Genomic DNA, 57671 nt, shown 5'->3' with positions numbered 1-57671 from the left:
CCGGCGCTTGATCGAAGCGCCGGAGTAATCGCGAAAGTCGTAGCTGTATTTAAGGTAGATAGCTTCGATCAACAAACGCAGTTCGATCTCGGTATTGCGCTCCACTAAATTCTTTCCATCTTGGGTAGCCACACGCGGATAAGTGAGAACAACCGGTCGAGATCGATGGGCTTGGCCAGGTAGTCGTTGGCGCCGGCCTGCAGGCAGCGCTCCTGGTCGTCCTTCATGGCCTTGGCCGTCACCGCGATGATCGGCAGCTTGCGCCAGCGCGGATCCTTGCGGATCTGCGCCGTGGCTTCGAAACCGTCCATCTCCGGCATCATCACGTCCATCAGCACCAAATCGATATCCTCGACTTCGTTGAGTCTGGCAATGGCTTCCAGGCCGTTACGCCCGATCACCACCACGGCGCCCTTGTGTTCCAGAGCGCTGGTCAAGGCGAAGATATTACGCACATCGTCATCCACCAGGAGGACCTTGCGTCCCTCGAAGACCTTGTCGCGGCTGCGGGCGGTCTTGAGCATCTTCTGCCGCTCATGGGACAACTGGGATTCGACTTTGTGCAGAAAAAGCGTCACTTCATCCAGCAGGCGCTCTGGCGAACGGGCGCCCTTGATGATGATCGAGCGCGAATACTTGCGCAGCTCGGCCTCCTCGTCGCGGGTCAGGTTGCGCCCGGTGTAGACGATCACCGGTGGAAACGAGCAGATGTCTTCGGTGGACATGCGCTTGAGCAGGTCGTTGCCCAGCATGTCCGGCAGCTTGAGGTCGATGACCATGCAGTCGTAGACATTCTTGCGCAGCAGCTCCAGGGCATCCTGGGCCAGGCCCACGGCGGTGATCTCGATGTCATCGTCGCCGATCAGCCGGGCGATGCTGTCGCGCTGCAGGTCGTCGTCCTCCACCAGCAGCACGCGCTTGACCTTCTGCGTCAACTTGGCCTCCAGGCGGGCGAAGACGTCCTTGAGCTCCTCGCGGGTCGTGGGCTTGACCGCATAGCCCACGGCGCCCATGTGCATCGCCGCCTCGACCCGGTCTTCCACCGAGATCACATGCACCGGGATATGCCGGGTCTGCGGGTGCTCCTTGAGCCGTTGCAACACCGTCAGGCCGGAGTGATCGGGCAAGCGCATGTCCAGGAGGATTGCATCGGGAACGAACTGGGTCGCCAGGCTGAAACCTTCGTCGGCGCCATGGGCCACCAGGCAGTGATAACCCAGCTCATGGGCCAGGTCGAAGAGGATATGCGCAAAGTTGGCTTCGTCCTCCACCACCAGGATGCAACGGCTCTTGAAGGGCGCCTTGTCCCGATCGTCGGCGAAACGAGGGATCTCCACCACCGCCATCGCAGCCTCGGCAACCACCGGGTTGGACGGCTGGGGCAGTACCGCAGGCGCCACCGGCGCGAGGACGGTCGACGCGGCAGACAAGGCATCGCTGTATCGCTCCGGCAGTACCAGGGTAAAGACACTGCCCCGGCCCGGTTCGCTGCTGACGCTGATCGTGCCCCCCATCAGGTTGGCCAGGTCCCGGGAAATGGACAGCCCCAGGCCAGTGCCGCCATAGCGCCGGTTGGTGGTGCCATCAGCCTGGTGGAACGCCTCGAAGATGCTTTCATGCTGGTCCTGGGCGATACCGATCCCGGAATCCTGCACCGCAAAAGCGATGCCCGAACCTGGATGAGCCGACACCACCAGGCCAACCTGTCCCTGCTCGGTGAACTTGACCGCATTGGACAGCAGGTTCTTGAGCACCTGCTCGACCCGCTGGCGATCGGTGAACAGCGTCTGCGGTGCGCCTGGTTGCAGCTCCACCTTGAATTCCAGGCCCTTGTCCGCCGTCAGCGGCTGGAACAGGCTGCGCAGCCCATCCACCAGGCGCGAGACGCTGGTGTTCTCCGGACGGACTTCGAGCTTGCCGGCCTCGACCTTGGAAATATCCAGGATGTCGTTGATCAGGTTCAGCAGGTCGTTGCCGGCGGAATAGATCGACTCGGCGAACTTGACCTGTTCGTCGCTGAGGTTTTCCTGGGGGTTCTCGGCCAGCAACTTGGCCAGGATCAGCGAGCTGTTGAGTGGCGTGCGCAGCTCGTGGGACATATTGGCCAGGAACTCGGACTTGTACTTGCTCGAACGCTGCAATTCCTCGGCACGCTCTTCGAGCTGGATCTGCGCCTCGTTGAGTTCGCTGTTCTTGCGGTCCATGGCGTCGCGCTGCTCGGCCAGCGCCAGGGCCTGCTCCGACAACTGCTCGTTGGTCTGCTCCAGCTCCACCTGCTGGGTTTCCAGGTGTGCCTGGGACTCCTTGAGAATGCGCGACTGTTCTTCCAGCTCCTCGTTGGCGGTCTTGAGCTCCTCCTGCTGGACTTGCAGTTCTTCGTTGAGCTGCTGGGTCTCGGCCAGCACCTCCTGCAAGCGCTGGCGATAGCGCGCGGCCTCGATGGAAGTACCGATATTGCCGGCGATCAGCTCCAGCAACTCGATATCGCGCTCGCTCAGGGCGCGCAGGAAGCCCAGCTCGATCACCCCGTTGACTCGATCGTCATCGCGGGTTGGCACCACCAGCACGCTGCGCGGAGCCCCCTCGCCAAGGCCGGAGCTGACCTTGAAATAATCCTGTGGCACATCGTCCAGGCGGATCAGGCGCTTGTGTTGCGCAGCCTGCCCCACCAGCCCTTCGTCGCCATACAACGACTGACCCTGCTCCTCCTGCTCGCGAGAGAAGCCGTAGGAAGCCACGCGCTTGAGGGCGCCATGCTCCTCGCGCACATACAGCGCCGCCACCGGCGTCCCCAGGTACTGGGCGCAGAACTGCAGGATGTTGCGACCCAGCAGGTTCAGGGTCAGTTGTCCCAGCATCTGCTCGGCCAGTTCGGTCTGGCCGGTGCGCAGCCAGGCCTGGCGCTCCAGGCTGCGGGCACCGCGCAGCTCGGCCTCGAGGTTCTCGCTGTAGCTGCGCGACAGGGCGAGCAGGTCACGGCGCCCGACATAGGCCAGCAAGCCGCTGATGCCCACGACGAACAGCAGGTACAAGGTGACGCTCAAGATCGTGGTACGACTGACGTTGTCGTTGCGCTCCTGGCGCAGTTGCTGCTCCGAGGCCACAGCATCGTCGAACTCCTTGCGCACCTCATCGGTCAGGCGCTTGCCGCGTCCGGCCCGCACCGCTTCGCGATAGTCGCCGTTCTGCCGGCGCAACTCGATCATGCCGTGGGCATAGTTGTTCCACTCGGTCTGCAGGGCTTCCATGCGCTTGAGCCGGTCCACCTGCTGCGGGTTGTCCGCCACCAACTCCTGCAGGCCGCGCAATTCAGTAAGGATGCGGGGCTTGGCCACTTCATAGGGATCGAGGAAATGCTCGTCGCCGGTGATCAGGAAACCGCGCATGCCGGTTTCCAGGTCGATGGTCAGGCGTGCGGCTTCATTAAGGTTGTTGATCACCCGATCGGTGTGTTGCACCCACTGGATCACCGACAGCAGATAGGTGATCAGGGCCACGAAAAACACTGCACTGAGTACGCCCACGCCAAGGGGCAGGCTGACGTTACGTGTCAGCAGCTTGCGAAAACTCTGTTCATCAACCGAGGACGGACGAATCATGTGGTGGACCTTGGGGTTGGTGAAAAAAAGGGCAGTTTGCCCCACATTCGGCCATCGCAGCTATTTTTTATAACCAACACGCCGGTGCATTGCGATGTGACCTGCCGTAGGACGATAGAAGCGGTTATTCTTGCCGGCACTTGTACAAGTGATTTTTTTTGTACAGCTTCGGGAACTTGTGGCCAGGCGCCACTTACTGATGCACAGGGCCGCCTGTTGCGCTGCCCGCCGAATTCAATCCTTGAGAGTGCCTATATGCCCGCCAGCGTTCCAACCATCCTAGTCGTCGAAGACGATGCCATCGTGCGCATGCTGATCGTCGATGTCCTCGAAGAACTGGAGTTCGCGGTCCAGGAAGCCGACGGCAGTGAGGCGGCCCTGGGCCTGTTGCAGGACCTGGCACGCCCCATCGACCTGCTGATGACCGATGTTGGCCTGCCCGGCATGAACGGCCGCGAACTGGCCGAGCATGCGCGCCAACTGCGCCCGCACCTGCCGATCCTGTTCGCCAGCGGCTATGCCGAATCCATCGAGGTGCCGCCGGGCATGTCGGTGATCGGCAAACCATTCTCCATCGATCAACTGCGGGACAAGGTGCGCGGCATCCTCGGCTGATCCTGGCGCCCGCCTGATCGAGCACTGGGGCACTGTGGTTTAATGGCGACCTTTTTTTGCCCTCGCCCACCAGGAACCACGCCCCATGAGCCCTACCGCCACGACCAAAGTCCTGATCATTGGTTACGTGTGGCCCGAGCCGCGCTCTTCGGCCGCCGGCGGGCACATGATGCAGATCCTGCAATGTTTTCTCGACCAGGGCTGGGAGTTGACCTTCAGCAGCCCGGCCAATCCTGGTGAACACAAGGAAGACCTCGTTGCCCTGGGGATTCGTGAATGCCCGATCGAGCTGAACAACGCCAGCTTCGACCGCTTCGTCGCCGAACTGGCGCCGGATATCGTGCTCTTCGACCAGTTCATGATGGAGGAGCAGTTCGGCTGGCGCGTGGAGCAACACTGTCCCAATGCCTTGCGGGTCCTGGAGACTTCTGACCTGCAGTGCCTGCGCCATGCGCGGCACCAACGGCTCAAGGACCATCTCAAGCACGCGAGCGCAGAAGACGATTTCAGCCCGCTGTTTGCCCAGGCGCAGCAGGACGAGTTCCAGCACATGGCCGAGACCGACCTGGCCAAGCGCGAGATCGCCGCCATCTATCGTTGCGACCTGAGCCTGATGATCTCCGAAGTGGAGATCGAGCTACTGGTGGAACAGTTCCGCCTGCCACCGACGCTGCTGCACTGGTGCCCGTTGATGCTGGAACGACTGCCGGAGGGTTTCGCGCCGTTCGAGCAACGGGCGCACTTTCTCAGCATCGGCAACTTCCGCCACGCACCGAACTGGGATGCGGTGCTGTGGATGAAGAACCGCGTATGGCCCTTGATCCGCCAGCAATTACCCGGCGCGCAACTGCACCTGTATGGCGCCTATACCCCGCCCAAGGCAGCGGCGCTGCATAACCCGGCCCAAGGCTTCCATATCATGAACTGGGCCGAGGACGCGTTGCAGGTGATGAGCGCCGCGCGCATCTGCCTGGCACCACTGCGCTTCGGCGCGGGCATCAAGGGCAAGCTGCTGGACGCCATGCTCTGTGGCACGCCAAGCGTGACCACCCCCATAGGCAGCGAATCGATGACCGTGCCCGACCTGCCATGGCCCGGCGCCGTGGAGGAGTCCGCCACCGCCCTGGCCGCAGCGGCAGTGCGCCTGTATCAGGACCAGGCCCAGTGGTCCGACGCCCAGGCCGCGGGCAGCCAGTTACTGGCAGCACGCTACCGCCAGCAGGTCCATGGCCCGGCGTTGATCCAGCGCCTGCAACACTGCCGCCAACACCTGGCCCAGGAACGCCGGGACAACTTCACCGGCAGCATGCTGCGCCACCATCACCACAAGAGCACCCAATACATGGCGCAATGGATCGAGGCGAAGAACCGTCCCTGAGATCCGGGCCAACGCTTGCCCGAACCCGCCACACTCCCCCGCTCGAAACGCGTCTTCATCTTCATGGCTGGCCAGTGGGCCAGCCTCTCTTCCCCGCACCAGATCGAAGTACTTTCTCGTCATTGCCGCCCAAGGCAACGATGCCTGCTGCCCTGCCCGGCCAACCGTGCTTAGCCATGCACTGAAGTTGCCCGGGGATACCGGACCAATGACCGCAAGGAATCCCGATGCGCGGCTATTCTGGTAAACAAATCTCGTTCAGCTTCCGTTCAGCGGCTGTCAACAATCTTCATTTAGCAATGAGTATCATTATGTTACAACTTAGCTCCCTACCTAGTTCATCCGCTGGTGCTGAATGCTCGTTCCATTTCTGATCATGCTGCGCGAAGGGATCGAAGCCGCGCTCATCGTTGGCATCATCGCCAGCTACCTGCAACAGACAGGCCGCGGCCAGTGGATGCCAGCGGTGTGGATCGGCGTCTTTCTCGCGGCTGCCCTGGCCCTGCTGGTCGGTGGCGGCCTGGAACTGATGAGCGCCGAGTTCCCGCAGAAGCAACAAGAACTGTTCGAAGGCATCGTCGGCCTGGTGGCCGTGGGCATCCTCAGCTCCATGGTGTTCTGGATGCGCAAGGTCGCACGTTCCATCAAGCACTCCCTGCAAGCCTCCCTGGACCAGGCCCTGGCCGGCTCCCGGCACCAGGTGATCGCCCTGGTCGCCATGGTGTTCTTCGCCGTCGCCCGGGAGGGCCTGGAGACCGTGTTCTTCCTGTTGGCGGTGTTCCAACAGAGTGAAGGCCCGGGCGCGCCCATCGGTGCATTGCTGGGGTTGGTGACGGCCATTATCGTCGGCTTCCTGATCTACACCGGCAGCATGCGCCTGAACCTTGCGGTGTTCTTCCGCTGGACCGGGCTGTTCATCCTGGTGGTAGCCGCCGGCATCCTGGCCAACTCGGTACAGGCACTGCATGAAGCCGGGCTGTGGAACCACCTGCAGACCGTGCTCTTCGACTTCAGCGCCAGCCTGCCCATGGACGGCCCGCTGGGCTCGGTGCTGGCCGGCATGTTCGGCTACCAGGACGCCCCCACCATCAGCACCCTGGGCGCCTATGTGCTGTACCTGGCCGTGACCCTGGTGCTGTTCTTCCTGCCCGGCGCCGCGCCTGCCAAGGCGCCCGGCCCATCGTCTTCCGTTTCCAGTCAGTAAGGCTCCCCATGACCCAGCAAGCCTCTCCCCAGGCCTCGCCGCCCCGCGCTCTGCGTTGGGCGGTCGCCGGCTCGGTGATCGTGATGATCGCCGCCGGCGGGCTGTTCTACTACGCCTCGCAACTGGCGGCCAGCAAGCGCCAGGCCCACCAGGGCGAGATCACCGTGACCATCCACCCCCACAGCTGCGAGCCCAATGCGCTTACCGTGCCCGCCGGCCGCGCCAGCTTTCGCATCGTCAACCGCTCTGAGCGCGCCGTGGAGTGGGAAATCCTCGATGGCGTGCTGGTGGTCGAGGAACGGGAAAACATCGCCCCGGGCCTGAGCCAGGTGATCAACGCCAACCTGCAGCCCGGGGACTACGCCATCACCTGCGGCCTGTTGAGCAACCCCAGGGGGACCCTGCATGTCACCCCGACCGCCGAGTCCGAGGCCCAGGCCAAGGCACGGCCATCGATGGTGGCCTTTATCGGTCCCCTATCAGAGTTCCGCGTCTACCTGAGCACCCAGGGCAGTGCCCTGGTCAAGGCCGTCGCGGCCTTGCAGCAGGCCATCGAAGCTGGCGACCTGAAGCAGGCCCAAGCTCTGTACGTGCCCGCCCGCGCCGCCTATCAACGCCTGGCCCCGGCCGCGCAGCGCCTGGCCGAGCTGGACAATGCGATCAACGCCCGTGCCGATTACTTCGAAAAGCGTGAACAGGACCCCGGTTTCGGCGGTTTCCATCGCCTGGAGTACGGCCTGTTCCAGCAACGTGACCTGGCAGGCCTGGCGCCAGTGGCCCAAGCCTTGTCCAAGGATGTCGGCAACCTCAAGGAACAGTTGCTGGCCCAGGCCCTGCCGCCCGAACAACTGGTGAGCATCGTGGCGCGCAACATGCACAGCCTCGCCGACCTGCGTGCCAGCAGCGGTGAAGAGGAGCGCTATAGCCACAGCGACCTGGGCGGTTTTGCCGCCAACCTGGAAACCACACGCAAGGTCATCGACCTGCTGCGACCGCTACTGGCCAAGTCGGCGGCCCAGGTGCTGCCACCGGTGGACAACGCCGCCACCGCCCTGGCCGCACGCCTGGATAGCCTGCGCGACGGCTTCGGCTACCTGGGCTACGACCAGGTCAGTGGCGAGCAACGCAAGGAGATCGCCGACAAGGCCAAGACCCTGGCCGACGCCCTGGACGGCATCGATCCCGCATTGGGCCTCTCCGGCCTGTAACGACACGAGTCCTGCGCAATGAACGATTCAGATCAGTCCAATCCGTCATTTTCCGCCCAACGCCGACGTGTCTTGCTGGGCATGGGCGCCGCCAGCGTCGCCCTGGCCGGCAGCAGCCTGGCGAGCCCGGCCCTGGCCGGACAAGCACCGCCCCAAGTGACCGTGGCCCCCAGCAGCGACAAGACCCAGGAACGCAACGACTTCCACGGCCAGCACCAGAGCGGAATCGTCACTGCGCGCCCCACCGCAGGAATGATGGTGGCGTTCGATGTGCTGGCCAGCGACCGCGAGGACCTGGAGCGCCTGTTCCGCACCCTCAACGAACGCATCGCCTTCCTCATGCAGGGCGGCCCCGTGACCCAGGTCGACGCAAAACTGCCGCCACTGGACTCCGGCATCCTCGGTCCGGTGGTCACCCCGGACAACCTGACCATCACCGTCTCGGTGGGCGAGTCACTGTTCGACGAACGCTTCGGCCTGGCCGAAGCCAAGCCCAAGCGCCTGGTACGCATGGTGGGCTTTCCCAACGACGCCCTGGAACCGGCCTGCTGCCATGGCGACCTGAGCCTGCAGTTCTGTTCCAACACCGCCGACACCAATATCCATGCCCTGCGCGACATCGTGAAGAACCTGCCCGACCTGCTGCTGGTGCGCTGGAAACAGGAAGGCAGCGTACCGCCCCAGGCCCCGGCCAAGCCGGGCGAACCGGCACAGAGCGCGCGCAACTTCCTGGGCTTTCGCGATGGCTCGGCCAACCCCGATTCCAACGACCAGAAGGCCATGCAGCAGATCGTCTGGGTCCAGCCTGGCAGCGACGAGCCGGCCTGGGCCACCCACGGCAGCTACCAGGCGGTGCGCATCATCCGTAACTTCGTCGAACGCTGGGACCGTACCCCACTGCAGGAACAGGAAAGCATCCTGGGCCGGATCAAGGCCAGCGGCGCCCCCATGGACGGCCATCACGAAAGCCAGGTTCCCGACTACGCCAAGGACCCCCACGGCAAGGTGACCAAGCTCGATGCCCACATCCGCCTGGCCAACCCGCGCACCGCCAAGACCCAGCAGAACCTGATCCTGCGCCGGCCGTTCAACTATTCCAATGGCGTGAACAAGAACGGCCAGTTGGACATGGGCCTGTTGTTCATCTGCTACCAGGCGGACCTGGAGAAAGGCTTCATCACCGTGCAGACCCGACTCAACGGCGAACCCCTGGAGGAGTACCTCAAGCCCACTGGCGGCGGTTATTTCTTCACCCTGCCGGGGGTCACGGGCGACCAGGACTTCATCGGTCGCTCGCTGCTCGCCGCCACGGCTGCCAAGGCCAATGCCTGATCGCCCCCTACAATAACCCCCACGGAAACGTCCCATGAAAAAGTCGCCTCTCGCTGTGTTGCTGACCCTTGGCTTGCTCCACGCTCCGCTGTCGGCCCTGGCCGCCCCCGCGCCCCTGGAGCTGGTGGGGCCGATCTCCGACTACAAGATCTACGTCACTGAACAGCTCGACGAACTGGCCAGCCATACCCAGCAATTCACCGATGCGGTGAAACAGGGCGACTTGGCCAAGGCCCGGCAGCTCTATGCGCCGACCCGGGTCTACTACGAGTCGATCGAGCCGATCGCCGAGCTGTTCAGCGACCTGGATGCCTCTATCGACTCCCGCGTCGACGACCATGAACAAGGGGTCAAGGCCGAGGACTTCACTGGCTTCCACCGCCTGGAGTACTCGTTGTTTTCAGAGAACAGCACCCAGGGCCTGGGCGACCTGGCCGACCGCCTGAACAAGGACGTCAAGGACCTGCAGGCGCGCGTCGCCGGCTTGACCTTCCCACCGGAAAAAGTGGTCGGCGGGGCCGCTGCCCTGCTCGAGGAAGTCGCTGCGACCAAGATCTCCGGTGAAGAAGATCGCTACAGCCACACCGACCTCTACGACTTCCAGGGCAACATCGACGGGGCGAAGAAAATCGTCGATCTGTTCCGTCCGCAGATCGAGAAGCAGGACAAGGCCTTTGTCGCCAAGGTGGACAAGAACTTCGCCACCGTGAACAAGATCCTGGCCAAGTACAAGACTGCGGACGGTGGCTTCATGACCTACGACAAGGTCAAGGAGAACGACCGCAAGGCCCTGGTGGGCCCGGTCAACACCCTGGCCGAGGACCTCTCCACCCTGCGCGGCAAGCTGGGCCTGAACTGACTCCGCGGCCCCTGGCGGGAACCGGCATGCCGGTTCCTGCTCCATCGCTCCCCCCCGCTTGCGCTGCAATTAGGCCTGGGCAGCCGTGCGTTATCCCGATAACGTGCACGCCCCGATGTTCCTCATGGAAGACCTGCTATGCCCACCCCCTCGGCCTCCAGGCCCCTCTCGCTCTTGCCGCTGATGGCGGCCTACATGGCCTGCACCATGTCGATGATGGCCTTCGTCTCGCTGATCGGCCCGATCTCTCGGGTACTGCATCTGGAAACCTGGCATGCCGGTGTGGCAGTGACCGTGGCCGGGGTGATCTGGGTGCTGCTGGCGCGCCCCTGGGGCCAGGCCAGCGATCGCTATGGCCGCCGCCGGGTGTTGCTGGTCGGGATCGCCGGCTTCACCCTGGCTTACTGGGCCCTGTGCCTGTTCATCGATGTATCCCTGCGGACCTTGCCCAGTGTCGCCGTGGCCTTCGCCGGCCTGGTACTGGGCCGTGGCTTGATCGGCGCCTTCTACGCGGCAGTGCCGGTGGGCGGATTCGCCCTGGTGGCCGACCACTTCGAACCCCAGCATCGGGCCCGGGCCATGGCCACCCTGGGTGCAGCCAACGCCGTGGGCCTGGTGGTAGGGCCGGCCGCTGCCGCGCTGCTGGCCCGGCACAGCCTGAGCCTGCCCTTCTACGTCATGGCTATCCTGCCGCTGCTGGCGCTGGTGGTGATGTACCGGCAACTGCCCCGCCAGGAGTTGCACCTGGCCCAGACGCCTGGCCGGGTTCGCCTGAACGATCCGCGGCTGGCCCGGCCAATGGTGGTGGCCTTCGTCGCCATGCTCTGCGTGACGCTGGCCCAGATCACCGTGAGCTTCTATGCCATGGACCGGCTGCAGATGAACTCCGCCGATGCGGCGCAGACCGCCGGGATCGCCCTGACCATGGTCGGTGTGGCCCTGATCTGCGCCCAACTGGTGGTGCGCAAGCTGGAATGGGCGCCACTGCGGATGATCCGCGCCGGCGCCCTGCTTTCAGCCGTGGGTTATGCCGGGGCGATGCTGGCGGACAGCGCCTGGAGCCTGTGGCTGGCGTTCTTCGTCTCGGCGGCGGGCATGGGCGGGATATTCCCGTCGTTCTCGGCCCTGGCGGCCAATTCGGTGCAAGCCTCGGAGCAAGGCGCCACGGCCGGCAGCATCGGCGCAGCCCAGGGCCTGGGGGCGGTGGTCGGGCCAATGGCCGGCACCTTGATCTACGCCATGGAGCCACGCCTGCCCTATCTGCTGGCGGCAGTGCTACTGGCGTTGGTGGCGCTGTGGCCTTACCCACCCAAGCAAAGCTGATCCACTGGCCGCTGCCCTACGTCGATATCGACTTGCGCAAAGGGCCTGCGGCCCTCTTGCGCAGCCTTGCAGGCGAGGCTGCGGTACAGATTCGAGCTTCGTGTAGCCGCTGCCGCAGGCCCCGCAGGAGCACGGTGATACCCAACGCCTGAAGGGCCTAGCGGCACAGATCAGAGGATGCGATACAGCAGGCGCTCGATGCGCACGCGGCTGACCCGGCGCAGGAACTTGCTCACCGCCTCCGGGTAATCGGCCAAGCTGTCCAGCGACTGGAAATGCTCGATACGCCGGGTATGGCGATAGATCTCGGCCTGCTCGGCACTACGCGCCGCCAGCAACTCACCCTTGGGGTCGTCCAGCAGCAGGGCATTTTCCAGGTCCAGGCGGAATGCCCGTGGGTTGAGGTTGTTGCCGGTGAGCAAGGTGTAGCGCTCGTCGATCCACAGGCCCTTGAGGTGGTAGCTGTTATCGCCATCGCGCCATAGGTGCAGGTTCAACTGTCCATTGTCGATGTACTTCTGATGCCGCTTGGCGAAGCGCCGCAGGCTGATCTCGTACAGATAGGGCAAGGCAGCGATGACCTTGAACGGCTCGCTGGGGGGGATATAGAAGTCGTTGGCGGTCTTGTCGCCAACGATGATGTCGATCTTCACTCCCCGCTCCAGGGCCCGGTTGATTTCCCGGACCACTGGCAATGGCAGGTTGAAATACGGGGTGCAGATGGTCAGCTGCTTCTGGGCCCCGGCCATCAGTTCGCAGATCACGCGGTTCAGCGGGTTGCCCTTGCCCACTCCCAGCAGCGGACTGACGGATAACCCGTTGCGCTCCAGGCTGCCGGCCGTGGTGTCGTAGGCTGCATGCTTGAGCCGGCTGCGCAGGTCGCCGATGTCATTGCGCAAGCTGCGAGTCGTCGGCAGCTTTGGCAGGTCCAGGCGATGCACCGCCCGCGATTCCACCAGGCCATGCTGCACCAGGTGATGCATGGAGTCGGCCAGGGCGCGATTGTGCAGCAGGTGATAGCGGTCGAACCGGTACTTGTCGAATTTGTGCAGGTACACGTTGTTCAGGCTGGCGCCGCTGTAGAGCACGCAATCGTCGATCACGAACCCCTTCAGGTGCAGGACCCCGAACAGCTCCCGGGTCTGCACCGGTACGCCGTAGATCGGCACCACACTGGCGTGGGTGCGGGTCATTTCCTGGTACCAGGCCGAATTGCCCGGCTGCTTGCCAGCGCCGATCAGGCCGCGTTGGGCGCGCATCCAATCCACCACCACCACGATGTCCAGCTCGGGACGAGCGGCCTTGGCAGCATGCAGGGCATCGAGGATCTCCTGGCCAGCTTCATCCTGCTGCAGGTACAGGGCAACGATATAGATGCGTTGGGTAGCCTGGGCGATCTGCTCCAGCAGGGTTTGGCGAAACTGCGCCGCACCACACAGCGTGGTGAAGGCATCGGGGGCCAGGGGAAAGCTGCGCAGCTTGGGCAGCAGGGAACGCTTGAAAAGCAACGGCATAGGGTTGGCAGTGGCTCAGATTCAAAGAGCGCAAGAGCTTACACCATGGATAGGTCGCAGTCCTCTATCTGGCCTGTACAAAGCCTGTAGTGGCCGATACACAGGCAGTCGAAGTCCTGCGTGGATGAATGATTCGAACAACCCCATTGACCAAGGAGAACGATCGTTCTACTCTTTGCCCATGAACGAAATTACTCACTCAGAAACACGCGATATCATTCTCGATGTCACCGAGAAACTGATCTATAAAAGTGGTATCGCCGCCACCGGCATGGATCTTCTGGTCAAGACTGCCGGGGTTTCTCGAAAGAGCGTCTATCGCTATTTCGACAATAAGGAACAATTGGTCGTGGCCGCCCTGGAGCGGCGCGACGAGCGCTGGATGCACTGGTACCGCAGCGAAGTGGGCAAGGCCCAGGGCTCTGCCCAACGCCTGCTGGCGCTGTTCAGCGTACTCAAGGAGTGGTTCGGCCGCGAAGACTTTCGCGGCTGCGCCTTCATCAATACCAGTGGTGAAACCGGTGATCCGCAAGACCCGGTGCGCCAGGTAGCGAAACGGCACAAACAGAAGCTGCTCGACTATCTGGTCGAACTTTGCCAGGAACATGGCACGCAACAACCTTCGGAACTGGCGGCACAGCTGCTGATCCTGATCGATGGTGCCATTACCGTTGCGCTGGTCATGGGCGATTACAGTGCTGCCGATAATGCGCAATGCATGGCGCGAAAGTTATTGGATCTCTGATCGACCCGAAGCAGTGCTACGCCTTAGTTGGAACTGCAACTTTCATTGGAGACTACCCATGTCGTCTAACACCCAAGTGCGCCCACCGCTTCCCCCTTTCACCCGTGAATCGGCGATCGAGAAGATCCGCCTGGCCGAAGATGGCTGGAACTCGCGGGACCCGGAACGAGTATCCCTGGCCTACACCCTGGATACCCAGTGGCGCAACCGCGCCGAGTTCGCCCATGACCGGGAGCAAGCCAAGGCCTTCCTCACCCGCAAATGGGCCAAGGAACTGGACTACCGGCTGATCAAGGAACTCTGGGCCTTTACCGACAACCGCATTGCCGTGCGTTATGCCTACGAATGGCACGACGACTCCGGTAACTGGTTCCGTTCCTACGGCAACGAAAACTGGGAGTTCGATGAACAGGGGCTGATGGCCCGGCGCTTCGCCTGTATCAACGACATGCCGATCAAGGCCAGCGAGCGCAAGTTCCACTGGCCCCTGGGGCGGCGCCCGGACGATCACCCGGGCCTCTCCGAACTGGGCCTGTAATCGCCACGACCTTGTAGCCGCTGCCGAGCTTGCGAGGCTGCGACCAGGCTGCCAGGCCTGCATGCTCCAGGGCCCCTGCGGCCCTGCGGGCCATGCGCAGCCTGGGGCAGCGGCTACACGAAGCATGAAGGCCACGGGGCCTTCGACGCATCAGGCCGCGGCGTCCTGCCCGGCCTGGGCCTCCAGCTCGCGTACCAGGGGCAGTACGCGGCGGCCGAAGTACTCCACTTCCTCCTGGAAATGCAGGAATCCCGCCAGTACCAGGTCCACACCCACCGCCTTGAGCTCGACGATTCGCTGGGCAATCTGCTGCGGGGTACCGATCAGGTTGGTCTTGAAACCGTCGTTGTATTGCACCAGGTCCTCGAAGCTCGACTTGGCCCAGTTGCCCTCTCCTTCCGGCGAGGCCTGGCCAGCCTGCCTGGCCGCATCACCGAAGGCCCTGACCGCCTCTGGATCGGCCTGGTCGATGATCTGTTGCAGCACCGCCTGCGCCTCTTGCTCGGTATCCCGGGCAATCACGAAGGCATTCACCCCAATCTTCACCTGATGCTGGTTGGTCGCGGCCTTGGCGCGGATGTCATCGACCTGGGCCTTGATCCCCTCCACGCTGTTGCCGTTGGTGAAGTACCAGTCCGACACCCTCGCGGCCATGTCCCGGGCCGCTCGGGAGCTGCCGCCCTGGAAGATTTCCGGTCGCCCCAGGGGCTTGGGCTTGAGGCTGTAGTTGTCGAAACGGTAGAAGTCGCCCTTGAAGGTGAAATGCTCCTGGCTCCACACCCCGCGCAGGCAGCGGATGAACTCCTCGGAGCGGCGATAGCGCTCGTCGTGCTCCAGCCAATGCTCGCCGATGGCCTGGAACTCGCCCTTGAACCAGCCACTGACGATGTTCACGGCGATGCGCCCCTCGGTCAGTTGGTCGATGGTCGCCAACTGCTTGGCCGCCAAGGCCGGCTGCCAGGGCCCGGGCAGGATCGCCGCGATGACCTTGAGCTTGCTGGTGGCGGCCAGCAGCGCATGGCTGAACGCCACCGACTCATGCTGGTACTCGGCGCCGTAGCCGGCGGTAAAGCGGATCTGCGTCAGGGCGTATTCGAAACCGGCAGCCTCGGCGATCTGCGCCAGCTTGCGGTTGTAGTCGATGCCCCAGTGGGTACGCTGCGCGATCTTGCTGACCACCAGGCCGCCGCTGACGTTGGGCACCCAGTAGGCGAATTTCACGGCTTGCTGACTCATGGCTCGGTCCTCGGGATGGGAAAGGTACAGGGGTCCCGAGCAGCATGCGTGCCAAACCCGCAGCGAGCGGTCACCTCTGCCGAGCCTGCGAGGTGGCGACAAGGCCGCCAGGCCTTCAATGATCCAGTGCCCCCTGTGGCCCCGCGGGCCATGCGCAGCCTTCGGCAGCGGCTACACGGATGCAGTGCACCACGGTAGTTTTCCGGGATCACCAGCTACCGATCAACCAGGCGGGAAAGTATTGCGGACAACGATTTGTTGCAGGGCTGTTGCCAGGGCAACAGTTGCCGGCGGACTGGGCACTGGCCCGACCAGCAAAACCGGAGCCATGACGGTCGGCATGCTGTGTGCAATCACCTGCAGGACCTTTTGTCTTTTCCTGCCGATTGCGGAGCCATGCCATGACCGAACACCAGGTAATCAATCCACTGTCCACCGGGGTCGACTACGAACCCCTGGCCGAGCGCTTCCGACCGATCTTCCAGCGTATCGCCACAGGCGCCGTGGAACGCGAGCAGCAGCGCGAGCTGCCTCACGAAGCCATCCGCTGGCTCAAGGAGGCGGGGTTCGGTGCGGTACGGGTGCCCGTCGAGTACGGCGGCGGTGGTGCCTCACTGCCCCAGCTGTTCCAGTTGCTGATCGAATTGGCCGCGGCCGACGCCAACCTGCCCCAGGCCCTGCGTGGGCACTTCGCCTTTGCCGAGGACCGGCTCAACGCGGCTCCAGGGCCCGGGCGCGACCTGTGGTTCAAGCGCTTCGTCGCGGGGGACATCGTCGGCTGCGCCTGGACCGAAATCGGCGCGGTGGAGATCGGCCAGGTGCTGACCAAGGTCAGCCCCCACGGCAAGGGCTGGCGGCTGGACGGCGAGAAGTTCTACAGCACCGGGAGTATTTTCTCCGACTGGATCGATGTCTACGCCCAGCGCAGCGACACCGGTGAAAACGTGATCGCCGCCGTGCGCACCCACCAGCCAGGCGTCGAGCAGAGCGACGACTGGGACGGCTTCGGCCAGCGCACCACCGGCAGCGGCACCACCCGATTCACCCAGGCCGAGGTGGAGGCCGACAACGTCATCGACTTCGCCACCCGCTTCAAGTACCAGACCGCCTTCTACCAACTGGTGCTGCTGGCGACTCTGGCCGGTATCGGCCGCGCGGCCTTGCGCGACGTCGCCCATGAGGTACGGGTACGCCAGCGCATCTATAGCCATGGCAATGCACCACGAGCCAGTGCCGATGCCCAGGTGCAGCAGGTGGTGGGCGAGATCGCAGCCCTGGTCTATGTCGCCGAAGCCGCCACCCTGCGGGCCGCCCTGCCGGCGCAACAGGCCTACCTGGCGCGCTTTGCCGGGGACCCGGCGCAGGAGCACGAAACCAATGTGGCAGCGGAGATCGAATCGGCCAGCGCCCAAGTGGCGGTCACCGAGCTGGTCCAGCGTGCCACCAGTGAGCTGTTCAATGCCCTTGGAGCCTCGGATGTGCGCCGGGGCAAGGCCCTGGACCGGCACTGGCGCAATGCCCGAACCGTGTCATCGCACAATCCGGCGATCTACAAGGCGCGGATCGTCGGTGACTGGCACATCAACGGCACCGAACCGCCGTTCGCCTGGAAGATCGGCAACGGGCCCAAGGCCTGAAGCGGCTGCAACTCACCCTTGGCAGGGTGTCGGGCCAGGACCTTGGTCGCAGTCGCACCAGGGCGCGGGATGCAGGTAAGATGTCAGGCTTTCGCGCCCCCTGCGCTCCCGCCGAAATAAGCCGATTCCATGCCCTTCGATCTCAGCGTTGACCTGACCACCCTCGCCGTTCTCGCCCTCGTGGCCTTTATCGCCGGTTTCATCGATGCCATTGCCGGCGGGGGCGGCCTGCTCACCACGCCGGCCCTGCTCACCGCGGGCCTGCCACCGCACCTGGTACTGGGCACCAACAAGCTCAGCTCGACCTTCGGCTCGGCCACCGCCAGCTTCACCTTCTATCGGCGCAAGCTGTTCCACCCCCGACAGTGGATGCACGCCATCATCGGCACCCTGGTGGGCGCGCTGGCCGGGGCCATCGTCGCCCACTACCTGCCTGCCGAGTGGCTGAACAAGATGCTGCCGGTGATCGTCTTCGCATGCGGCCTGTACCTGCTGTTCGGCGGCACGCCCAAGGCACCGCTGGACAGCGACGCACCGATCAAGAAGAAATGGCAATCGACCCAGGGCTTCAGCCTGGGCTTCTACGATGGCGTGGCCGGTCCCGGCACGGGCGCGTTCTGGACGGTCAGCAGCCTGCTGCTCTACCCCATCGACCTGGTCAAGGCCAGCGGCGTGGCGCGCAGCATGAACTTCGTCAGCAACATCGCGGCGCTGGCGGTGTTTGTCTTTTCCGGGCAGGTGGATTGGATCATCGGCCTGAGCATGGGCCTGTCGGTGATGGTCGGGGCCTTCTTCGGGGCACGCACCGCCATCAGCGGTGGTGCCAAGTTCATTCGCCCGGTGTTCATCACCGTGGTCCTGGGCCTGACTGTGCGCCTAGCCTGGCAGCACTGGTTCAGCGTGGCCTAAGCGACGGGCCACATAGAGGTCGATCAGGTAGCGGGCAATCGAGCGCGACGCTGGCAACGGCGGCAGCGCGTGCACATTGAACCACTGGGCATCCTCGATCTCGTCTTCCTGGGGCAGGATCTCGCCACTGGCGTACTCGGCATGGAAGCCCAGCATCATCGAATGCGGGAACGGCCAGCACTGGCTGCCCACGTACTGGATGTTGCGGACTTCGATGCTCACCTCCTCGCGCACCTCGCGGACCAGGCAATCCTCTGCCGACTCACCGGGCTCGGCAAAACCTGCCAAGGTGCTGTAGACCCCGGTGACGAAACGTGGCGAACGCGCCAGCAGGATCTCGTCGCCACGGGTAATCAGCACGATCATGCTCGGCGAGATCCGCGGATAGGCCCGCAGGTCGCAGCCCTGGCAGTACATGGCACGCTCGAGCGGCACCTGCACCGTGGGTTTCCCGCAACTCCCGCAGAACCGGTGCTCCCGGGCCCAGGTGCCGATCTGCGCCGCATAACCGAGCACCTTGTACAGGGTGTGGTCGCTCTCCAGCATGAAGGCCCGCAGGCCTTTCCAACCACAACCTTGCACGTCGGCACGGCCACTGAGCTCCAGCAGGTACACCGGCTCGCCATCGAGGTGGCCGATGCCGTGCTCGGCCAATACCGGCAGGTCCTGGCTCTTGAGCCAGTGCCGGGGGAACAGCGCGCCGTTGTCATCGTAGAGAAAACCCTCCGGGCCACGGGCCACGGCCCAGCCGCCGGGAAGGTCGGTATCGAGTACTGCGGTGCTCCAGCGTGCAATCATCTTCTATCAGTCCAGAAATTCGGGTTTCTGTTTGCTCATGTGGGCGGCGATGGCCACGCGCAGGTCGTTGGACTGGAGCATCGCAGCGTTCCAGGTGGCGACGTATTCCAGGCCATCGTCGATACGATGGTCGCGCATGTAGCTGAGCATTTCCTTGGTGCCAGCCACGGCGATCGGCGACTTGGCGGCAATCTCCCGGGCAATCTCCATGACCCCGTCCAGCAGGCCCGAGGCATCGGCGAAGGTGCGATTGACCAGGCCGATGTCGAGCGCTTCCTCGGCGCCGAAGGTGCGTCCGGTGTAGGCCAGCTCACGCAGCATGCCGTCACCGATGATACGTGGCAAACGTTGCAGTGTGCCGACATCGGCGGCCATGCCGATGTCGATTTCCTTGATCGAGAATTGCGCGTCGGCAGCGGCATAACGCATGTCGCAGGCGCTGATCAGGTCGATGGCGCCACCCAGGCAGTAGCCCTGGATCGCCGCCAGCACCGGCTTGCGGCAGTTGTCCACGGCGTTGAACGAGGATTGCAGTTCAAGGATCTTGCGTCGCAGCAGGCGCGCGTTGCGCCCCACGTCCTTGCCCAACTCATTGGCCACCCCGGCCAGCAGCATCAGGTCGATGCCCGAGGAGAAATGCTTGCCGGCGCCACTGAGTACCACCACCCGGACCGCGTCGGTATCGTCGATCCAGCGGAAGATATCGACGATCTCGGTCCAGAACGCGGCGTTCATGGCGTTGATTTTTTCCGGCCGGTTGATCTGCACATGGGCGATGTTATCGGCGAGTTCGACACGAAAGGCTTGGTATTCGGACATGGCGACGATCCTTCTCTGGTCAGCAAACAAGGGCCGAACTATAGCAAGTGGCAACCGCGCCCCGTAAGGCAGCGCATTGGCCAAAAACAGGACTGGGCCTGGCCTGCTGCCTTATTCGGTGATCGGTTCAGGCCTGCTTTATCGCGTAGAAGGCAGCGGTCTCATAAGGCACGGTCACCTCGCGGCTGTCCCGCAATTGGGGTTCGCTGGCCACCAGCTCGGCGAGCTGTCGCTCCAGCGCATCGCGTTGGTCCTGAGGCAACGCGGCGATGAAACTGGTGGAGCGCACGCGATTGAAGATCACATCTTGCGCGGGGCCCGTGTGCCCATGGCTGAAGTGCTGCTCCTGCAACGGTCCGAAACCGGGATGGGGAAAGGCCTGGCGCCAGGCCCCGGTGTAGTAGCGTGGCGTGTCGCCCTGCAGGGCATTGACGATGCGCTCCAGGTGCGCCACCCAGGGCACTCGCGCATCGCGCTGGTTCCACACCAGCGCCAGCTTGCCATTGGGCTTGAGCACCCGGTGGATTTCATCCAGGGCCTGGTGGCTGGCGAACCAATGAAAGGCCTGGGCACAGGCCAGCACATCCACCGAGGCGTCACGTAGCGGGATCGCCTCGGCGCTGCCATTCAAGACCTGGGCATCGGGATACTGCTGCGCCAGCTTGGCACGCATCTGCGCCACAGGCTCCACGGCAATCACCTGGGCGCCGGTCGCCAGGAGTCGCGCAGTGAACTTGCCAGTACCGGCACCCAGGTCCACCACTACCCTGTCCGGCTGCAGCTCCAGCACCTGGCGCAACCAGGGTTCCAGCTCAGGCGGATAGCCGGGTCGGCCGCGAGCATAGGTATCGGCCGCCTGCTTGTAGCCATCGGCCGCAGCATGATGAATGGGCCGGTCGTTCATGAGGCACCTCCTGGTCAGGGGAAAGCGCCGTTGAGAATAACCCCTGCACGCCGCCGGCCACATGAAATTAATGTCAGCACCACACTGCCGGGGCTGACGCGTTAGCGCGACGTGGGCAGGCTCAGGAGAAAACGCGCGCCCCCCAGTGGCGAGGCCTCGACGGTCAGCGTGCCACCCTGGGCCTCCAGGGCGCGGCGACTGATGGCCAGGCCCAGGCCGAAACCGCCCGTGGAACGATCACGGCTGCGATCCAGGCGATAGAAAGGCTCGAAGACCCGCTCCCGCTCATCGTCGGGAATGCCGATGCCATCATCGTCGACCCAGATTTCGCAACCATGCTCCCCCACCAGCACCCCGACCTGGATGCGTTTTTCACAGTAGCGGGTGGCATTGCGCAAGAGATTCTGCAAGGCCCGCGCGGTCAGGCGCGGGTCCAGGGTGAAACGCTCCAGGGTGCCGTACAGCAGCACGTCGATGACCACATCCGACTCCAGTTCATCGTCGACGCTGCCCAGGATGCTGTCGATGAACTCATCCAGGGCCACTTCGACCTGCTCCGGCAGGCACGCTGGATTCTGTAATCGGCTGTAGGACAACAGCTCCAGCACCAGTTCGTCCAGTTCGCGGATATGCGCCACCAGCCCCTGCAGGCGCTCGCGGCTGGCCGAGGGCAAGTCGTCGGACAGGGCCAGGGCCAGGCCGAAGTCGAGCCGGGTCAGGGGCGTGCGCAACTCGTGGGACACCGCATTGAGCAAGTCACGCTGTTGGTTCAGGAGCTTTTCGATGTCCCCGGCCATGGTGTCGAACACATGGGCCAGGCTGCCGATGTTGGAGCTGGCCGGCAGTTGCGTACGCTCGTCCAGGTGCCCCTTGCCGAAGCGCTCGGCGGTGCGCTTGAGGCGCTCCAGGTCACGCCAGTGAGGCCTGACCCACAGCAGCAGGCAAGCCAGGAGCACCGCACCGATCAGGACATTGATGCTCCAGTACAACAAATTGACGTCCAGGGGGTCCGGCGGCATCACCAGCTTGACCGCCATCTGGTCGTGCAGCGGCGAAACCGCAAGCGTTCGCGAGCCCCAGTCGCCCACCCGCACGACCTTCTTGCCCGCCTGCAGCCGGGCGCGTTCGTCGGCGCTGAAATCAGGGTCGTCGATGCGTACCAGGGCGATCTGCAGTGGGTGGAAGTCCTCGTCCATCGTCTTCGCCAGCGCCGGCCACTGGGCGGGCGGCTGGGAGCGGAACTGCCTGGCAATCAACTCCTGCAGGCCTCGGGACTTGGTCAGGTTGTAGTCGATGAAGCGCTGGTGAAACACCTTGATCACCAGGTCGGGGACCAGGTACATCGCCGCACTGAAGGCGACGATGGTGATCAGGTACAGCCGTACCAGGATGCGTAGCATGGACTCAACATTCCCACTCGGAACGGCTGAACAGATAGCCTTTGCCCCACACGGTCTTGATCTTGCGGGCCTCGCCGGCATGATCGTCGAACTTGCGCCGCAGCTTGGAGATGGCCACGTCCACCGATCGGTCGGTGCCGTTGAACTCGATGCCACGCAAACGCTGCAGGATCTGGTCGCGGCTCAATACTTCGCCAGCATGCCGGGCCAGCACCACCAGCAGGTTGTATTCGCCGCTGGACAGCTCCACCAGTTGCTCGCGCCAGGTCACGGTACGCTCTGAAAGGTCGATGCACAGGTTGCCCATGAGGATCCGGTCGCTGGCCGTCTGCGGCTCACCGAGGCTACTGCGGCGCAACAAGGTGCGCACCCGGGCCAATAACACTCGCGGTTCACAAGGTTTTGTCACATAGTCGTCGGCGCCCATTTCCAGGCCCAGGACCTGGTCGTGGCTGTCGTCACGGGCGGTGAGCATCAGGATCGGCAAGCTGGCCGAATCCGCTCGTAGCAGCCGGCATACCTGCAGGCCATCCAGGCCCGGCAGCATCAGGTCGAGGATCACCAGGTCCGGGGGGCTGGTCCGGGCTCGCTCGCGCACCTGGTCGCCACGGCTGATGACACTGACCTGGTAGCCATTGCGTTCAAGGTAGCTGGCAATCAATTCGGAGAGCGCGGGATCGTCTTCGACAAGGAGGATGTTGGCCATGGAAGAAAGGTCTTTTTGAAGAAATACACAGTACCGGCGTCTATCAGATACCGGACAAGCAAGGCGCCAAGGATATACGCCCCGGCCCGTGCCGGCGCGCCTGCTTCACACTTTTTCACACAGCGCCTACGAAGCTTCACAGCGCGCGTTGTCTCCCGCTCTTAGCATGCCGGAGTCATTATTGGGGTATCAGCATGTCGAACAAACTCTTTACGCCGCTTTGCCTGGTGATTCTGGCCGCGACGTTGAGCGCCTGCGGCAAGGCCGCGGACGAACAGAAGGCACCACCGCCCAAGGTCCGGACCGAGACGATCCAGAGCCAGGCGCTATCGATCACCAGTGAACTGAGCGGGCGCATCGCCGCGCCGCGCATCGCTGAAGTGCGTGCCCGGGTCGCCGGCGTGGTGCTGCAGCGAACCTTCCGCGAAGGTTCGGACGTCAAGCAGGGCGACGTGCTGTTCCGTATCGACCCGGCGCCGTTCAAGGCCGACCTGGACAGCGCCATCGCCAGTCTGCGCAAGGCCGAGGCCACCGCATTCCAGGCGCGCCTGCAAGAGCAGCGCTACTCCAAGCTGGTGGCCGACCAGGCCATCAGCAGCCAGGAATATGACAATGCCCGGGCCGCCACGCGCCAGGCCGATGCCGAAGTGGCGGCGAACCAGGCGGCGGTACAGCGCGCCCGGCTCAACCTGGGGTATGCCACCGTCACCGCGCCGATTTCCGGCCGGGTCGGTCGCGCCCTGGTCACCGAAGGCGCACTGGTCGGCCAGAACGAAACCACGCCCCTGGCACTGATCCAGCAACTGGACCCGATCCATGCCGACCTGACCCAGTCCACCCGTGAGCTCAACGAGCTGCGCCGGGCCATGCGGGCCGGGCAGTTGCAACAAGTCGGCAAGGACCAGGCCAAAGCCACCCTGATCCTGGACGACGGCAGTTTCTACCCATTGCCGGGCAAGCTGCTGTTCGCCGATATCAGCGTCGACCCGGGCACCGGGCAGATCATCCTGCGCAGCGAATTCCCCAACCCGGACCTGGACCTGTTGCCCGGCAGCTTCGTGCGCGTACGCCTGGAGCAGGCCGTCGACCGCCAGGGCATCAGCGTGCCGCAGCGCGCCATCCAGCGCGACGGTGCTGGCATTGCCCAGGTGTTGCTGGTCAACGCCGAGAACCGTGTGGTGCAGCATCCAGTGCATCTGGGGGGCGTACAACAGGATCGCTGGATCGTCACCGCCGGCCTCAAGCCCGGTGACCGCATCATCGTCGAGGGCCTGCAACATGCCCGCCCAGGCGAGTTGGTGGAGATCGAAGACACTCCCGTGGTGCACGTCCAGAACCCAGGCCAGTAGGTAGTACAACATGCCGCAATTCTTCATTGACCGCCCGGTGTTCGCCTGGGTGGTCGCCTTCTTCATCTTGCTCGGCGGTGCGCTGGCGATTCCCAAGTTGCCCGTGGCGCAGTACCCCAACGTCGCCCCGCCGCAGATCGAGATCGCCGCGACCTACCCCGGCGCGTCGGCCCAGACCCTGGACGAGTCGGTGGTCAGCCTGATCGAGCAAGAGCTCAACGGCGCCGACCACCTGCTGTACTTTTCGTCCCAGAGCAGCCTGGGCAGCGCCACCATCACCGCGACCTTCCAACCGGGCACCAACCCGGAGCTGGCCCAGGTGGATGTACAGAACCGCCTCAAGGCGGTGGAGCCACGCCTGCCCCAGGCCGTGACCCAGCAAGGCCTGCAGGTGGAGAAAGTCTCCGCCGGCTTCCTGCTGCTGATCACCCTGAGCTCCAATGACGGGCGCCTGGACGAGGTCGCGCTCAGCGACTACATGGCGCGCAGCGTGCTGAACGAGATCCGCCGCCTGGATGGCGTCGGCAAGGCCCAGTTGTATGGCGCCGAACGGGCCATGCGGATCTGGCTCGATCCGCAGAAGCTGATCGGCTTCAACCTCACCCCCGCCGACGTCAACGCCGCCGTGGCTGCGCAGAACGCCCAGGTACCGGCAGGCAGCATCGGTGACCTGCCCGGCCCTTCCAGCCAGGAAATCACCGCCACCGTGCTGGTCAAGGGGCAGTTGGCCAGCCCTGAAGAGTTTGCCGACATCGTTCTCAAGGCCAACCCCGACGGCTCCACCGTGCGCATCGGCGATGTGGCGCGAGTGGAAGTGGGCAGCCAGGAGTATCAGTTCGGCACGCGCCTGAACGGCAAGCAGTCCACCGCCGTCGGCGTGCAGCTGTCCCCCGGGGCCAACGCGCTGAATACCGCGACCCTGATCCGGGCGAAGATGGACGAGCTGTCGCGCTACTTCCCCGCCGGCGTGGAATACAAGATTCCCTATGACACCTCGCCCTTCGTCAAGGTCTCGATCACCAAGGTGATCTACACCCTGCTCGAGGCGATGGCCCTGGTGTTCCTGGTGATGCTGCTGTTCCTGCAGAACATCCGCTACACCCTGATCCCGACCCTGGTGGTGCCGGTGGCCTTGATGGGCACCTTCGCCACCATGCTGGTCCTGGGCTTCTCCATCAACGTGCTCACCATGTTCGGCATGGTGCTGGCCATCGGCATCCTGGTGGACGACGCCATTGTCGTGGTGGAGAACGTCGAGCGGATCATGGCCGAGGAAGGCCTGCCGCCCAAGGAAGCCACGCGCAAGGCGATGAAGCAGATCACCGGCGCGATCATCGGTATCACCCTGGTGCTGGTGGCGGTGTTCATCCCCATGGCCTTCATGCCTGGCTCGGTGGGGGTGATCTACCAGCAGTTCTCGCTGTCCATGGCCACTTCGATCCTGTTCTCGGCGTTCCTGGCCCTGACCCTGACGCCGGCACTGTGCGCGACCCTGCTCAAGCCTGTCGCCGCTGGCGAGCACCACGAGCGTGGCGGCTTCTTCGGTTGGTTCAACCGCCGCTTCGAGCGCATCACCAACAGCTACCAGAGTGGCGTGGCCTACGCCCTCAAGCGCAGCGGTCGCTACCTGTTGGTCTACGTCATGCTGCTGGCGGTCATGGCGCTGTTGTTCGTGCGCCTGCCCTCCTCGTTCCTGCCAGTGGAAGACCAGGGCTACACCATCACCGATATCCAGCTGCCTCCTGGTGCCAGCCAGAATCGCACCATTCGCGTGGTGGAGCAGATCGAGGCGCACAACGCCACAGAACCGGGGGTTGGCGACACCACCATCATCCTGGGCTTCAGTTTCTCGGGTAACGGGCAGAACGCGGCGCTGGCCTTCACCACCCTCAAGGACTGGTCGCAACGGGGCCGTGACGACTCGGCGATGAGCATCGCCGAGCGCGCTACGGTAGCCTTCGGCGAAATCAAGGATGCCGTGGCCTACGCCATCCTGCCGCCGCCGATCGATGGCCTGGGCACGTCCAGCGGTTTCGAGTTCCGCTTGCAGGACCGTGGCGGCGTCGGCCATGAAGCCCTGATGCAGGCCCGCACCGAGCTGCTGCAGGCCGCGGAAAAAAGCCCGATCCTGGTCAACGTCCGGGAAAACGCCCTGGCCGAGGCCCCGCAAGTGTACCTGGAGGTCGACCGCAAGCAGGCCAATGCCCTGGGCGTGTCGTTTGCCGACATCGGTAGCCTGTTGTCCACCGCCCTGGGCTCGGCCTATATCAACGACTTCCCCAACCAGGGTCGGATGCAGCGCGTGGTGATCCAGGCCGCAGGCGATCAACGCAGCCAGGTCGAGGACCTGCTGCGGCTGAACGTACGCAACAGCAACGGCAAGATGGTGCCGCTGTCATCCTTCGTCCGGGCCAGCTGGAAGCAGGGGCCGGCGCAGCTGACCCGCTATAACGGCTACCCAGCGATCAGTGTGTCCGGTGAGCCGGCGCCAGGGCGCAGTACCGGCGAAGCCATGCAGGAAGTCGAGCGCCTGGTGGCCCAGTTGCCGGCAGGTCTGGGCCTGGAGTGGACCGGCCTGTCGTTGCAGGAACGCCTGTCCGGTAGCCAGGCCCCCCTGCTGCTGGGCCTGTCGCTGCTGGTCGTATTCCTGTGCCTGGCAGCGCTCTACGAGAGCTGGTCGATCCCGGCCTCGGTGCTGTTGGTGGTTCCGCTCGGTGTGCTGGGTGCCGTGCTGGCAGTGAACTTGCGCGGCATGCCCAACGATGTGTTCTTCAAGGTGGGCCTGATCACCATCATCGGCCTGTCGGCGAAGAACGCGATCCTGATCATCGAGTTCGCCAAGAGTCTGTACGACGAGGGGCATGACTTGCTGGACGCCACCTTGCAGGCTGCCCGCCTGCGCCTGCGCCCGATCGTCATGACCTCCCTGGCGTTCATTCTCGGCGTGGTACCCCTGGCCATTGCCACCGGCGCCAGCTCCGCCAGCCAGCAAGCCATCGGCACCGGGGTGATCGGCGGCATGATCACCGCGACCCTGGCAGTGATCTTCGTGCCGGTGTTCTTCGTGGTGGTGATGACGCTGGTACGCCGTGGCGGCTCCCGCTAACGCCTGATGCTTGCCGCCCGCAACGGCGCGGCAAGTGCCATCCGCCCCGCCGCCGACCTACTCCAGGCCGGCGGCTACAGGGCCAGGGCCAAGGACACGCCAGTGCTCAGGCAAATGCCCAACAGCAACAGCAGGTACAAGGCGATGGCTGCATAGGCGCCCTGTTTGGCGCAAACGAGCAAGGTACGGCCCATGTCGATGATCTCCGAAGCGGCAATGTCCGGAGATTGCGCCAGATGCAGGCGACGCGACAGTCACTTTTTTCCATGACGACGATCAGTTTGCTTGATCGCCGGCAAACCCTGGGTCAGTCCTGCAACAGACTGTTCAAGCGCTCGCGGGCCGTCTCCGGCTCACCTTCGAGCGGTTGCGCAGAAGACAGGATGGGACTGGAATAGAGCAACAACAGAACCACGGTCAGACGCATCATCATGCTATCGATCCTTGCTCGGGAAAGAGTCAATAATTCAGCGTCAAATTTAAACACATGGCCATGTGACACTACCAAGCAAAATTTGCCTGGCCTGTGAGTTCGCTCGCAAACAGGTCATGCAGGAGCGACAGCACTGCACCAGTGATGTCGCTCCTGCATACCGGGGGATCGGCGAGTCGGGATCAGCTATGGGACTTGTGGTCCAGAGCCGCATAGAAGTTGGCGCTTTGCTGCAGGTACTTCTGGGTGTAGGTGTTGGTCGCGGATTTCTTCTGGCTGATTTCCACATGGGCGCTGGCAGGCAGGACCACGCTGGCGGAAATGGCGGAAGCGGCGATCACGGAGAAGAGATTGAAGTTCATCGGTATAACCCTCGGATTCAGTTGGCTTGCTTGCCCGTGTGGGCCTTGAAGCAAACTTACTCCCGAGGGTTGGCGGGCAAAAATGCTTTGCACCAGTAGCCAATATCAGCGTCATTAATAGAAAGACTCAGGCCCCGGATGACGGGGCCTGTGGCTTATTGCCGCACCAAAAACTTGATATCGCTGGGGGCATCGAAGGGCAATTTCTGCACGGTCTTGCCGAGGAACCCGGTCTTGGCGTCACGCTCGATCACCACGATCTGGTTGCTCTTCTGGTTGCCGATCAGCACATAGCGGTTGCTCGGATCGAGGCTGAACTCCCGCGGGTGGTCACCTTCCACGGAACGGCGCTGGATCTCCTTGAGCTGGCCGCTGGCCGGATCGATGGCGAATACCAGCAGCTGGTTGGCGGTGCCACGGTTGCTCACGTACAGGTACTGGCCGTCCTTGGAGGCATGCAGCGCCCCGGCGGCTTTCTTCTCCTTGCTGGCGTTGGCCGCCAGGTCGAGGATCTGGCGCTGGGTCAGCTTGCCATCCTGGTAGTCGAACACCGCCACCTGGGCGCTCATCTCCATGGTCAGGTAAGCATGCTTGCCATCGGCACTGAACAGCAAATGGCGCGGGCCACTGCCTGGCGGTAGCTGGACGAAGGCTGGCTCGGCCGGGCTCAACGGATGCTCGGGATTGGCCTTGGGGTCATAGCGATAGACGAAGATCTTGTCCGCACCCAGGTCATTGGCGAACAGGAACTTGCCATCGGGCGAGGACACCGACGAATGCACGTGGGCCGATTGTTGGCGCTCGGGGTCGACCCGGCTGGCCGGATGGCTACTGAGTTGCACCACGGGCGACAGATGACCATCGGCACTGACCGGCACCACCGCCAGGCTGCCACCCGGGTCGACATCCACCGAGTAGTTGCTGACGAACAGGTAGCTGCCATCGGCGCTCAGGCTGGAATGGGTCGGCTCGTTGCCCTGGCTCTGCACCTGGTTGATCAGGCTCAGTTGATGGGTCTTGGGGGCCAGGCTATAGCTGCTGACGCGACCGATGGGATCGGCCTGTCCGGGACTGTTCTCGTTCACCGCGAAGACGAACTTCAGGTCCTTGGACAGGGTCAGCCAAGAGGGGTTGGAGCTCTTGATCACCTGCAACGGCTTGGGGTCGATTTGCCCGGTCCGCTCGTTGAAGTGCAGGCGGTACAAGCCTTGGCTCTGGCCTTGGGTATAGGAGCCCACCAGCAGCTCCTGGGTCTCCACCGGCGCAGCCTGCACCGCCATCGCGCCGACACTGCCCGCCATCAGCAGGGGCCAGAAATTACGCATCTTCATGGTCATCTTCCTCTTCGTCACGGGCACTGAAGGCACTCATGCATACCAGGCGGTGCTCACCGGAATCGCCTTTCAGGGTCCAGCTTTGCAGATCCGGGTCGAAAGTCGCGGCCTGCACCTGGGCCAGGCTGAAGCTCCAGCGCTTGGCGGCGCGGCCATCCATGCATTCGATCAGCAGCTCCTGGTCGTCGAGGCTGAAGTCGAAGGCGTGCAAGCCGTCGATCTCCAGCATGTCGCAGGCTTGCAGGGCGGTGAGCAAGGTATCGGTTACAGCGGTCATGGCGAGCCATCATCAGTGGAAAGGCGCAATCATAGCTGATTGGCGCGCGCCGGTAGGGCCAGTATCGCACTGGCCAGGGCAGGTTCCACCGGAGCCCTGGCAAACCCGGCCAGACTCGCCCGGCCAAGAATGAAAAAGGCCGCAACCCGAAGGTTGCGGCCAGGTACTGGCGCATGGCGCAATCAGTGAGCGAACAGCGAATTGCCCTTCTGCCCCGCCAGCTTCTCGGGACGGATCAGGAAGCGGGCCAGGGCTGGCAGCAGCCACAGGGCGCCGAACATGTTCCACAGCAGCATGAAGGTCAGCATCAGGCCCATGTCGGCCTGGAACTTGATGGCCGAGAAGATCCAGGTGCACACGCCGATGGCCAGGCACAAGCCGGTGAACAACACGGCCTTGCCGGTGGAGCGCAGGGTCTGGTAGTAGGCCTCCTGCAACGGCAGCCCAGCCCGCAGGAAGCTCTCCAGGCGGCTATAGATATAGATGCCGTAGTCCACGCCGATGCCCACCCCCAGCGCCACCACCGGCAAGGTCGCCACCTTGACGCCAATGCCCATGAAGGCCATCAGCGCGTTGCCCAGCACCGAGGTCAGGACCAGTGGCAGGACGATGCACAGGGTCGCCGCCCAGGAGCGGAAGGTGATCATGCACATGGCCGCTACGCAGATGTACACCAGGATCAGGATGGTCAGCTCCGAGGTCTTGATCACCTCGTTGGTGGCCGCCTCGATCCCGGCGTTACCGGCAGCGAGGATAAACTCCAGGCCATCCTTGTTGTTCTCCTTGGCGAACTCCTGCACCGCATGCACGGCGCGGTCGAGGGTCTCGGCCTTGTGGTCGTTGAGGAACACCAGCACCGGCGCCAGGGAGCAGTTGTTGTTGTACAAGCCGTCGGCCCGGGCGATGGAGTTGTTCAGCACATCGGGGTTGCGCGACAGGGTTTCCCATTTCAGGTTGCCCTCGTTCATGCCCTTGATCATCTGCTTGGACACGGTCACCAGGGAAATCGCCGACTGCACGCCCTCGGTGTTCTGCATCTTCCACATCAGCTCATCGATCGGCGCCATGGCCTCGTAGCGCGAGCAGCCTTCGGCGGCGGTCTTGACCATCACCACCAAGACATCGGAGCTGGTGGAGTAATTGCTGATGATGAAGTTGTTGTCCTTGTTGTAGCGCGAATCGGGGCGCAGCTCCGGCGCGCCCTGGTCAAGATCGCCGATCTTCAGGTTCTGGCTGTACCAGAGGCCGCCGCCAAATGCCACCAGGGCCAGGGCGATGGAAACGGGAGCCACCTTGGGGCTGGCAAAGCTGGACAGCCGACGCCAGAACGGGTGCTCGCGGGAAGCGTCCTTCTTGCTGCGCTCGACGGCACGCTTGCTGATGCCGACATAGGAGATCGCCACCGGCAACAGGATCAGGTTGGTGAACACGATCACCGCCACGCCGATGGAGGCGCCGATGGCCAGCTCGCGGATCACCCCGATATCGATGATCAGCAGCGTGATGAAGCCCACGGCGTCGGCCAGGATCGCGATCATGCCCGGCAGGAACAGCTGGCGGAAGGTCCTTCGTGCCGCGGTCAGGGCGTTATCGGCATCACTGGACTGCAAGGCGATACCGTTGATCTTCTGCACCCCATGGGAAATACCGATGGCGAAGATCAAAAACGGCACCAGCATCGAGTACGGGTCCAGGCCGAAACCGATGGCGTGCATCAGCCCCAGTTGCCAGACCACCGCCACCAGCGTGGTGATCAGCACCGCGATGGTGCTGCGGATGCACCAGGTGAACCAGTACAACAGCACCAGGGTGATGATGAAGGCCACGCCGAAGAACAGCACCACCATGATCAGGCCGTCGATCAGGTCGCCGACCTTCTTGGCGAAACCGACGATGTGGATCTTCACATTGGGGTTCTGCGCCTCGAACTTGTCGCGGATCTTTTCTTCCAGCTGGTGGGAGAACTTCTGGTAGTCCAGGGCCAGCAGCTTGCCCTGGTCCTGTGGGTCCGGGTAGGACTCCAGCAAGGGGATATCGACGATGCTGGACTTGAAGTCGTTGGCGACCAGGCGCCCGACCTGCCCGGACTTGAGCACGTTGTTGCGCAGCTTGTCGAGGCTATCGGCCGAGCCGTTGTAGCTCTGGGGAATCACCTCCCCCCCGGCGAAACCTTCCTCGGTGACCTCGGTCCAGCGCACGCTGGGGCTCCATAGGGACTTGAGCCCAGAGCGATCGACGCCGGGGATGTAGAACACCTCGTCATTGATCTGCCTGAGGGTCTCCATGTAGGCCTGGGTGAAGATATCGCCGTCCTTGGCTTCCACCGAAATCCGCACGGTGTTGCCCAGGTTGGCCAGGTCGTTGCGGTGCTCCATCATCCGCTCGATGAACGGGTGCTTGAGCGGGATCATTTTTTCGAAACTGGTGGACGGCCGGATCAGGGTCGCCTGCCAGAACAGGAATACGCTGACCAGCAAGCAGAGGAAGATCACTGCCGGGCGGTTGTTGAAAATCAGGCGCTCAAGAAAATTCGCCTTGTCCTGGTTCTGACTACTCATGGAGTTCCCCACCTTCTTATTATGTGCCCGGCCTAGTTGCTGCCGAGTTCAGCGCCGGTTGCCGTGGCAACCCGTACCCCGCCCTGCCCGGCCAGGATCAACCCACCATTGCCGGCACCACTGACCGCCGACAGCGAGATTCGATCCGGGCGATTGAAGACGCTGAAGCTCAGGCCATGATCGGTGCTGCGGATCACGCTGCCGCCGTTGCCGACGATCACCAGGGAACCGTCTTCGAGCACGGTAGCGCCAGACAAACCGAATTCCAGGGCGCCGCGAGCGGCATTCAGCTGCACCTGCTCCCAGGTGCTGCCAAAATCCGTCGAGCGATAGAGGTTGCCACGCAAGCCATAGACCAACAGGGTCGCCGGCTGGCCGGTGCCGATCACGCCGAACAACGAGCCCTCGTAAGGGCCTTCCAGGCGCTCCCAGGTCTGGCCGCCATCGGCGGAGCGAAACATGCTGCCCTGCTCGCCAACGATGAACAGTCCGGAATCCTTGATCTGGGCAATAGCGTTTAGATGGAACTGATCCGGGTTGTCCAGGCGATCGCTGGCGTCCTCCCAGTGCTGGCCGCCATCGGTGGTCTCCAGCAAGGCGCCATAGGCTCCCACGGCATATCCGACCTGGGCATCCTTGAACCACACGTCCAGCAGCGGTGCCTCGCGCTTGAGGTCCTGGAACTGCCGGGTCCAGGTGAGGCCACCGTCGGTACTGGCGAGCACCTGCGCGTCGTGGCCCACGGCCCAGCCGTGTTGCTCGTCGACGAAATACACCGCGGTCAATAGCTGCCGGCTCGGCACCTTGGCCTGGGCCCAGCTTGCGCCCTGGTCATCGGAATAGAGAATGTGCCCACGGTCGCCCACCGCCACCAGGCGCTTGCCGGCGTGGACCACATCGAGCATCAGGTTTTTCGCCGCCTTGGGCGATTCAATGGAATAGACAACCGTATCCGCTGCGCTGGCAGCGGCCAGGACCGGTGCCGGCAGTGTCGCGACACCCAACAGCGAGAGCGCTGCGGCCAACGCTGCGAACCCACGCAACGCCGGCGGGCGGCCAGCAACCACACCCATGACAGGCTCACTCATAGACCACTCCCCCATTATTATTGTCAGGTCGTTCAACCTTTCAGGGCGCCTGCAGGGTGTCGCGGGTGTTCGTCCGATCAAGCCGATCGTCCTGAAACCTGCAATCTAGAGCCCCTTTGGCTGCGGGCTATCCTATCGGGCTTTGGAAACGTCTGACAATCGACGCCACGTTATCTTTTGTTAATCACGTCCCCCCACGTGCACCCTGAATCATCGGGCATTCGTCGAAGTGATCGATATGTGGTCCAGGCAGGCGCCACCCTGCCGGTATAGGCCAGGGGCGGTCGTGGGGCAAGCGAAGAAGAAAGGAAGAAAGGACCGGCACGCCCATGGGCAAGGCCGGTCGGAACTGCAGGGAAATACCGGCCACGAAAGCGAACAGGCCCCCGAGGGAGCCCATTCGCCTTCGAGCCAGGTCAGGCGAGGCTCTTGCTCACCACCTCGAACACATCGCTGGACAGCTCGCCCGAGGCGCGAATGCGCTCCAGCTCGGCCTTCATCAATGCCTGCCGGGCGCTGTCGTACTTGCGCCAGCGAGTCAACGGCGCCAGTTGTCGAGAGGCAATCTGCGGGTTGATGGCATTGAGCTGGATCACCAGGTCCGCCAGGAAACGGTAGCCCGAGCCATCGCCAGCATGGAAGTTGATCAGGTTCTGGCCAGCAAACGCACCGAATACAGCCCGTACCTTGTTCGGGTTCTTGATGTTGAACGCCGGGTGCTCCATCAATGCCTTGACCCGCGCCAGTCCACCAGGCAGCGGGCTGGCGGCCTGCACGCTGAACCATTGGTCCATGACCAGCGCATTGTCCTTGAAGTTCTCGGCGAATACCGCCAGCGCCTGTGCCCTCTCGGCCTCGAACGGCGAGTTGACCAGTACCGCCAGGGCGGTCAGGCGTTCGGTCATGTTGTCGGCGCTGTCGAATTGCTCGATGGTGGCCGCCAGGACCTCGGGCTTGCCGACGAGCATCAGGTAGGACAAGGTAATGTTCTGCAGCGCGCGGCGAGCGAAGTGCTCGGACTCGGCCACATAGGCGGTGGCGCGGGACAGCTCGCGATTGTCCTGGTAGCGCTTGAGCAAGGCGTCGAACAGCTGCTCGGCCAGTTGCTTGCGAGCGAATTCACGGGCCCCATGGATAGCCTCGACATCCGCCACTTCGCTGATCTCGGTGAGATAGGCCTCACCCGGCAGCGACAGCATTTCCGCGACCATGGCCTGGTCCAGGCTCTCGTCGGCCAGCACGGTGCCCAGGGCGGTCACCAGGCGTTGGTCCATCACCAGGGCCTGGCCCTGCTGGTGCTGGCCGATCAGTTCCTGCAGTACCTGCACCGCCAACTGCTGGCCGGCATCCCAGCGGTTGAAACCGTCGCTGTCATGCTGCATGAGGAACATCAGTTGGTCGCGGTTGTAGGGGAAGCTCAGCTTCACCGGCGCCGAGAACCCACGCAGCAGCGACGGCAGCGGTTGTTCGGCAACATCGACGAACGTGAAGGTCTGCTCGGCCTCGGTCACCGAGATCACCCGGGAAGTGCCCTGGGCACTGGCCTCGCCAGCCAGGCGCAGGGCCATGGCGGCGCCCCGGCTGTCCAGCAGGCCCAACTCCACCGGGATCACGAATGGCAGTTTTTCCACCTTGTCCGGCGTCTGCGGGCAGCTCTGGCGGAAGGTCAGGCTGTAGGTCTTGGCTGCGGCGTCATAGGACTCGCTGACCGCGAGGCGCGGAGTACCGGCCTGGCTGTACCAGCGCTTGAACTGAGTCAGGTCGACGCCGTTGGCGTCTTCCATGGCCTTGACGAAATCGTCGCAGGTCACGGCCTGGCCGTCGTGGCGTGCAAAGTACAGGTCGCTGCCCTGGCGGAAGCCCTCGGCGCCCAGCAGGGTGTGGATCATGCCCACCACTTCCGAGCCCTTCTCGTACACGGTCAGGGTGTAGAAGTTGGAGATCTCGATGAAGCTCTCCGGGCGCACGGCATGGGCCATGGGACCGGCGTCTTCGGCGAACTGGTGGGTGCGCAGGTAGGCCACGTCCTGGATGCGCTTGACCGTGCGCGAATTCATGTCCGAAGAAAACCCGGCATCACGGAATACCGTGAAGCCTTCCTTGAGCGACAGCTGGAACCAGTCGCGGCAGGTGACCCGGTTGCCCGACCAGTTATGGAAGTACTCGTGGGCGACGATGCCCTCGACCCGCTGGTGGGCGCCATCGGTGGCGGTCTCGGCACGGGCCAGCACGGCGCTGGAGTTGAAGATGTTCAGGCCCTTGTTTTCCATGGCGCCCATGTTGAAGTCATTGACCGCGACGATCATGAAGATGTCCAGGTCATACTCGCGACCGTAGGTCTGTTCGTCCCAGCGCATGGACTTCTTCAGGCTGTTCATGGCGTGCTGGCACTTGTCGATGTTCTCCGGCTCGACATAGATGCGCAGCGCCACGTCGCGGCCGCTCATGGTGCAGAAGCTGTCCTCGACACACCACAGGTCCCCTGCCACCAGGGCGAACAGGTAGGCCGGCTTCATGAACGGGTCTTCCCAGGTCGCCCAGTGCCGGCCGTCTTCGCCCGGGCCGCTGGCGATCGGGTTGCCGTTGGACAGCAGCACCGGATAGCGGTGCTGCTCGGCCACCACGGTGGTGGTGAACTTGCTCATCACATCCGGGCGGTCCAGGTAGTAGGTGATCTTGCGAAAGCCCTCGGCCTCGCACTGGGTGCAGAACATGCCGCTGGACTTGTACAGGCCTTCCAGGGCGGTATTGCTTTCGGGGTGGATCCGCACGCTGGTATCCACGGTGAAGCTGGCGCTGGCTGGGTGCAGGGTCAGGTAGCTGTCGTCGAGCTGATAGTCGCCAGCTTCCAGAAGCTGGTCGGACAGGCTCACCGACAGCAGTTCCAGCTGCTGGCCGTCGAGCACTAGGGGCGGCAGCCCGGCACCACGGGCCGGGTTGCGACGCATCACCAGTTGCGCATGGACCAGGCTGTGGTCCTCGAACAACTCGAAGGTCAGGTGCGTCTCGTCGATCAGGTACTCGGGGGCCTGATAGTCCTTCAGGTAGATCATCTTCGGCTGTTCGGTGCGCATGGCGAATTCCTTCTACTGATGCACGGCCAGCTGGTAGGCCGTGTACTTGCGAATGTTGATCACGCCGGTGTCGAAGATCAGGTACTGGCCCTTGATCCCCAGCAGGGTGCCTTCGGCGATCGGATTCTTGTCCAGGTTGAAACTGACGATCTTGGTCGGGTACTCCTCGACCGGATAACGGATTTCCAGGGGTTCGATGTCACGCACCGGCTGGATCGCCTGCAGGCCGAACCGCTGCTGCAAGGCCAGCAGGCCCTCGGCGCAGGATGCGAACAGCTGCTCGCGCACCTGCACCAGGTCCACGGCCTGGGCATCGCCCTTGAGCAAGGCCCGCCAGTTGGTCTTGTCGGCCACCTGGGAACGGAACAGGTCTTCGACGAAACCGGACTGCTGGCGGGTCGCTACACGCATGATCGGTAACGCCTGGCTGGCGCCCTGGTCGAGCCAGCGAGTGGGCAACTGGGTCGCCCGGGTGATGCCGACCTTGATCCCCGAGGAGTTGGCCAGGTAGACCACGTGGTCGGTCATGCAGAACTGTTCGCCCCAGGACGGCTCGCGGCAGGTGCCGGAGTCGTAGTGGCAGCGTTCCGGGCTCATGATGCAGACATCGCACTGGGCCAGCTTGGTCATGCACGGATAGCAATAGCCCTGGCTGAAGCTGGTCTTGGTCTTGCGTCCGCAATGGGTGCAGTGGATCGCCCCCAGGTATTCCAGGCGCAGCCTGCTGCCGATCAAGGGGTTGACCGGCACCTCGCTATCACCCAGGCGAAAAGCGTATTGCACATTCGGCCCGTCGAGACGAGCCGACATTTTACTGATGGAGCCGCGGCCGATCTCGATCAATGGATGGCATCCGACTTGAACAGGATGTTCGGCACCGGCTCGGACTTCGACGAGCACTCCTGCGGGCCCATGTAGCCGGTGCGCTCCTCCTCCGGCAGGTTCTGCATCTCCCAGGCGATCATCGCCTGCAGCGACAGTTCACGCTGCTCAGCGGTGAGCTTGCGGCCATCGGACCATTTGCCGATCTCCACCGCCAGCTTCAGGCTGCGATAGATATCGGGGGTGATGTTTTCGATCATTTCGACAAAGGACGACATACCAGACTCCTGAACTCAAGGGGCCGGTCTACGGCGGCTGTACAAGCCACCCAACAGACCGGTAAGGCAACCGACGAGCAAACCGCCAACATGGGCGGCATTGGCGATTTCACCGAAGCCGATCATCGAGATCAGCCCGGACAGACACAGCAGCAGCCACACCAGCATCATCACCAGCACACCCCGGGGCAGGCGGTAGATGGGGTTGGGCGACAGCCATTGATAGATCCAGCAATGCCCCAGCAGTCCGTAGAGCACTCCGGAGAGGCCACCGAACAAGCTCGGGCCACTGAAATAATATTGCGCGTAGTTGGACACCAGGCTGAACAGCAGGGTCAGGCCCAGCAGGTTGATACTGCCCTGGCGCAACTCGATGCGCCGCCCCAGTTCCCAGTACCACATGCCGTTCATGGCGATGTGCAGGATGCCGAAGTGAACCAGCATCGGTGTCACCAGGCGCCACCATTGCCCCGCCGCCAGGCTGTCGGCCAGGGAGCTGAACTGGATGTAGTCGCCCGCCACGCGAAACTGCAGGAAGGTGAACCAGCTCAAGGCCTGCAGGTTGTCCCCCAACAGGGTGATGCCACAAACCGCCAGGCTCAGGACCAAGATCAACGCGGTAACCGGGCTGCGTCGCAATTGCTGGACCAGCCCAAGGCCCACCGGGGCGGCGGCCTGGGGAATGTCCAGTTGCTGTTCGGGATCGCCCTGGGGAAAACGCTGGTACAGGTCCAGCACGTCCTCGCGGATGGATTCGGGCACCCACAGCACCTGCTCCCCCGCTTCCTCGCTGACCCGATGGGGCACTTGCATGCGCTGCAAGAGCTTGACGAAGCCGCTGAGGTCAGTGGCCAGGGGCAGGCGCAAAATCGCTACCGCGCTCATCGCAGCACCTCCGGCCGCTCGACGTCGACCCAGACGAACTTGTTCGGGTCCAGGCGCGTTTCCTGGTCCAGGCGGTAGGCGGCGAGCTTGCCGTAGAGCACCGCGCTGTAGTCCAGGCAGGCCAGGTTGGGCCGGATCGGCGCCGGCGTGCCGCTGCGCCAATAGTGGCCGACGAACAGCAACGGCTCCTCGACGGCGTAGCGCAGCAGGCTGTTCTTCTCGTCCCTGGACAATGGCGTGCGCGCTACTGGCTCGGGCAAGGCATCGGGCTGGAAGACGATGTCGCCATAGGTCTGCGGGTCGTCTTCCCAGAACTTGGTACGGAAGAACGAACGGGTCAGGCCGTCGCCGCTGGTCATGGTCAGGCCATGGGGCAGGCGCATGTCGGTGCCACGCAGCAGGCGGTCGAAGGCATTGCTGGCAAAGCTGTCAGGCAACGCCGAGGCCTGGAGGAAATCGCGATCGATGCAGCCGTCCGGGTAGCGCTGGCGTAGCTGGGTGATCAGCGCCGAATCCCAACAGGCATGGACCACCCGGAAGCGCCCGGCGTCGACGAACAGCGGCATCTGGTAGAACCACTGAAGAAAGTCATGCCAGTCGCCCGGGTGCTGTTCGAACTGCGCCAGGGTCTCGTGGATCAGTCTGGCATGGCGCGGTGTGTGCTCGCGCACGAACTGCTTGCCACTGCCCGGCGCGGCCGGTGTACTCCAGCCCAGGGCATTGAACTCATGGTTGCCCATGATGCACAGCGCCTGGCCGGCCTCGGCCATGTCGTGGACGATGTGCAGGGCCTCGCGAATACGCGGGCCGCGGTCGATGATATCGCCGAGGAACACCGCCATGCGCGATGGATGCCGCCAGACGCCGCCCTGTTTGTGGTAACCAAGTCGGTCCAGCAGGTGTTCGAGGGTCAGGGCGCAACCGTGCACATCACCGATCAGGTCGTAGCTACGCGCGGGATCGAGCATCAGTCGCCTCCACCACCCAGGCGGCTGCCCCAGCCGAGCTTGGTCCGGCAGACCTCATAATAGTTATGGTCCAGGGGATGGATCAGGCGCAGTTTCTGGGCCTTCTTGCTGACCGTGATGGTGTCGCCCGGGGCGCAGGTGAAATGGTTCTGCCCGTCGCAGGAGACTTGCGGGTAGATCTGCATATCTTTGGACACGACGATTTTCAGCTCACTGTTGCCATCGACCACGATCGGCCTTCCGGACAAGGTATGGGGGTACATCGGCACGATCACAATGGCATCGAGCTTGGGATGCATGATCGGGCCGCCGGCAGACAGTGCGTAGGCCGTGGAGCCGGTGGGGGTAGCGACGATCAGGCCGTCGGCCTTCTGGCTGCAGACGAACTGGCCATCGATATAGATCTCGAACTCGATCATCCGGGTCGACTTGCCCGGGTGCAGCACTACGTCGTTCAGTGCATCGCCCTGGCCGATGGCCTCGGCGTGCCGGCGCACCTCGGCCTGCAGCAGGAAGCGGTTCTCCACCAGGTAGTGGCCATCCAGTACTTCGGCGACCTTGATCTCCAGCTCATCGGGGCGGATGTCGGTAAGAAAGCCCAGGCTGCCCCGGTTGATTCCCAGCACCGGGGTGTTGTGCCGTGCCAGGGCCCGGGCGGCGCCCAACAAGCTGCCATCACCGCCGACCACGATGACCATGTCGCAGACCTCGCCCAAGAGCTTGCGCGAGGAGGTCTGCAAGCCGTGGCCTGGCAGCACTTCGGCGATAGTGTCCTCGAGGATCACGTGCAGGTGGCGTTCGAGCAGAAACTTTTTCAGTCGGCGAATGGTGTCCAGCACCTGGGAACTGCCCAGGCGACCGATAATGCCGATATTGCGAAATTGCTCCATGGGGCTCCTGCGGGGTTCGGGTTCAGGCCAAACGCTGGATTATGGGCGAAACCCGGCCGCAGACAAAATCCTTTCAGCCCTGTGGCCCTGTCGAAGTGCCGCGCCGACCGGAAACCCGGGCATTTGTCGCAGCGCCACCGGGTTTGCAGCTATGCTCGCAACATGCTCCCATTTCCGGATTTGCTCGATTTCCCCCGCCAGTTGCGCCAGCCTGAAGTCCGCGACCTCGCCTGGGTCATCCTCGCGCCGCCGATGCTCAGCCACACGCCCTGGCCCCAGCGTCACCCCCTGGCCGGCAGTGACTGGGTGCAGGCACCGCATTTACTGGTCCACTGGTTACGGCAACAAGACCAGGACAGTAGCGCCCTGCGACACTGGCTCAGCCGCAGCCCGACCCGACGCCTGGGCCTGTACTACGAACGGCTGTGGCAATTTGCCGTGCAACAGGCTCCGGGGGTCGAGCTGCTGGCGGCCAACCTGCCGATCCGCCGCGGTGGCCACACCCTGGGCGAGCTCGACATGCTGCTGCGCGACCGCGACGGGGTGCACCATCTGGAACTTGCCATCAAGCTCTACCTCGGCCCACAGCAAGGCGACGGCACCGATTGCAGCCAATGGCTGGGCCCCGGCTGCCATGATCGGCTGGACCTCAAGCTGGCCCATCTGGATGAACATCAACTGCCGATTTCCACGCGATTGGAAAGCCGGGAGGCGCTGGCGGCACTGGATATCAATCAGTTCAACGCCGCCCTGTGGCTCGGGGGTTACCTGCTCTACCCCTGGCCGGGCCATGCCGAACCGCCCCGGGGCGCCCACCCCGGACACCTGCGCGGGCGTTGGCTGCACCAACGGGACTGGCCCGCCTTCATCACCCAGAGTCCGGCGGGGCGCTGGCAGCCCCTGCCCCGCCAGGCCTGGCTGGCCCCGGCCCGCTACCCTGGCGAGCACACCTGGAGCAGCGCCCAGCTCCAGCAATGGCTGGGTGAACTCGACCCACTTGCTCCGGCGCAATTGCTGGTGCGCCTGGAACAAAGGCGCGATGGCGACTGGGTCGAGGCCGAACGCCTGTTCCTGGTGTCCAATCTCTGGCCTCACCTGCCACCCATACCGCAGCCTTAGGCCAGCGCTGCCGATCTCACCACGTCAGGCGCAAGGCCAGGGCTGCCAGCGTCGCCAGCAACACCGGCAGTGTCAGCACCATCCCGACCCGCAGGTAATAACCCCAGCCGATGTGAATCCCCTTGCGCTCCAGCACATGCAGCCAGAGCAGGGTCGCCAGGCTGCCGATAGGGGTGATCTTCGGCCCCAGGTCGCTACCGATCACATTGGCGTAGACCATCGCTTCCTTGATCACTCCCGTGGCGTGGCTGGCCTCTATGGACAAGGCGCCGACCAGCACCGCGGGCAGGTTATTCATCACCGATGACAGCCCCGCCGCCAACAATCCGCTGCCCAGTGCGGCGCCCCAGACCCCGGAGGCGGCAAGGCCGTCGAGCCAGCCGGCCAGGTACGCGGTCAGCCCGGCATTGCGCAGGCCGTACACCACCAGGTACATGCCCAGGGAGAAGATCACGATCTGCCAGGGCGCCTCCCTGATGACCTTGCGCGTGGAAATCCTGTGGCCCCGGGCCGCGACTATCAGCAACAGGGCCGCGCACACCGCGCAAATAGCACTGATGGGAATGCCCAGCGGCTCCAGGGCGAAGCAGCCCAGCAACAGGATCAGCAACACCCACCAGCCGGCCATGAACGTCGCACGGTCATGGATGGCGCTTGCAGGATCGGCCAACTGCCGGGGATCGTAGGATTGAGGGATATCCCGACGAAAAAACCACAGCAGCACCGCCAGGGTCGCGATGACGCTCACCAGGTTCACCGGTAGCATTACCGCGGCATAACGATTGAAGCCGATGCCGAAGAAATCGGCACAGACAATATTCACCAGATTCGAGACCACCAGCGGCAAGCTCGCGGTATCGGCGATAAAGCCCGCACCCATGACGAATGCCAGGGTCGAGGCCGGGGAAAAGCGCAGGGCCAGGAGCATGGAGATGACAATGGGCGTCAAGATCAGGGCCGCACCATCATTGGCGAACAGCGCCGAAACCAAGGCCCCCAGCAAGACCATGCAGGCGAACAACCGGCGTCCCCGGCCTTGACCCCAACGCGCCACATGCAGCGCCGCCCAGGCGAAGAACCCGGCTTCATCCAGCAGTAGGCTGATGATGATCAAGGCCACGAAAGTGGCGGTGGCATTCCAGATGATCTGCCACACCAGGGCAATGTCGCCGGGGTGCACCACTCCACTGAGCAGCGCCAGGCCGGCACCGATCGTGGCACTCCAACCCACGCCCAGGCCCCGGGGCTGCCAGATCACCAGGATGAGGGTCAGCAGGAAGATCGCCACGGCAATCAGCATGTTCGGGAAGTCACCATGGATGGCGGGAACTGGCGCGCCAGGGAACGCAGCGCAACCAGGCAAAGCGTAGCGGCAGGCCTGGATCGACGAGAAGCCGGCCTGGCGCTACGCCAGGCTTCAACTGCGTTTTTGCTGTTCGACCCACTGGCCGTAGGCGTTGATGAAGCTCTGCAGGAAAGGCCGCGTGGTATCCGACAACTTGCCGGCATCATCGAAGGCCGCGCCCGCGCCGCCCATATAGGCCTCGGGTTGCTGCATGCACGGCACATTGAGGAACACCAGGGACTGGCGCAGGTGGTGGTTGGCCCCGAAGCCGCCGATAGCTCCCGGGGATACGCTGATCACCGCTCCCGGCTTGCCGCTCCAGGTGCTCTGGCCATAGGGGCGCGAGCCGACATCGATGGCATTCTTCAATGCCGCCGGCACCGAGCGGTTGTATTCAGGCGTCACGAACAGCACCGCATCGGACTCGCGGATCTGCTGGCGGAACCTGGCGTAGGCGGCCGGCGGGGTGTGCTCGATGTCTTCGTCATAGAGCGCCAGGTCGCCTATCTCGACAATGTTCAATTGAAGATTGGCGGGTGCCAGGTCGGCCAGGGCCAGGGCGACCTTGCGATTCAGGGACTGCTTTCTGAGACTGCCGACCAGCACTGCAACCTTGTAGACATTGCTCATTGGAGTTTCCAACCATTGGCTTGGGAGAGTTGCTAGTTATAGATGAGCCGGGGTCGTATCTGCTAGCCCACCCCGTGCATTTATGCACGGGAAGCGGCCATCGACTCCGAGCCAGGCCCACAACAGAATATTTTTTTTCGGGAGCAAAACTTCCCCCGCTCCCACTGGGTCTACAGCACCGAATTTTGCGTGTTTTATTTCCAGAGGCTCTAATAAATGGCAGCAGTACTTGTCGGACAATTCCATGCAAGAGATGCCGAGGGACGGGTGTATTCCGTCCACGAATTCCAGGAATCCATGCCTTCAGCGGACGGCGAAGCCGGCTCGGAACCAGTCACCACCTACCGCCTGGCCATCGGTGACCGGGTCAAGAAACTCGACGACAACCAATTCTTGCTGGTGCAGGCGGATGTAACCCTGGTGCGTGAACCCGAGTCGCCAGTGAATCAGTGACCCTCCCCTGCTCTTCGCCCAGCCCTGGCCGCTGCGACATCAACTACAGATTCGCGGCGCAGACTTGGGTTAGGATTCGACGCTTGCTTCCCTGACCGGCCGGATATGGATTTCAAGCATGCGTCTACGTCATATCGAAGTGATTCAAGCGCTCCTGCAAACCGCTCACCTGGGTACCGCCGCCGAGTTGCTGCAGCTCTCGGTGGCCGAGGTCGAGGCCCTGCTGCGCGACGCCGAAAGCCAACTGGGCTTGATGCTGTTCGCCAGCGTGCGCGGACGCCTGCAAGCCACCCGCGAAGCCTTGGAGCTACAAGTTGCCATTACCCGGGTCTACGACGCGTTCGAGCCCGTGCAACGCCTGGCCGACAGCCTGCGGTTCCACCAGGCGCCGCCCTTGCGCATCGTTGGTACCGCTCCATTGGTCCAGCAATTGCTCCCCCAATGCATCGCCGCCTTGCGCCGGCGCTTCGTCGATACGCCGTGCAGCCTGCTGTGCCAGAACACCCGTGAGATCACCGACAGCCTGCTGCTGCGCCACTGTGACCTGGGCCTGAGCCTGCATGACCCCGAGCACCCGGACATTCACAGCCAGAGCCTGGCCCAGGGCAAGCTGTTCGTCCTGGCGCCCCACGGCTGGCTGCAGGCCAAGCAAAAATACGTGTCCCTGCAGGACCTGGCCGGCCAGGCCATGGTCGGCCTGGAGGACCTGGACCCATTGGGCGCGACCCTGGCCAGTAAATTGCAGAACCTGCGACCCAGGCCGGTGATCCAGACCCGGGTACAGACCTACCAGATGATGCGCAGCCTGGTGGAAGCCGGCGAAGGCCTGGCGATAGTCGATCCCTTCACGGCCGCCGGCGCTCGGAGCGCGGGTCTCGATATCAGCCCTTTATCGCCCCCCATCGGCATCACCCTGTATGCCCTGCGCCGCAAGGGCAGCGAAACCTCGCCCCTGCTCAATGCCCTGATGGAGCTGCTGGGCGAACAGGCCACGGCGCTGCTTGCAGGTTAAGAAGCGTTGCCTGCGGGGTCTTCGGCGAACAGCAGGTACCAGAAGATCGCCACCTCGCGAGTCTGTGGATCGATACCGCGATAACGCAGGCGATCCACCCCGCCCACGACATAACCGCAACGTTCATACAGGCGACAGGCACCCAGGTTGTTGTTCTGGGTCTCCAGCATCACCCCCGGCAAACCCTTCCTGCGACTCCAGAACTGCGCGACTTCCAGCAGTGTCCTGGCCACCCCGTGACCTCGCGCCGGGGCGTGGACCGCCAGTTCATCGATATGCCCATACCCATTCCAGTTGGTACTGACCACCACGTGCCCGACCGCCTGGCCATCGAGATAAGCCATGAAGACTTCGCTGTCCGGCGCATTGCGATAGCTGCTGAATTCCTCGGGATCGATGCCATAGCACTTGCGATAGGAGGCGATCCGGCACAGCGGCCAGTCGGTCACCGCTACCCCGTGCGCGACCTCGGCGTAGGCATCGACCTGGAAACTGAAGTCACTGCCATTGATATAGGCCGCGAACCCTGCATCGGCGACACGAACCTGCACTCGCGACTTCCCAACATTGACCGTGGACGGCATAACGGCAGGCTCCTTACTCCTTGATGCAATCGACGGTGTAGTGCCGCCCATTGCCTTGTTCTTCATGTTGCAGACCGTGCACATCGGCGACAAAGCCCGGGAAGCTGCTATCGAAGGCGCGGGCGAACGCCAGGTAGTCGATGATCGAGCGGGTCGATTCGGTGAAGCGCTCGCCGGGCATGATCAACGGAATGCCTGGCGGGTAAGGCACCAGCATCACGGCGGCGATGCGCCCCTGCAACTGGTCGATGGAGACTGCCTCGACATCGCCGCGCACCAGGTGGTCGTAGGCGTCGGCAGGTTTCATCGCCACCTCCGGCAATACCGTGTACATGCGCTTGAGGTGCTTGGCCGTGGCGTTGCTGCGATAACAGGCATGCAACTGGTCACACAGGTCCTGCAGCCCCATGCCCTGGTAACGCTGCGGGTCCTGGCTGGCGACACTGGGCAGGCAACTGGCCAGGCTGGCGTTGGCGTCGTAATTGCGCTTGAACTCCAGAAGCTCGGTAAGCAAGGTGCTCCACTTGCCCTTGGTGATGCCCATGGAGAACAGCACCAGGAAGGAATACAGGCCCGTCTTCTCCACCACCAGCCCACGCTCCCACAGGAACTTGCTGACCACCGCCGCGGGAATCCCATGCTCGCTCAGGGCTCCTCCGGCGGTCAGGCCAGGCATCACCAGCGTCACCTTGATCGGATCGAGCAGTACATAGTCGTCGGTGACGCCGGCAAAGCCATGCCACTCGCCGTCGGCCTCCAGCAACCAGTCGCCCGTGCATACCTGATCGATACCTTCGACCCGTTCCGGCTGCCAGACCGAAAACCACCAGTCATCGGCGGCGATGTTCTGCCGCAGGTTGGCCAGAGCACGGCGGAAGCTCAGGGCCTCGTCGAACATTTCCTGTAGCAGCGAGCGCCCTGCCGGGCCCTCCATCATGGCCGAGGCCACGTCCAGCGAAGCGATAATGCTGTACTGCGGGGAGGTGGAGATGTGCATCATGAAGGCTTCGTTGAAGCGGTCACGATCCAGTTGCCGGGCGCCACCGTCCTGCACATGGATCATCGAAGCCTGGCTGAAGGCCGCCAGCAGCTTGTGGGTGGAATGGGTGGTGAACACCAGCGGACTGTCGGCCGAACGCGAGGTCCCCATGCCATAGCGGCCGGCAAAGAACTCGTGGAACGCCGCATAGGCGTACCACGCTTCATCGAAATGCAGGACCTCGACGCTGCTGCCCAGGCTCTGCTTGATCAGCTCGGCGTTGTAGCACAGCCCGTCGTAGGTCGAATTGGTGACCACTGCCAACTTGACCTTCGGTGCACGGCCACGCGTCAGCGGGCTGGCATCGATCTTGGCCTGGATCGACTCGGTGCTGAATTCCTCGAGGGGAATCGGCCCGATGATCCCCAGCTCGTTGCGCTCCGGACACAGGTACAGGGGGATCGCGCCGGTCATGATGATCGAATGCAGGATCGACTTGTGGCAGTTGCGATCCACCAGCACCAGGTCGTCACGACCGACCATGGAGTGCCAGACGATCTTGTTGGCCGTGGAGGTGCCATTGATCACGAAGAAGGTGTGATCGGCGCCGAAGTTGCGCGCGGCGCGGGCCTCGGCTTCCGCCAGGGGGCCGGTGTGATCCAGCAGCGAGCCCAGTTCCGGCACCGACACCGACAGGTCCGAACGCAGGGTGTTCTCGCCGAAGAACTGATGAAACGCCTGCCCCACCGCACTCTTGCGATACGCCACGCCACCACCATGCCCCGGGGTATGCCAGGAATAGTTGGAGTCGGCGGTGTGTTGCACCAGGGCCCTGAAGAATGGCGGCAACAGGCCATCGAGGTAATTGCGTGCGGCCCGGGCCACTTGCCGGGCCAGGAACGGCACGGTGTCTTCGAACAAATAGAGGATGCCGCGCAACTGGTTGAGTTCGCTCATGGCGTCGGCCGGGGCGTTTTCCAGGGTCACCTGCTCGCCCAGGGCAAAGATCGGCAACAGCGGTGCGCGCACCCTGGCCAAACGAATCAGCTCCACCATGTTTTGCAGCAGGTGGGTGTTCTCCCCAGCGCCCTCGGCGGCGATCAACATGCAGGCCAGGCCATGGTGCGTGGAAGCCACCAGCCGCCCCTCGGCATAATCCACTGCGGAAAAGATGCTGAAGCCATCCTTTTCCAGTTCCCGGGCGATCCCTCGTACCCGGTCCCCCGCGACCGTATCGGCCTTGATGTCACGGTGCACGATCAGGATCGGAAACTGCAGGTCTTTATACATGGGGCAACAAGTCCTGAGGCGACGGGGGAGCCCCGCCAATCCACTCAGGGTAGAAGCTGCAAAGCATGCATGTCACCCCAGGCAGGGACTCCCTGTAATAAAACGTCGCACTGGGACAACAACGATGGCGCAGGCCGCTGCCTAGCCTGCGCCCTTGCGAGCAACCCGTGGCCCTTAGGCAACAGGGCGAAGGACCGCTGCGAGCCTGATAGTTACTGCTGGGTTTCGAGCAACTGGGTCCAGAGTGCCGGGCCGCCGGCGGACTTGGCGATGGCTTCCAGGCGTGCCTGGTGCTCGGCCAGCTCCGCCTCGCTGGCCATGATGATCCGGCCGCGTTGGCGATCGGCGGACAAGCGGCGGATCTCCGAAGCGCGCATCCCATCGCCTGCGCCACCATCGGCACCATTACCCGCCAGGGACAGGCTGGTCTGGCCACCGGTCATGGTCAGGTAGACGTCGGCCAGGATCTCCGAGTCGAGCAAGGCGCCGTGCAATTCACGGCCGGAGTTGTCGACGCCATAGCGCTTGCACAAGGCATCGAGGCTATTGCGCTGGCCCGGGTGCCGCTCGCGGGCCATCAGCAAGGTATCGAGGATGCTGCAATGCTGGGTGATGTCGGCCCGCTCATGCTGGCCCAGCAAGGCGAATTCGTTGTTGATGAAGCCAACGTCGAACGCCGCGTTGTGGATGATCAGCTGCGCACCCTTGATGAATTCGAAGAACTCATCGGCCACTTCGGGGAAGCGCGGCTTGCCCACCAGGAATTCGTTGGTGATGCCGTGGACGCCAATAGCGCCCTCGTCGCTCTCGCGATCGGGTTGCAGGTAAACGTGGAAATGGCGGCCGGTCAGGCGCCGACCGATCAACTCGACGCAACCGATTTCAATGATCCGGTGACCGTCGGTCACCGGCATGCCGGTGGTTTCGGTATCGAGTACAACTGAGCGTTGAGCCATTTATCACATTCCACACTTTGAACACTTCGCAGGTGGCGGATCTTAACACGCTCATCGCCAGCAGTGCTTTCCCTCATCTGCCATGCGCTTTCACGAGGCCGGCCAGGCCCCAGCCTTCCCCGTGCAGCCCTGCAGTAGAAGGCCCGGTCCCGAGATATTCGGGACCGGGCCTTCAGTACCCGTCGATGCAGCGTTGATGCACATGCGGATCGATGTTCGCCCCCGAACAGATCACGCCGATCGTTTTCCCCCTGACCTTGGCATTGCCCTTGAGGACGGCGGCCAGGGCAATGGCCCCGGACGGTTCGAGCATCAGCCCCAGCTCCTGGTGAGCGAATGCCACCGCCCGGGCAACCCCCGCATCGTCGACGCAGGATGTTTGCAGGCGCTTGAATTGCGGCAAGCCCAAAAGCAGCCGGCTGGGCATCGCCGTAAGCAACGCGTCACAGATCGACCCACAGGTACTGGCATTCCTGTCCGGAGCTTCAGCGCGCCAGGCCCTGCCCACGCGGTCAAACCCCTGGGGCTCGACCGCAACGACCGAACAGCCGGGCCCGGCCTGGACGCTGGCAATGCAGCTTCCCGCAACCAGGCCACCACCGCCACAGGGTACGAAAAGCTGCTCCAGATGCAGCCCCTGCTGCTGTGCCGTCTCGATCAGCTCCAGCGCCACCGTCCCCTGGCCGGCAATCACCTGTGCATCATCGAAGGAAGGAATCAGCAGTCCACCACAAGCTGCGCGCACCTGTTCGGCAATCGCATTGCGATCATCCCGGTCGCGCCGATAGAACACCACGTTGCCGCCGGCCTCTCTCACCTTCGCCAACTTGATCGAAGGCGCATCAGCGGGCATGACCACCGTCACCGGGATTTCCAGCAAGCGGCACGCCATGGCCACGCCAATGGCATGGTTGCCAGAGGAATAAGCCACCACTTCCCGCGGCCGCTCGGGCTGGGCCAGCAAGGCATTGAGCGCCCCGCGAAACTTGAATGACCCCCCACTTTGCAGTGACTCGGCCTTGATCAGTACCCGGGCCCCCAGCATCTGATTCAAGGTCTGGGACTCCAGCACCGGGGTCCGCACGATCGACCCCAGCAAACGTCGCGCCGCATCGTGCACCGCTTCCAGACCCAATGCACCGCTCACGCGTACACCAGGCATTTCAAGAGTCTCAGCTGTCATCGGGCTCACCATCTGGCGGTGCTGGCAAAGAAGTTGTCGATTTCAAGCTGCTGCCCACTGGCACGGGCCCGCTTGAGTACAAAGTCGCCCAATGCGATATCCAGTACTCCCAGGCCAAAGGGCGAGAAGATCCGGGCTCGCGCAGGGTCCGGCGCCAAGCGCTGGCTCAGCACGTCATGCAGGGTGCCGGCGACAAAACTTCGACTGCCGGTTTGCATTTCAGCCAGGTGTACAGAGGTGTTCGCCTTTAGGCAGTGATCGATATCGTCCAGTACGTTTTGCGCATCCAGGATCAAGTCCGGATGAATGTCGCGCAGGGACAGGTTAAGTACCGTGGGCGCATGGGCGAACAGCTCGTGACACGTCAGGTAGGGAGCGGCGGCCGTAGTCGCCAGCACGATCAGTTGCGCCCCGGCGCAGCAGTCCTCGGCATCACTCGCCACCCGGGTCTTGCCCTTGCCCTGGGCGCCGATCCAGTCTCCCAGGCGTCGGGCGTCCTGTTCACGCAGGTCGTGAATGGCGAACTCGTCCGCCGACCAGCCGTCGGCAAACAGATAGTCCAGTGTCTGGCGGGCAATCACCCCGGCGCCGACGATGGCGATCTTGCGCACCCGGTCGCTGCCGCCACTCAGTGCCCTGGCGCCCAGCGCGGCAGAGGCTGCCGTGCGATGAGCGCTGATGACCGAGGACTCCAGCAAGGCCTTGGGGTAACCGGTGGCATAGTCATTCAGGATCAGTACTGCGGACGCGCGCTGCAGGTTCTGCTGCACATTGCCCGGGAAACTGGCGATCCATTTCAATCCTGCCGTGTCCACCTCGCCTCCCAGGTAGGCCGGCAGTGCAATGATTCGCGCATCGGGTTTTTGCGCAAAGCGCAGGAAATAGCTGTCGGGATTGATCGATTCACCCTGGCCATGCAGTTGGTAAGCCCGCGCGATCAGGTCCATGACCGGTTGCTGCTGTTGCGCCAGCAAACGCTCGATGACACCGCCCACGACCACGGCGAAGGGCATCGCGCCGCTCATGAGGACATTTCCACGGCGCGTTCCTGGCTTGAGAAATGCCGCGCGACCCAATTATCGTCATAGAGGGTGTCGAGGTATTTCTCGCCCAGGTCCGGGGCGATGACCACCAGTGTGTCGCCGAGCCTTGGCGGCGCGGGCAACCTGGCGATAGCCGCCAGCGCCGAGCCCGACGATCCCCCCAGGAGGATGCCGTAGCGGCGCGCCACATCGCGACAGGTGGCGATGGTATCGCGCTCGGTGACCGACACCACCACGTCGGCCTGGGAAGCGTCCAGCAACTCTGGCTTCCGGCTGGCGCCTATGCCTGGAATGAGGCGCTTGCCCGGCGCCCTGTCGAAACTCACCGAGCCCTGCGGATCAACAGCCACCAGCCGAGTGCCCGGCGACTCGCGCTTGAACACCTCGGCGCACCCCATGAAGGTTCCGGAAGTCCCGACCCCAATGAACAACCAATCAGGTGCGGGAAAGACCTGCAGGATCTCTCGGGCAGTCTGTTCGCGATGAGCCTGCACATTGGCCGGGTGGCTGTACTGGTTGAGCCAGACGCAATTGGGGTCCTCGGCACAGATCCGGCGGATGGCCTCGATCCGCGTACCGACGAAACCGCCATTGGCGTCCCGCTGGTCCACTACCAGGGTCCGCCCGCCATACGCATGGATGGCCTTGATATTGGCCTGCGTCGCCATCGGGTCCGTGACACAGATGAAGCCATACCCCTTGCTTGCACAGACGCAGCTCATGGCCACACCCAGGTTACCGGAGGAGGACTCGATGAAAGTGGTCACCCCCGGCGTGGCGAGGCCGCTCGCTTCGGCCGCCTCGATCAAGGCTATCGCCGGCTTGATCTTGATCGAACCCGTTATATGGTGGCCCTCGAGCTTGAGTACCGTACGGCAGCCCGGTACGAACTCCGGCAGCTCCAGAAAAACATCACGCATGATCAGCTCGAGCGACGTGTTGACTAACATTGCGACCTCCTGGTCTGTCCAATAAGAAGTAGGCTCGACAACCGCTTGTACATCCCTGATTCAGTCCTGCGTGGCGTTATCCAGAAGCTCGTTCAACGCCGCCGCGAGCACGCCGTCCTCGGTGAACGACAGGTCCAGCGCGTCCACCCCCTCCACTTCCAATACGCTGGCCAGCACCTGTGGATACAGCGCCAGGACGCTCGCCACGAACTGCGGATCAAGACGCGACAGTTCCACGGTCCAGAACACCGACAAGCGTTGGTCGATGACCAGTGCACTGACTTCCAATGCCGTTTCACTGCCATTTTCCGCCGCGCGAACAGCACCGGTATCCCCCTCGACACGCCAGAGGCGCTGGCCTTCGGTCGCACTACTGGTGCGCCCGAAATAGGTAAACGCCAACTCTGCCGGAGGCTGGCTGGCCAGGCTGCGACGCAGTTCAGGGTCAGGATCGTAAGTCCGCAGTACGCCATAGCTGGCCGCCAGCGTACGTGCCCGCTGCAGTTGCCCACTGATCGCACCCAAGGCTTGCGCGGGGCCGCCAGCACGTGGCAGGCGCAAACGCACCACAAAAGGAGTGGAGAACCAGCCCAGCGTGCGAGATACGTCCAGATCCTCGAACAGATCCCGCCCGTGGGTCTCACTGGCCAGTACCACATCCGGCCAGTCGCTGACCTGATGCAATGCCAGCAGCAGCGCGGTCAACAGCACTTCCTCGATACGCGCGCCCGTGCCGACTTGCAGGATCCGCGCCGACAACTCCTCGGACAAGGCTCCGCCAAGCACCTGAATACCGGGCGCGATGCCCGTCGCAGCACCGGCGACGGGATGGGCCGGCCCCAGTCGCGACTGCTCCATCCAATACCCCAGGTCGTCCCTCAGCGAACGCGACTCAGCCGTCGCCACCAAGCGCTCCACCCAGCTGCGGTAGCTGGCGGTACGCGCTGGAGCGAATCGTTGTTGTGGATTGCGCAGGACCTGGTCGAGGTCGTCGATCAAGACCCGCCAGGACACGCCATCGATGATCAAGTGATGCGCAATGAGCAACAACCGCGGCTGGTCACCGGTTTGCAGGGCGGCCCGTAACAAGGGCCCCTGCTCCAGGGAAAACCCGGCATTGAGCGCCTCGCCCAGCTGTTCCAGGGTTTCTCCTGCCTGCAGCACCCGCAGGTCGAACAGCTCTGCGGCGCCCACATAGTGCTGCTGCCAGCCATTGTCGCCACGCCGACGAAAGCGCAGCCGCAAGGCATCGTGGGCCTGGCAGACCTGCTCCAGTGCACGACGTAGCAGCGCTTCATCGCCCAACTGCTGCGCACCGAGCAGGATCGACTGGTTCCAGTGCTGAGGGACCGGCAAATCGCGGTCCAGGAACTCGGCCTGGACCGGCGCCAATGGACAGGGACCGTCTGGCGCCCGCTCCTGGCCAGTGCTCTGGCTCAAGCTGGCGACCGCCGCCAGCTCGGCGATCGTCTGGTGCTGGAACACCTGCTTGGGTGACAAGCGCAGGCCTTCGCGTCCGGCAGCGGCAACGATCTGGATGGCCAGAATCGAATCCCCGCCCAGGCTGAAGAAATTGTCCCGCAAACCGACACCGGACAACCCCAGCACCTGCTGCCAGATACGACTGAGGACCTCCTCGGTGCGGGTACGCGGCTCAAGCACCTGTTGAGCGCCATCAAGGCCGCCGAACAGCGGTTTGGGCAAGGCCTTGCGATCTATCTTGCCGTTGAGCGTCAGGGGCAGTTGATCGAGCACGGTGATGCTATGGGGCACCATGAAGTCCGGAAGGTGCTCGCCGAGCCGCTGCCTGAGCCGCTGCATGATCGGCTGCATCGCCCGATTGCGCAGCGGCTCGTTGGCTCCTACCCCACTGCCGGGCGCCGGTGCCCAACTGCTCGCTTCGGCCTGGAACAGCAGGTCACAGGCGAAAGGCTCGTCGACGGCAAACCGCGACTGCAACGACAGCCCATGGCGGTCGGCCAGTTGTGCGAAGAAGTCCAGGCCAGGTGCGCTCATCGACGGTAGATTCTCATCCGCCATCCGGGCCGCCAGCTGGCGATCGGCATCCAGGCGCCGGTTGGGCACGCCGGTGATCTCCAGGCTGTCGTTCCCCAACCGCTCCAGGCGTGTTTCAAGCCCGGCAACATCGTCCGCGAAAGCCTGCCACGGCAACGACACTGTGGATGAGGCGGCGCGGCGAGCATCGAACGTCAGGGCCGCATCGAAACGGTAGCGGGTCAGCTCGTTGTCGAATGCACCGCTCTTCAACCAGGTGATCAAGCCCGGTGAACGAGCAGCCATCCAGGGCTCGTTCATCAAGCGGGCGAAGAACGCGTTCCCCAGGTACAACTCCTTGTCCTGCACCATGGCACTGTCCGCTTGGGCGGCCAGTTGATCGAGCGGATACTGCGCCCCATCGCTGGCGGCCAAAGCCCTGTGGAAAGCGGCCTGCAATGGGAGGCTACGCAGGTCCCCCAGGTAAATCCGTCCACCGGGTGCGAGCTTTTCCACTGCCTGGTGCAACACGCTGCACAAGTAGGTCGAACTGGGCAGGTACTGCACCACCGAGTTGAGCACAATCAGGTCGAAGCCAACCTCATCCAACCTCGCCAACTGATCTGCCGCCAAGTGCTCCAGGCGCACATGCTGCCAATCCGGGCGCTGGGTCGCCAGTAGCGCTCCCAGGCGCTGCACCACCGGCTCGGAGAAATCCAGGCCGACGTAACGTTCACAATCGCCGGCCAGGCCAAACAACACCATCCCGGTACCACAACCGATCTCCAGGACCCGTCGCGGCTTGAAGGCACGCATCCGCCCCAGGGCCTGATCCAGCCAGTCACGCATCTGCACCGCCGGGATCGCAAGCCCGGTGAAGCTGTCGTTCCAACCGGTCGTATCGAACGTCGGGTCGACCGGGCCATGGACCGCCGCCGATTCGTTTTCGTAAAAATAGTTGTAGACCGAACGCCACTCCTGCTCGCGACCGCTCTGCATCTCCTGGTCCAATGTCGCCTCTACGTGGGTCCAGTCCGGGGAGACATACGCCACCAGGCGCTTACGTTGTTGGTCGTCTTCCAGAACGGTCACGACGCTTTGCTTGACCAGTGGCTCGCGGTTGAGCACGGTCTCGATTTCGCCGAGTTCGATGCGACAACCACGGATCTTCACCTGGTTATCGATACGCCCCAGGTATTCCAGCAGGCCGTCCGGGGTCCAGCGCGCCAGATCGCCAGTGCGATACAGGCGGTGTGCGGATTGCGGATCGAAGGGATCTGCGACAAAGGCCTTCTCGGTGACCTGGGCGTCATGCAGGTAACCGCCCCCCACCGCGATGCCGGCAACGCACAACTGGCCCACGGCGCCTGGCGGACACAGGCGGTCGTTTTCGTCCAGAACATACAAGCGCACGTTGCCAATCGGCCGGCCAATGGCGATGCAGGCCTGATCGTCGGATGGTGCCTGGGTCATCAGGTGATGCGTCACGTCATCGGAACATTCGGTCGGGCCGTAGGCATTGAGCAAGGCAATGTCCGGAAACAGCGCGAACCAGCGTCGGCAAAGCATGACCGCCAACGCCTCCCCGGTGGAGAGCATGACCCGCAGGTCGGCGAAGGGCGGCGTATCACGACGCTGGGCCAGGCCCAGCAACAGTTCGAGGAACGAAGGCACCGTCTCCAGGATGGTGATCCCCCAGTCATCGCAGGCCTGCATCAGCAAGCCGGGATCGCGCACGGTGTCGTCGTCGAGAACCCGTACCGAGCCGCCGACCATCAATGGGGCCACGAACTGCCAGATGGAAATGTCGAAGGTCTGCGGCGCGGTTTGCGCCAGACAATCCCGGGCACCAAGCTCCAGGTCGCTGATCTTCGCCCCCAGGTGGTTGATCATTCCTTCATGCAGGACGATCGCGCCCTTGGGCGCACCTGTGGAACCGGAGGTAAACAGCACATAGGCCGGCTCGCGTTCCAGGGCCTGGGCCAGGGGCAGCGGCGCACCGTCGATCTGGCAGCGCTCGACCACCAACAGCGGTCCATCCCACTGCAGCGCCGGGATATCGTCCAGCAAGGGCTCGCAGGTCAACACGGCCTGGGCACGGGACTTGCGCAAGACCTCGCGCGAACGGCTCGCAGGGTGCTCCGGATCGATGGGCAAGTAGATTGCCCCCAATTGCCACAGGGCCAGCATTGCCACAACCAGCGTGGTGTCGCGCTTGAGCCAGGTCGCTACCAGCGAACCGCGCTGGATGCCTTGCCCGGCAAGGCCACGGGCCAACGCGTCGACTTTCTCGCTCAGTTGCCGGTAGTTGAAAGACTGCTCCTGATCGCCGATGGCCATGGCGTCCGGGGTCCGGCTGGCCCAGGTACGGAGCAACTGATTCACCGGACCCAACCCATGATCCTGGGTGAAACTGCCAAGTCCCCCTTCCAGTACCCGGCGATCGGCCTCGCTCGACAGCTCTATCTGCATGACCGGAGCATCCGGATCGTCCAGGGCCTGCTCCAGGAACACCTCAAGGGCCTGCAACAGCTGATCGATACTCTCCCGCCGTTGCAGGCGATTGTTGAAGATAGCGTCGATCGACAGGCCTTCGGCGTTACGGGTGACATTGATCTCCAGGTCCACCCGGGAGATGCCGATGTCCAGCGGTATCCTCTGCAAACGCGGGCCACTGCGCTGGAGCTGGCTGTAGTCCATCGGCTCCTGGTAGGTGAAGGCGACCTGGAACAGGGGATTGCGGCTCAGGTCGCGAGTTGGCGAAAGCGCGTCGATCAGTTCGTTGAACGGCAGGTCACTGTGATCCAGCGCATCGAGAATCGTCGTGCGTTCAACCTTGATCCGTTGGCGAAAACTGTGTTCGCCCAGCCACTGCGAGCGCAGCACCATCTGGTTGACGAACAGCCCTACGGCATCGCCGCTGAGGGAGGAAAAGCGGTTGGCGACGTCGGTTCCCAGCACGATGTCGCGCCGACCCGTGATCCGCCCCAGCACCACGCTGACCGCAGCAATCAACAGCATGTAGGTCGAGGCCCCTTCAGCTGCCGCCAGTGCATCCAGCTTGGCCAGCAGCCGGTTGGGCAGTACATGGTTGACCACCGCACCACAAAAGGTCTCGACCTTGGACCGGGCGAAATCGAGCGGCAGCTCCAGGGGCGCCGGCAGGTCATCCAGTTGCCGGGTCCAATAATCGATCAGCACGCTACGGCGCTCGGCGGTCAAGCGACGGCGTTCCTCAGCGATATGTTCACGGTAACTGAAGGTACTCGGAGCCAAGTCCTGGGGCGCGTCGCCCAGGAGTATCGAAAACTCGTTGAGCATGATGGACAGCGACCAGCCATCGCAGACGATGTGATGCACGGTGACCAGCAAGTAATGATGCTGGTCGCCCAGGCGCAGCAAACGCGCCCGCAGCAAGGGCCCGCGCTCCAGGTCAAACGGCAGGCGCGCTTCCCTGCGAGCGTGCTCCAGGGCGACCAGGCTACGTTGCGACGAATCGACGTCACGCAGGTCCAGGGTGGCGAAGTCCAATGCCGGTTGCTGGTTGAAGCGGGCCTGGACGCGCCCCTCATGTTCCTCGAAGGTCATGCGCAAGGCGTCATGCCGCGCGCTGAGCGTTTCCAGCGCCTGGACCACCCGCTGGCGATCGACATCGCCGACCATGCTCAGCAGCATCGAATCGTTGTATGCCGCGTGGTCGGGCAGAATCCTCTCCACCAGCCACAGCCGCTCCTGGGAGTAGCTGGCTGGCCAAAGTTTCGCCACGGGTGGCGGCTCCAGCGGCGATGGCGCCTGGCGCGGACTCTGCGATAAAGCCGCAACCAATCCTGCAAAACCCGGGTTCTCGAAAATCGTCCGCACCGACACCTTGCTACCCAACTCCTGGCTCAAGTGACTGGCCATGACCATGGCCCGCAAGGAGTTGCCACCGGACTTGAAGAAGTCGCTGTCGTTACGTTCTGGCGGTTGCAGCAGGGTCTGCTC

General features: G+C 63.5%; 46 protein-coding genes (2 of these 46 only partly in view). 16 read left to right on the top strand and 30 right to left on the bottom strand.

The window, feature by feature from the left end:
* On the bottom strand, window positions 1-105 hold the 5' end (the start) of the coding sequence (locus C4K39_RS13990; RefSeq protein ID WP_068588389.1) for a CheR family methyltransferase. 711 nt of this gene lie to the left of the window's left edge; 105 of the gene's 816 nt are visible here — the first part of the coding sequence; the start codon lies at window positions 103-105; its stop codon lies off the left edge, out of view.
* Window positions 105-3599 (bottom strand): response regulator, encoded by a 3495-nt coding sequence (locus tag C4K39_RS13985; protein WP_124346714.1) that lies wholly within the window; start codon window positions 3597-3599, stop codon window positions 105-107. Before C4K39_RS13985 ends, C4K39_RS13990 begins: the two co-directional genes overlap by 1 nt.
* Before the next feature lie 255 nt (window positions 3600-3854).
* Here C4K39_RS13985 and C4K39_RS13980 point away from each other — a divergent pair, with 255 nt between their 5' ends.
* The 7 genes from C4K39_RS13980 to C4K39_RS13950 all read left to right on the top strand — a co-directional run bounded on the left by C4K39_RS13980 (window position 3855) and on the right by C4K39_RS13950 (window position 11518).
* Window positions 3855-4214 carry a response regulator gene (locus C4K39_RS13980; RefSeq protein ID WP_124346713.1) on the top strand — a complete coding sequence of 120 codons (360 nt, stop codon included), beginning with the start codon at window positions 3855-3857 and terminating at the stop codon, window positions 4212-4214.
* Window positions 4215-4299: 85 nt separating this feature from the next.
* Entirely contained in the window at window positions 4300-5592 is a 1293-nt protein-coding gene (locus C4K39_RS13975) for a glycosyltransferase (protein WP_124346712.1), read from the top strand.
* 355 nt (window positions 5593-5947) lie between these two features.
* Window positions 5948-6796, top strand: coding sequence for an iron uptake transporter permease EfeU (gene efeU / locus C4K39_RS13970; protein ID WP_124346711.1), 849 nt, complete (start codon window positions 5948-5950; stop codon window positions 6794-6796).
* Window positions 6797-6804: 8 nt separating this feature from the next.
* Window positions 6805-8004, top strand: coding sequence for an iron uptake system protein EfeO (efeO, locus tag C4K39_RS13965; protein ID WP_068588376.1), 1200 nt, complete (start codon window positions 6805-6807; stop codon window positions 8002-8004).
* Window positions 8005-8022: 18 nt separating this feature from the next.
* On the top strand, window positions 8023-9336 hold the full coding sequence (efeB, locus tag C4K39_RS13960) for an iron uptake transporter deferrochelatase/peroxidase subunit (protein ID WP_124346710.1): 1314 nt from the start codon (window positions 8023-8025) through the stop codon (window positions 9334-9336).
* Between the two features lie 34 nt (window positions 9337-9370).
* The gene (efeO, locus tag C4K39_RS13955) at window positions 9371-10195 is read left to right on the top strand and encodes an iron uptake system protein EfeO (protein WP_022644256.1); all 825 of its coding nucleotides are present in this window, start codon (window positions 9371-9373) and stop codon (window positions 10193-10195) included.
* A gap of 138 nt (window positions 10196-10333) precedes the next feature.
* A complete protein-coding gene (locus tag C4K39_RS13950; protein ID WP_068588372.1) occupies window positions 10334-11518 on the top strand; it encodes an MFS transporter in 1185 nt (394 codons plus the stop codon).
* Between the two features lie 170 nt (window positions 11519-11688).
* Here the strand turns inward: C4K39_RS13950 and pssA are convergent, their stop codons facing one another.
* Complete coding sequence (gene pssA / locus C4K39_RS13945) at window positions 11689-13032, bottom strand: CDP-diacylglycerol--serine O-phosphatidyltransferase (RefSeq protein WP_068588370.1); 1344 nt, start codon at window positions 13030-13032, stop codon at window positions 11689-11691.
* 181 nt (window positions 13033-13213) lie between these two features.
* On the opposite strand from pssA, the gene C4K39_RS13940 reads away from it, so the two are divergent.
* Together C4K39_RS13940 and C4K39_RS13935 are read left to right on the top strand one after the other, a co-directional pair.
* Window positions 13214-13777 carry a TetR/AcrR family transcriptional regulator gene (locus C4K39_RS13940; RefSeq protein WP_124348347.1) on the top strand — a complete coding sequence of 188 codons (564 nt, stop codon included), beginning with the start codon at window positions 13214-13216 and terminating at the stop codon, window positions 13775-13777.
* 58 nt (window positions 13778-13835) lie between these two features.
* Window positions 13836-14315 carry a nuclear transport factor 2 family protein gene (locus C4K39_RS13935; protein WP_068588363.1) on the top strand — a complete coding sequence of 160 codons (480 nt, stop codon included), beginning with the start codon at window positions 13836-13838 and terminating at the stop codon, window positions 14313-14315.
* 150 nt (window positions 14316-14465) lie between these two features.
* Here the strand turns inward: C4K39_RS13935 and sfnG are convergent, their stop codons facing one another.
* Window positions 14466-15551 carry a dimethylsulfone monooxygenase SfnG gene (sfnG, locus tag C4K39_RS13930; protein ID WP_124346709.1) on the bottom strand — a complete coding sequence of 362 codons (1086 nt, stop codon included), beginning with the start codon at window positions 15549-15551 and terminating at the stop codon, window positions 14466-14468.
* Between the two features lie 401 nt (window positions 15552-15952).
* Here sfnG and C4K39_RS13925 point away from each other — a divergent pair, with 401 nt between their 5' ends.
* Both C4K39_RS13925 and C4K39_RS13920 read left to right on the top strand, forming a co-directional pair.
* On the top strand, window positions 15953-17188 hold the full coding sequence (locus tag C4K39_RS13925) for an acyl-CoA dehydrogenase family protein (protein WP_124346708.1): 1236 nt from the start codon (window positions 15953-15955) through the stop codon (window positions 17186-17188).
* Window positions 17189-17317: 129 nt separating this feature from the next.
* On the top strand, window positions 17318-18097 hold the full coding sequence (locus C4K39_RS13920) for a TSUP family transporter (protein WP_068588353.1): 780 nt from the start codon (window positions 17318-17320) through the stop codon (window positions 18095-18097).
* Here the strand turns inward: C4K39_RS13920 and nudC are convergent.
* The 5 genes from nudC to C4K39_RS13895 form a co-directional block, all read right to left on the bottom strand.
* The gene (nudC, locus tag C4K39_RS13915) at window positions 18065-18895 is read right to left on the bottom strand and encodes an NAD(+) diphosphatase (protein ID WP_068588351.1); all 831 of its coding nucleotides are present in this window, start codon (window positions 18893-18895) and stop codon (window positions 18065-18067) included. The two genes, C4K39_RS13920 and nudC, sit on opposite strands and share 33 nt — an antisense overlap.
* Before the next feature lie 6 nt (window positions 18896-18901).
* On the bottom strand, window positions 18902-19714 hold the full coding sequence (locus C4K39_RS13910) for a crotonase/enoyl-CoA hydratase family protein (RefSeq protein WP_068588347.1): 813 nt from the start codon (window positions 19712-19714) through the stop codon (window positions 18902-18904).
* Between the two features lie 127 nt (window positions 19715-19841).
* Window positions 19842-20618 carry a class I SAM-dependent methyltransferase gene (locus C4K39_RS13905; RefSeq protein WP_124346707.1) on the bottom strand — a complete coding sequence of 259 codons (777 nt, stop codon included), beginning with the start codon at window positions 20616-20618 and terminating at the stop codon, window positions 19842-19844.
* Window positions 20619-20719: 101 nt separating this feature from the next.
* Window positions 20720-22018 (bottom strand): ATP-binding protein, encoded by a 1299-nt coding sequence (locus tag C4K39_RS13900; RefSeq protein ID WP_124346706.1) that lies wholly within the window; start codon window positions 22016-22018, stop codon window positions 20720-20722.
* A 4-nt stretch (window positions 22019-22022) separates the two neighbouring features.
* Window positions 22023-22724, bottom strand: a complete 702-nt coding sequence (locus C4K39_RS13895) for a response regulator (protein ID WP_068588340.1) — start codon at window positions 22722-22724, stop codon at window positions 22023-22025.
* A gap of 194 nt (window positions 22725-22918) precedes the next feature.
* Between C4K39_RS13895 and C4K39_RS13890 the strand changes: the two genes are divergently transcribed.
* Both C4K39_RS13890 and C4K39_RS13885 read left to right on the top strand, forming a co-directional pair.
* Window positions 22919-24073, top strand: coding sequence for an efflux RND transporter periplasmic adaptor subunit (locus C4K39_RS13890; RefSeq protein ID WP_068588335.1), 1155 nt, complete (start codon window positions 22919-22921; stop codon window positions 24071-24073).
* Between the two features lie 10 nt (window positions 24074-24083).
* Entirely contained in the window at window positions 24084-27179 is a 3096-nt protein-coding gene (locus C4K39_RS13885) for an efflux RND transporter permease subunit (RefSeq protein WP_124346705.1), read from the top strand.
* A gap of 307 nt (window positions 27180-27486) precedes the next feature.
* On the opposite strand, the gene C4K39_RS31975 is transcribed toward C4K39_RS13885, so the two are convergent.
* From C4K39_RS31975 to C4K39_RS13830, 12 genes are all read right to left on the bottom strand, one after another.
* Window positions 27487-27612: a hypothetical protein gene (locus C4K39_RS31975; RefSeq protein WP_263986925.1), complete on the bottom strand. Its 126-nt coding sequence runs from the start codon at window positions 27610-27612 to the stop codon at window positions 27487-27489.
* A 182-nt stretch (window positions 27613-27794) separates the two neighbouring features.
* Complete coding sequence (locus tag C4K39_RS13880; protein WP_068588328.1) at window positions 27795-27974, bottom strand: hypothetical protein; 180 nt, start codon at window positions 27972-27974, stop codon at window positions 27795-27797.
* Between the two features lie 155 nt (window positions 27975-28129).
* Entirely contained in the window at window positions 28130-29305 is a 1176-nt protein-coding gene (locus tag C4K39_RS13875) for a lactonase family protein (protein WP_124346704.1), read from the bottom strand.
* Entirely contained in the window at window positions 29292-29585 is a 294-nt protein-coding gene (locus C4K39_RS13870; protein ID WP_124346703.1) for a DUF5629 family protein, read from the bottom strand. Before C4K39_RS13870 ends, C4K39_RS13875 begins: the two co-directional genes overlap by 14 nt.
* A 182-nt stretch (window positions 29586-29767) precedes the next feature.
* On the bottom strand, window positions 29768-32143 hold the full coding sequence (locus tag C4K39_RS13865) for an efflux RND transporter permease subunit (RefSeq protein WP_068588956.1): 2376 nt from the start codon (window positions 32141-32143) through the stop codon (window positions 29768-29770).
* A gap of 32 nt (window positions 32144-32175) precedes the next feature.
* Window positions 32176-33231, bottom strand: coding sequence for a WD40/YVTN/BNR-like repeat-containing protein (locus tag C4K39_RS13860; protein WP_068588960.1), 1056 nt, complete (start codon window positions 33229-33231; stop codon window positions 32176-32178).
* A 416-nt stretch (window positions 33232-33647) separates the two neighbouring features.
* Window positions 33648-36305 carry an aminopeptidase N gene (pepN, locus tag C4K39_RS13855; RefSeq protein WP_124346702.1) on the bottom strand — a complete coding sequence of 886 codons (2658 nt, stop codon included), beginning with the start codon at window positions 36303-36305 and terminating at the stop codon, window positions 33648-33650.
* A gap of 12 nt (window positions 36306-36317) precedes the next feature.
* Entirely contained in the window at window positions 36318-37148 is an 831-nt protein-coding gene (locus C4K39_RS13850; RefSeq protein ID WP_124346701.1) for a DUF2797 domain-containing protein, read from the bottom strand.
* On the bottom strand, window positions 37145-37405 hold the full coding sequence (locus C4K39_RS13845; RefSeq protein WP_068588968.1) for a YeaC family protein: 261 nt from the start codon (window positions 37403-37405) through the stop codon (window positions 37145-37147). The genes C4K39_RS13850 and C4K39_RS13845 overlap by 4 nt, the downstream gene beginning before the upstream one ends.
* Before the next feature lie 15 nt (window positions 37406-37420).
* The gene (locus C4K39_RS13840) at window positions 37421-38290 is read right to left on the bottom strand and encodes a rhomboid family intramembrane serine protease (protein WP_068588971.1); all 870 of its coding nucleotides are present in this window, start codon (window positions 38288-38290) and stop codon (window positions 37421-37423) included.
* Window positions 38287-39261: a metallophosphoesterase gene (locus C4K39_RS13835; RefSeq protein WP_178083987.1), complete on the bottom strand. Its 975-nt coding sequence runs from the start codon at window positions 39259-39261 to the stop codon at window positions 38287-38289. The genes C4K39_RS13840 and C4K39_RS13835 overlap by 4 nt, the downstream gene beginning before the upstream one ends.
* Entirely contained in the window at window positions 39258-40148 is an 891-nt protein-coding gene (locus tag C4K39_RS13830; RefSeq protein ID WP_068588976.1) for an NAD(+) kinase, read from the bottom strand. The genes C4K39_RS13835 and C4K39_RS13830 overlap by 4 nt, the downstream gene beginning before the upstream one ends.
* Before the next feature lie 162 nt (window positions 40149-40310).
* Here C4K39_RS13830 and C4K39_RS13825 point away from each other — a divergent pair, with 162 nt between their 5' ends.
* Window positions 40311-41267, top strand: a complete 957-nt coding sequence (locus C4K39_RS13825; protein WP_178083963.1) for a DUF1853 family protein — start codon at window positions 40311-40313, stop codon at window positions 41265-41267.
* A gap of 16 nt (window positions 41268-41283) precedes the next feature.
* On the opposite strand, the gene C4K39_RS13820 is transcribed toward C4K39_RS13825, so the two are convergent.
* Together C4K39_RS13820 and C4K39_RS13815 are read right to left on the bottom strand one after the other, a co-directional pair.
* Window positions 41284-42567, bottom strand: coding sequence for an arsenic transporter (locus C4K39_RS13820; protein WP_124346698.1), 1284 nt, complete (start codon window positions 42565-42567; stop codon window positions 41284-41286).
* A gap of 117 nt (window positions 42568-42684) precedes the next feature.
* Complete coding sequence (locus tag C4K39_RS13815) at window positions 42685-43242, bottom strand: NADPH-dependent FMN reductase (protein WP_068588981.1); 558 nt, start codon at window positions 43240-43242, stop codon at window positions 42685-42687.
* A 216-nt stretch (window positions 43243-43458) separates the two neighbouring features.
* Here C4K39_RS13815 and C4K39_RS13810 point away from each other — a divergent pair, with 216 nt between their 5' ends.
* Entirely contained in the window at window positions 43459-43695 is a 237-nt protein-coding gene (locus tag C4K39_RS13810) for a hypothetical protein (protein WP_068588983.1), read from the top strand.
* 118 nt (window positions 43696-43813) lie between these two features.
* A complete protein-coding gene (locus C4K39_RS13805) occupies window positions 43814-44707 on the top strand; it encodes a LysR family transcriptional regulator (RefSeq protein ID WP_124346697.1) in 894 nt (297 codons plus the stop codon).
* Here the strand turns inward: C4K39_RS13805 and C4K39_RS13800 are convergent.
* From C4K39_RS13800 to C4K39_RS13770, 7 genes are all read right to left on the bottom strand, one after another.
* A complete protein-coding gene (locus tag C4K39_RS13800) occupies window positions 44704-45291 on the bottom strand; it encodes a GNAT family N-acetyltransferase (RefSeq protein ID WP_124346696.1) in 588 nt (195 codons plus the stop codon). The two genes, C4K39_RS13805 and C4K39_RS13800, sit on opposite strands and share 4 nt — an antisense overlap.
* Before the next feature lie 13 nt (window positions 45292-45304).
* A complete protein-coding gene (locus C4K39_RS13795) occupies window positions 45305-47560 on the bottom strand; it encodes an Orn/Lys/Arg family decarboxylase (protein WP_068588997.1) in 2256 nt (751 codons plus the stop codon).
* Window positions 47561-47772: 212 nt separating this feature from the next.
* A complete protein-coding gene (dnaQ, locus tag C4K39_RS13790) occupies window positions 47773-48516 on the bottom strand; it encodes a DNA polymerase III subunit epsilon (RefSeq protein ID WP_124346695.1) in 744 nt (247 codons plus the stop codon).
* Window positions 48517-48688: 172 nt separating this feature from the next.
* Window positions 48689-49699, bottom strand: coding sequence for a threonine ammonia-lyase (locus C4K39_RS13785; RefSeq protein WP_164487284.1), 1011 nt, complete (start codon window positions 49697-49699; stop codon window positions 48689-48691).
* Window positions 49700-49704: 5 nt separating this feature from the next.
* Window positions 49705-50724 (bottom strand): 2,3-diaminopropionate biosynthesis protein SbnB, encoded by a 1020-nt coding sequence (sbnB, locus tag C4K39_RS13780; RefSeq protein WP_124346693.1) that lies wholly within the window; start codon window positions 50722-50724, stop codon window positions 49705-49707.
* Window positions 50721-51662 (bottom strand): 2,3-diaminopropionate biosynthesis protein SbnA, encoded by a 942-nt coding sequence (gene sbnA / locus C4K39_RS13775; RefSeq protein WP_217884179.1) that lies wholly within the window; start codon window positions 51660-51662, stop codon window positions 50721-50723. The genes sbnB and sbnA overlap by 4 nt, the downstream gene beginning before the upstream one ends.
* A gap of 90 nt (window positions 51663-51752) precedes the next feature.
* On the bottom strand, window positions 51753-57671 hold the 3' end of the coding sequence (locus C4K39_RS13770) for a non-ribosomal peptide synthetase (protein ID WP_124346691.1). 6957 nt of this gene lie beyond the right edge of the window; 5919 of the gene's 12876 nt are visible here — the last part of the coding sequence; the start codon falls outside the window, past its right edge; its stop codon occupies window positions 51753-51755.

The organism is Pseudomonas sessilinigenes (assembly GCF_003850565.1).
GTDB lineage: Bacteria > Pseudomonadota > Gammaproteobacteria > Pseudomonadales > Pseudomonadaceae > Aquipseudomonas > Aquipseudomonas sessilinigenes.
Note: the sequence above shows the minus strand (reverse complement) of the source record. Positions and strands in the feature narration are given on the sequence as shown.

Excerpts from the sequence above, each read along its gene's own strand:
- C4K39_RS13985 (WP_124346714.1), bottom strand. The coding sequence starts at position 3,599 with ATGATTCGTCCGTCCTCGGTTGATGAACAGAGTTTTCGCAAGCTGCTG.
- C4K39_RS13980 (WP_124346713.1), top strand. The coding sequence starts at position 3,855 with ATGCCCGCCAGCGTTCCAACCATCCTAGTCGTCGAAGACGATGCCATC.
- C4K39_RS13975 (WP_124346712.1), top strand. The coding sequence starts at position 4,300 with ATGAGCCCTACCGCCACGACCAAAGTCCTGATCATTGGTTACGTGTGG.
- efeU (WP_124346711.1), top strand. The coding sequence starts at position 5,948 with ATGCTCGTTCCATTTCTGATCATGCTGCGCGAAGGGATCGAAGCCGCG.
- efeO (WP_068588376.1), top strand. The coding sequence starts at position 6,805 with ATGACCCAGCAAGCCTCTCCCCAGGCCTCGCCGCCCCGCGCTCTGCGT.
- efeB (WP_124346710.1), top strand. The coding sequence starts at position 8,023 with ATGAACGATTCAGATCAGTCCAATCCGTCATTTTCCGCCCAACGCCGA.
- efeO (WP_022644256.1), top strand. The coding sequence starts at position 9,371 with ATGAAAAAGTCGCCTCTCGCTGTGTTGCTGACCCTTGGCTTGCTCCAC.
- C4K39_RS13950 (WP_068588372.1), top strand. The coding sequence starts at position 10,334 with ATGCCCACCCCCTCGGCCTCCAGGCCCCTCTCGCTCTTGCCGCTGATG.
- pssA (WP_068588370.1), bottom strand. The coding sequence starts at position 13,032 with ATGCCGTTGCTTTTCAAGCGTTCCCTGCTGCCCAAGCTGCGCAGCTTT.
- C4K39_RS13940 (WP_124348347.1), top strand. The coding sequence starts at position 13,214 with ATGAACGAAATTACTCACTCAGAAACACGCGATATCATTCTCGATGTC.
- C4K39_RS13935 (WP_068588363.1), top strand. The coding sequence starts at position 13,836 with ATGTCGTCTAACACCCAAGTGCGCCCACCGCTTCCCCCTTTCACCCGT.
- sfnG (WP_124346709.1), bottom strand. The coding sequence starts at position 15,551 with ATGAGTCAGCAAGCCGTGAAATTCGCCTACTGGGTGCCCAACGTCAGC.
- C4K39_RS13925 (WP_124346708.1), top strand. The coding sequence starts at position 15,953 with ATGACCGAACACCAGGTAATCAATCCACTGTCCACCGGGGTCGACTAC.
- C4K39_RS13920 (WP_068588353.1), top strand. The coding sequence starts at position 17,318 with ATGCCCTTCGATCTCAGCGTTGACCTGACCACCCTCGCCGTTCTCGCC.
- nudC (WP_068588351.1), bottom strand. The coding sequence starts at position 18,895 with ATGATTGCACGCTGGAGCACCGCAGTACTCGATACCGACCTTCCCGGC.
- C4K39_RS13910 (WP_068588347.1), bottom strand. The coding sequence starts at position 19,714 with ATGTCCGAATACCAAGCCTTTCGTGTCGAACTCGCCGATAACATCGCC.
- C4K39_RS13905 (WP_124346707.1), bottom strand. The coding sequence starts at position 20,618 with ATGAACGACCGGCCCATTCATCATGCTGCGGCCGATGGCTACAAGCAG.
- C4K39_RS13900 (WP_124346706.1), bottom strand. The coding sequence starts at position 22,018 with ATGCTACGCATCCTGGTACGGCTGTACCTGATCACCATCGTCGCCTTC.
- C4K39_RS13895 (WP_068588340.1), bottom strand. The coding sequence starts at position 22,724 with ATGGCCAACATCCTCCTTGTCGAAGACGATCCCGCGCTCTCCGAATTG.
- C4K39_RS13890 (WP_068588335.1), top strand. The coding sequence starts at position 22,919 with ATGTCGAACAAACTCTTTACGCCGCTTTGCCTGGTGATTCTGGCCGCG.
- C4K39_RS13885 (WP_124346705.1), top strand. The coding sequence starts at position 24,084 with ATGCCGCAATTCTTCATTGACCGCCCGGTGTTCGCCTGGGTGGTCGCC.
- C4K39_RS31975 (WP_263986925.1), bottom strand. The coding sequence starts at position 27,612 with ATGATGATGCGTCTGACCGTGGTTCTGTTGTTGCTCTATTCCAGTCCC.
- C4K39_RS13880 (WP_068588328.1), bottom strand. The coding sequence starts at position 27,974 with ATGAACTTCAATCTCTTCTCCGTGATCGCCGCTTCCGCCATTTCCGCC.
- C4K39_RS13875 (WP_124346704.1), bottom strand. The coding sequence starts at position 29,305 with ATGAAGATGCGTAATTTCTGGCCCCTGCTGATGGCGGGCAGTGTCGGC.
- C4K39_RS13870 (WP_124346703.1), bottom strand. The coding sequence starts at position 29,585 with ATGACCGCTGTAACCGATACCTTGCTCACCGCCCTGCAAGCCTGCGAC.
- C4K39_RS13865 (WP_068588956.1), bottom strand. The coding sequence starts at position 32,143 with ATGAGTAGTCAGAACCAGGACAAGGCGAATTTTCTTGAGCGCCTGATT.
- C4K39_RS13860 (WP_068588960.1), bottom strand. The coding sequence starts at position 33,231 with ATGAGTGAGCCTGTCATGGGTGTGGTTGCTGGCCGCCCGCCGGCGTTG.
- pepN (WP_124346702.1), bottom strand. The coding sequence starts at position 36,305 with ATGCGCACCGAACAGCCGAAGATGATCTACCTGAAGGACTATCAGGCC.
- C4K39_RS13845 (WP_068588968.1), bottom strand. The coding sequence starts at position 37,405 with ATGTCGTCCTTTGTCGAAATGATCGAAAACATCACCCCCGATATCTAT.
- C4K39_RS13840 (WP_068588971.1), bottom strand. The coding sequence starts at position 38,290 with ATGAGCGCGGTAGCGATTTTGCGCCTGCCCCTGGCCACTGACCTCAGC.
- C4K39_RS13830 (WP_068588976.1), bottom strand. The coding sequence starts at position 40,148 with ATGGAGCAATTTCGCAATATCGGCATTATCGGTCGCCTGGGCAGTTCC.
- C4K39_RS13825 (WP_178083963.1), top strand. The coding sequence starts at position 40,311 with ATGCTCCCATTTCCGGATTTGCTCGATTTCCCCCGCCAGTTGCGCCAG.
- C4K39_RS13820 (WP_124346698.1), bottom strand. The coding sequence starts at position 42,567 with ATGCTGATTGCCGTGGCGATCTTCCTGCTGACCCTCATCCTGGTGATC.
- C4K39_RS13815 (WP_068588981.1), bottom strand. The coding sequence starts at position 43,242 with ATGAGCAATGTCTACAAGGTTGCAGTGCTGGTCGGCAGTCTCAGAAAG.
- C4K39_RS13810 (WP_068588983.1), top strand. The coding sequence starts at position 43,459 with ATGGCAGCAGTACTTGTCGGACAATTCCATGCAAGAGATGCCGAGGGA.
- C4K39_RS13805 (WP_124346697.1), top strand. The coding sequence starts at position 43,814 with ATGCGTCTACGTCATATCGAAGTGATTCAAGCGCTCCTGCAAACCGCT.
- C4K39_RS13800 (WP_124346696.1), bottom strand. The coding sequence starts at position 45,291 with ATGCCGTCCACGGTCAATGTTGGGAAGTCGCGAGTGCAGGTTCGTGTC.
- C4K39_RS13795 (WP_068588997.1), bottom strand. The coding sequence starts at position 47,560 with ATGTATAAAGACCTGCAGTTTCCGATCCTGATCGTGCACCGTGACATC.
- dnaQ (WP_124346695.1), bottom strand. The coding sequence starts at position 48,516 with ATGGCTCAACGCTCAGTTGTACTCGATACCGAAACCACCGGCATGCCG.
- C4K39_RS13785 (WP_164487284.1), bottom strand. The coding sequence starts at position 49,699 with ATGACAGCTGAGACTCTTGAAATGCCTGGTGTACGCGTGAGCGGTGCA.
- sbnB (WP_124346693.1), bottom strand. The coding sequence starts at position 50,724 with ATGAGCGGCGCGATGCCCTTCGCCGTGGTCGTGGGCGGTGTCATCGAG.
- sbnA (WP_217884179.1), bottom strand. The coding sequence starts at position 51,662 with ATGCGTGATGTTTTTCTGGAGCTGCCGGAGTTCGTACCGGGCTGCCGT.